Raw genomic sequence first — 57,671 nt, 5'->3', positions numbered from 1 at the left:
GATGTAATTGTCTACTTTTGGGTATCTGGGAATGGAGGATCCCATTAGAATACAAACCAACTCCTATTTGGATAGCATGGTTTGATAAATTTCCACGTACTATGACATATCCAGATTCGCCATTCCAATCTATGTGTAAAGAATCCCCCTGGACAAATTTTAAGATCTGATCAAAGGGCAACGATAAAACATTTTTGTGAGCATGATGGCCAAATTTTTGTGCAGCATTTGTTGTGGGTTTCCAACTTTTTTGGTTGGTAGTGGTAAATCGAATTCCTAGTGCTTCTATTTCAGTTTCTTGTGGTAAATTGCCCTTGAAAGCCCATATTTTTCCAGATCCTTTCTCCCAGAAAGTGTATTCTTTGAATATTTCGGAGGGAATTCCAAATCTATTGTTCCAAAATTCTAGAAGTTCCATCCTTGTGATTGTAGATTGGTTTTGTTCGTGGGATGTATCAAAAGGTAATAAATTAAAAGTGATATTTGTAGAATTCATTTTACCTCCAGTTTTGCTATGAAAAAGCCCCCAGTATTATTTTGATTTGGCCAGATTCGTTTGCAAAGGTGGAGTGAGGAGTCCAATTGAATCCCATCCCATTCGGTCACCCCGGGAGAGGAGACAAGGGGCAGATCAAAAGGTACAAGGGTGCAATTCCCTTCCGAGAGGATTTTATCAATGACTAGTTCATTTTCTTCAGGAGAAAAGGTGCATGTTGAGTAAACAATAGTTCCCCCACTCTTGACTACATTGACTGCCCTTCTTAAAATGGAAAGTTGTAGTTTTTGCAGAGAAAATAGTTTTTCAAGTGACCATTTTCGTAGGGCACTAGGATTTTTCCGTATAGTCCCCTCTCCAGAACAAGGGGCATCGACTAGGGCGGAATCAAAAACTGTGAAGTCAAATGGTTTTAAGGAAAAATGTCTCGCGTCTGAATGAGTAACTGCAGTGATGGTAACCCCCAATCTTTCAAGATTTGATCTTAATGCGGGCATTCGTCGTAGGTTGGAATCGTTTGCGACTATGAGACCCGTATCATCCATTAAAGCTGCTAATTGTGAGGTTTTAGATCCAGGAGATGCACAGGCGTCCCAGATTCTATCTCCAGGAGAAGGATTGAGGACAAGAGGTGGTAATGAAGACACTTCTTCTTGCCCATGAATCCACCCAAGTAAGTAAGGCAGAGTATTACCAGGAGAAGTGGTATCTATCTGAAAAAGAAGAGGGTTCCATTTACAAGGAATGACATCGATGGATAGGTCGGAAAAAATGTCAATCGATTTTTGGATCGTTGTTTTAATTGTATTTACCCTAACGACATAAGGGAGGGGTGTGTTGCACACGTCTAAGAATTGAGAATGGTTTTCAAGGAGAGGTTCATATCGGGAAAAAATTGAAGTGAAATCACTCATAAAGATGGATCGAGGGCGTGCCACGATAGAATGGGAGATCTGGCTGCAGTAGTTTGATCAATTCTTGCCGATGCCGTTGAATTTGGGGCAGATTTTAGCGTAGAGTGGTCTTCATTTAGAACTGCATTGAATGAAGCTGCAATTTGATCCAAAGTTGATTTGTTTTCAGATTCTGTGGGCTCTACCAACAATGCTTGAGGGACTATCAGGGGCCATTTAGTAGTAGGGGGGTGCACCCCATAATCTAACAACCGTTTTGCGACTTCCGCAGCATCTTGATCCCCAGAACTAGCCACAAATTCATGGTAGAAGGGCCGGAAAGGAATTTCATACTGGATCTTGCTCCCTAAATAATTTGCATTCAGAACTGCTTTTGCACTAGCGTCTGAAAGACCACTGTCTCCGAGTCGAAGGATGTATGCAAGTGCTTTTATCAAACAAAGCCAGTTTCCATAGAATCCATGTACTTTCCCAATGGTATTTTTGGGAGTGGATAGATCGAATCCGGATTTTGTTTTTATCACAATGGGTGCCGGTAAGAAACTTTCAAGTTTAGATACTACTCCAACGGGGCCTGCTCCGGGGCCGCCGCCGCCATGAGGGGTTGCAAAAGTTTTGTGTACATTATAGTGCATGATATCAAAGCCCATATCACGGGGGCGGGACCGCCCTAGAAGGGCGTTTAGATTTGCACCATCGTAGTAAAGTAAACCTCCCGCTTTATGCACCATTGATGCGATGAGTTGTATCTCCAGCTCAAATAGACCAAGAGTATTGGGGTTGGTTAGCATCAACGCTGCAGTGTTTTCAGAAAGGGCAGCTTGAAGTGCATCTATGTTAACCGTCCCGTGTTCATTGCTGGGAATTTCAATTGTTTTGTACCCTCCTAGTGCTGCGCTTGCAGGGTTGGTCCCATGTGCACTTTCAGGTATAATAATTTCATTCCGTGAAAAATCACCATTGGATTCGTGGAATGCTTTGATTATCAGAATGCCGGTGAATTCCCCAGCTGCACCTGCAGGTGGTTGTAGTGTTACGGCATCCATCCCACCAATAGTGGCTAGATGTTCTTGAAGAGTATATAATATTTCGAGAGTTCCCTGAATGGTATGTGGTTCCCTATCAGGATGTGCAGAACAGCCAGGTAGCACGGCCACATCTTCGGTGAATTTTGGATTGTACTTCATAGTGCAACTCCCCAAGAGGTATGGACCACTATCGACCCCATATGTCATTTGGGAAAGGCGAGTATAATGGCGTGCCAATTCGGGTTCGGATAAGCTAGGTAAAGTGAGAGAACTTCGTTTTAAATTCGAGGGCAGGGGGACGTCATCCAAAGAGACCTCAGTCATATTCTTTTCAGATAAAAGGGGCTCGTAAACGGATTGAGAAGTCCATTTCGCTTGATCATAGCGGGGAGGGGAATTGCTCATGAGTTTACCTCTTTGAAGGCGTCGACAAAAGCATCAATATGAGAGGCATTAGTATCAGTGACACAGATGAGCAATTCGTGATCGCCTATTGCAGAAACTGCATATCCTTTTGTTTCGAGTGATTGAACCACTTCCATGGCCATTTTATCGGTCCTGACTACAAACTCTCGAAAATAATGTCGAGAATGAAGAGGGGCGTATACACCTTCTATGGTGTCAAGTTTAGAAGAAAGTTCAAGAGGTAGTTCTATGCATTGTTTCGCTAAATTGATTAAACCATGAGGTCCCAGATATGCGGCATGTATTGCAGTTCGTAGGGCAACCCATGCTTGGTTGGTGCAGATATTCGAAGTTGCACGTTCACGCCGGATGTGTTGTTCTCTTGTTTGAAGTGTTAGTGTGTATGCCCTACGATTGGTTGCATCCTTAGTGATTCCAACTAATCTTCCGGGTACTTGTCGTAAATAGTCGCTTCGACAAGCGAATAGACCGACTCCCATTCCATACGCATTTGGGAGACCAAGTACAGATGCATCCCCAACTACTATATCAATACCAAGAGAAGACGGAGGCTCCAGTATAGATAGTGCGATGGGATCAGTTCCAAGACAGCAAAGAGATCCGGAAGCATGAGCCATATCAGATATGTGTTTAATGGATTCTTCAAGTGCGCCGTGTGAATTGGGGCTTTCGATATATATCATTGAAACATCATTGGAGAATAGATTTTCTAATTTTTCAATGTCGGTGTTGGAATCACGAGTAGGGTAAGATTCTATTTTGAATCCAGAATTTGAAGTGTAATTTTTCAAAACGCTGAGGCGTTCTGGTCTCAGAATGTCAGGTACTAGAATTGTTGTACGAGTGGGGGATATCCTTCCAGACAAGAGGGCAGCTTCGCCTATAGAAGTGGCGAAATCATACATGGAGCTGTTGGCTATTCCCAGGCCAGTTAGTTCAACTATTAAAGATTGGTATTCAAACAAAACCTGAAGAAACCCTTGAGAAATCTCGGGCTGATATTGAGTATAAGATGTCAAAAATTCAGATCTATCAGAGATGTGATCAACTAAAGAAGGGATATAGTGAGAATAATAGCCGTGGCCAAGAAATTCGACAAGGGGTAGATTTTTATCAAAAATTTCCTTCAGTTCGGTTTTAATTTCGTGTTCTGAACGAGGGGGGATTTTGAATGAATCAGAGAATTGAAGGGAGGGAGGGATATTGAATAAGTCCTCTATTGACTCAAACCCTAAGTGTAAAAGCATTGCTTCGACGTCTGCAGGGGTATGAGGAGTATAGGGACTTTGAGTAGAAGGGAAATTCGTCATGGTAACCTACCTATATATTCAATTTGTTTGACTCCCATATTCTTCGGCCGTAAGTAGTGTGTCAATTTCAGAGGGATCTTTTAATTCTATTTTGAGTAACCATCCTGTGTTGTAAGGATCGTCGTTTACTTGCTCAGGTTCTGTTTCAAGGGTGGAGTTAATTTCCAAAACGGTTCCAGAAAGTGGAGCATAGAGATCGGAAACGGCTTTGATACTTTCGACGAGACCAAATATTTGTTCTTTTATTAAAATATCTCCGGCAGTGGGCAGCTCTAGGAAAACTATATCTCCTAATTCGTCTTGCGCGAAATCGGTTATTCCAACTAGGGCAATATTAGAATCTACCAATGCCCACTCATGTGATTGGGAGTATATCCTATCGTCAGGTATAGAAAAGGTCATTGTGGATTAATGAACGGTGTTGAACATATGGTTGCTGGTTTGAATGAATTTCGTATGGCTACTTGGAAGGAACTCCCAATTGAAGAATAAGAAGGGGGGACATAACCTAATCCGATGGGAAGGTCTAGAGTGGGACTTAGAGTTCCGCTTGTCACCACCCCTATTTGTTCTCCCACGTCGTTGAGTATAGCAGACCCAGGTCTAGGGATTGATCTTTCGGAGAGAGAAAACCCTATAAAATTGAGACTAAGTTCTTTTGAATGAAGTTCCAGCAATGCGTCTCTACCAATGAAATCTTGTCCCAAATCGACTGTGAAATCGACTCCAGCTTCGAATGGAGTTCTTGGATTTGTTTGGTGATTAAAATCTTGACCAGAAAGTAAAAATCCCATTTCAGTTCGGAGAGTGTCCCGAGATCCAAGTCCGCACGGGGGGAAATCCAATGCATCCCACAGAGTTACAGCGTCGTTAGAAGAAAGCAATAGTTCGAATCCATCTTCGCCAGTATATCCCGTTCGGGAAACGGTGCAAGTAATTCCTGAAATGGTTGTGATAGTGGTTGTGAACCTCTTTAAATCTGAGAGTGAATCTGGAGAGAGTGCATCAATAGAATCGACTGCAAGTGGGCCCTGTATGGCGAACATTGCAATCTCATTGGTAGAATTTTTTATTGTGACATCGAGATCCCACTTATCGCGGAAATGTGCCCACCTAAGAAACATTTCTTCATCGTGTCCAGCATTTGGTATGAACATAAATGATTCTGAAGAATTTCGATAAACAAGGGTGTCATCCAGGATAATCCCGTTGTCGTCAGTTATCATGGCGTATTGTGCTTGGTTGTCGCGGAGTCGTGTGACATTATTTGAAACCAGTTTGTTTGTCAAATATTCTGCATCTTTTCCATCTAAATATATTTGGCCCATGTGGGAAACGTCAAACTTTCCCACCGCATTTCGAACACAATTATGCTCCTCTATTATAGATCCAAATCTAATGGGCATTTTCCACCCTCCAAAAGTTGTGAATTTGGCACCCAATTGTTCATGGGATGTAATTAGGGGTGATAATCGAGGGAGCATGACTAGCAATTATATGTGGGCAGTGTCCCTCTTGTATGTTTGGGTTGGGCAAGGTTCAATTAAAATAATTGAATTGAAAATGGGTCGTATCGCCAGACATATCCACTTTAAGTTATAATAGTAGGTATGAATTTCAAAAAATTGGTTAATGGAAAACCAAATAAAAAACAATCAATGGAATGGAAATCGGTTGGGTTGTTGATTGATGGGCCTAATTGTTTTCGCGAGGAATTTGATTGTGATTTGGATGAATTGAGAGAGGTTGCACTCCAGTATGGGAGATTAGTGGTTGCTAGATGTTATTTGGATTCATATGCACCCCCTGGGTTAATTCAAGCTGCAGAGTCCCGGGGTTTTGAAACGGTAATAACTAGCGGAGATGTGGATGTAAGATTAGCAGTTGATGCGGTGGAAATAGCAGTTAATGGGACGACTGAAATTCTTGCAATTGCATCTAGAGATATGGACTTTAAACCTGCAATTGAGCTTGCGTCGAGATATGGTCTTAAGACAGTTGTTATTGCTCCGAGTGAGCATGGAAAATCAGAAGGACTAGCCAAATCAGCTCATGAAACAATAGTTTTAAATTCGAAATGAATCCAATTCTTGACAACCATTGTCATTTGGATTCGGAGGAAGGAATGGGAATTGCTGCTGTGGAAGATTTTAGTAAAAGTGGGGGGACACATATGTTGGTTGTGAATCAGCATTCATGGAGGGGTGGAAAAAATCCAACAGACATATCTGATTTTGAAGAGAGATTCTATCAAACCATTGAAATAGTAGAACAAGCGACGGAAGTATTGCAAGGGCGCGCTTGGTCTGTTTTAGGAATTCATCCTGCGTTGATATCGAGATTGGTGGAAGATGGTCAAACTGTAAAAGAAGCTGGAAAATTCATGTGTGAGGGTCTAGATATGGCTGCAAAAATGATTGATAGAGGAGATGCAATTGCCCTTAAATCGGGGCGGCCGCATTACGAAGTTTCACAAGAGATATGGGAAATGTCAAATGAAGTACTTCGCCATGCAATTTCGTTGGCAGCAAAAATGGGGATTGCTGTGCAACTCCACACAGAGGAAACTGAGGATCTTTCTGAAGTGTCAGATTGGGCAATTGAAATGGGCCTGCCTTGGCAAAAGGTTGTTAAACATTTTGCAGGAGGGGTTTGTAAGGGCGTGACCCCAAGTGTGATCAGTAGGAAGGAAGAACTGGAGAGGGCTATTCAGAGTGGAAAGCCATTTATGATGGAGACGGACTACCTAGACGATTTAAGAAGACCAGGTGCTGTTTTGGGGATGAAAACAGTCCCCAAAAGAACTAAATTATTGAGAGAGAGGGGATATGAAGAATTAATGGAAGTGGCACACGTAGATACTCCAGAAATGGTTTATGGGATAAAAACCAGAGATTAATTCGTTGATTGTCGACAAATGCATCGGCAGTTCCTTATAGAGGGTCAAGTTATACAGCGTTATGAAAAGCGTAGGGATAGATGGGATTTCCATTTGGTCAGGGAAATTAAGTCTAGACTTGGAAAATGTATTTGCACCTTCTGTTGGAGAAGATCCAGAGAAATATACAAAGGGATTGGGATTGCATGCGTGTTCGTTCCCGGATGTTCGTGAAGACATAGTGACAATGGGGGCAAATGCGGCGTATAGACTGATGAAAAGTGAAGGGGTAGAGCCGAGAGATATTGGTAGAATAGATGTTGCAACTGAAAGTTCATTTGACTCCTCCAAACCTATTTCTACATATATTTCAGGGTGTTTGGAGCAAGTGTTTGGGGAAGAATTTCGTAATGTGAACAAAGGTGAAAGAAAGTTTGCGTGCATAGCAGGGACGCAATGCATAGACGACGCTCATAATTGGATTCTTTCGGGGAGAAATGAAGGAAAATCGGCGTTGGTGATTGCAACAGATACGGCATTATATGAGAGGGGAAATCCAGGAGAGGCTACACAGGGTGCTGGTGCTGTTGCTATGTTAATTGCAGAAGACCCCTCTATTGTGGAATTGAGTTTAAAGCAGGGGTATTCTAGTGTGGATGAGACGGATTTTCTGAAACCGAATCGGCAATTTCCTAGTGTGGATGGGAAAAGATCTGTTCAAGTATATCTTTCTTTAATGAGAGATGCCTTGACAAACTTCGAGGAACGGAGTAAAAAAATGGATATAGAAGAGTTTCAATTTGTTCCATTTCATGTTCCATTCCCAGGGATGGTTAGGAAAGCGGCTAGTTTGGGGTATAGGCATATGACCCGGGGGACGTCTATTGAAGAGGAGTTAGAAAAAGTTATAGGGCCAAAACCAGAAGTAGAAGAATTTTCAGAGTATGAGATGTATACGGAAAGTATTCGAGGATACATGAAACTCTTGGAGAAAACTGAAATATATCAGAAATGGTATAAGCGAGTCATAGAACCCACGATAGAAATATCAGGAAAAGCTGGCAATTGGTATACTGGGTCGGTCCATCTTGCACGGACGTCTGGATTGATATATGCTGCAAGGGAAAAGTTAGATTTAGTTGGGAAAAAGATACTAGTTGGGTCGTATGGGAGTGGTGCTCAGGCAGAAATTCATACGGAAACTATCAGAGATGGTTGGGACGAAAAGGTTAAAAAAATAGATATACACGATCAACTTGAATCTCGCCGTCAGTTGTCATTTGAAGAATATGAACAAATTCATGACGTCCACAATTATTCTAAAGAGACTTCGTTAAAAGAATTGACAGATTACAAAAATGAGTTTGCATTTAAAGGGTATGGGAAAATGGGAGAACATACCTACGAATTCATTTGAATCATACAGGGCTAATGAGTGGATTGGAGGTTAGAGAGTAAGGTATCCAAAGGTGTGTCAACGACTCCAAGTGAAAATCCACTTATCGAGGCGAGAGAGGGGGCATGTTCCCAAAGGGATTCGGACGAGATTCCATGGAGTATGACCGCACTAGGTGTGGGGGAAACGACACGCATTGCAACTAGAGGAGATTCTCCACGAGATACATTGGTAAAGATCAAAGCCCTACTAGTACTTTGTCCGTAGAGTTTAAACAAATCCCCAGGAGAAAGTGTCGTAATTGCTAATATACTATCAACAACTGTGTATCCAGTAATACCTTCAGGACCAGTCACTAGTTCAGATCCACCAATGTTGTCATAAAATGTGGATAATGGTACTGATGAAAAGTACTCGTGAATTGCTAGGATGGATGGATGAGATTCAGAGGATCCAGATAGAGAAGCATAGCGTTGAATATTAAATCCACCCGTTTCTTGATCCGCATCTAATATAGCAGTTACAATCTTTTGTATGAAATTTGCCCCGGGATTTGGTCGCCTACCTCCTTCGTAATCAGATAAAACGGAAGAAGAGATTCCAATCCTATTTGATACTTCAACTTGTTTTAGACTAAATTCTCGGCGCCATTTTCGGAGGGATTCTCCGGGTTTTTCGCTTAGCGCTATTTCTCCCGCAATGCGTATAGCGAGTGAATCCCTAGCGGGACGAGATGACTCCATAAGTCACTTTTTATGTAAGAAACTAAAAGCGTGTCGTAGAGGAAAGGGGATAATTTTTACAGAGAGTCGCAAATAGTTGAAAATGGATAAATGGCACACGTGGGTTTTATTAGGGATCGCAGATAAAATAATATATGGCGGTTGGTGAAGACCCACTAGATGTTCTTATAATCCCAACAGGAACTATTGCCGAGGAGCGAGATTTGGTTGCCCCGGGGGATGTGATAATAGGAGGACAAAGTAACATTAGTTTTGGGGTTCGGTCTCAAAATATACTAGTAGGGGAGAGAGTCCGTTTTGAAGGAGATATAGAGGTTGAAAGAGAGTGTAGAGTTGACATATGGTGTGAAATCGAAGGTAACGTGATAGTCGGTGAAGACGCTTATTTAGGAGAAAGAGTTAGTATCTCGGGAAGATTGGCGGTGGGCGGAGATCTGGATATAGGAGATGATGTTCAGATCGAAGAGGGATTTGAAGCAAATGGATGGATCAATATACGGAATCCATTACCAACAATCATATTCTTATTTATGTATTTGACACAATTGCTGCGTCTTGGTGAAGAGGAAGCTGCAGAAGAATTACTCTCTGAAATCCTTGAAGGGGAGAAGGAAAAGGGAAATGATGAAGATCCACTAGTCATTCCACGGGGGAGCTATATTTCGGATGAAATGTGGAGGGTTTCTACACCAGTGATAGTTAAAAATGAGTGTAGATTACATGGAAATTTCCGGGCAGTGGATATAAGCATCGGAGAGGATGTGAATTTGTTTGGAAGTATTCGAGCGCGCGAAGGTGTAGTTATAGGAAATGGCACCAGAATACATGGTGATGTGACTACTAGAGAGGGGAATATCACACTTAGAGAGGGATCCCACATATTGGGAGACATTTCCTGTAATAAATTGGAGCTTCACGAGGGTGCACGCGTGGAAGGAACTATAAGAGCAAAGGACGGTATGCAGATTCGATCGAAGGGGAGGAAACCCCAAGAATGAAATTGAAATTTAAGATTTGGTTCAGAGAGAGATAAGAAGATATGATCGTTTTAGCACTTGCTGGAAAACCAAATGCGGGTAAATCTACATTCTTTAAAGCTGCAACATTAGCAGACATAGAAATAGCAGATTATCCATTTACTACAATCGAGCCAAATCGGGGCGTGGCCTACGTTAGGTCCGAATGCCCTTGCCAGGATAGAGATACAAGGTGTGGAAATAGTCACTGTCAAGAGGGGAAAAGATACATCCCAATTGAATTAATCGATGTTGCGGGTTTGGTTCCAAACGCCCATATGGGGAGAGGTCTGGGAAATAAATTTTTAGACGATTTGATGAATTCGGATGCAATTATCAATATAATTGATTTTTCAGGAGGGACTAATGAAGAAGGAGAAAAAATAGAAAATCTCGAATATGACCCCCTAAACGAAGTAGTGTTTATTAGAGAAGAAATTGATTTGTGGTTAGCAGGAGTGATTAGGCGCAATTGGGGATCTGTTGAACGTTTTTCACGAGGTCCAAACTTCAATATGGAAAAATCAATTGCTAGTGTTTTGTCAGGATTGGGCATAAAATCTCGAGATATTTTGTCATGCCTCAGGAAGATCGAATATCCCCCGATGCCAAGTGAATGGGAAGATTCGGATTACGAACAATTGGCACGTTTGCTTAGAAAAATATCCAAACCTTCGATAGTAGTTGCCAATAAAATAGATGTAGCACCGGAAGAGAATATTGAACGTTTGGGAGACATGGGAGAAGAGATATCCGTGGTTGCTGCGCAATATGAATTAATACTTCGGAAGGGGAACGAGAGAGGGATCATACGATATGACCCAGGAGATAATACGTTCGATGTTATTAAAGAATTGACAGAAGAACAAGAAGTGGGTTTGAATAAAATTGAAAATGTGATGAAGGAATACGGAGGTACTGGTGTTCAAAATTCACTCAATCGAGCAGTATATGAGATGATGGGAATGATAACAGTATTCCCAGTTGAAAATGAGAGTCATTGGGTAGATGGGAAAGGGAATAAATTGCCAGACGCATATCTAATGCCAAGTGGGTCCACTCCTAGAGATTTGGCTTATGAAGTTCACACAGATATAGGAGAAGGATACCTATATGCCATTGATGCTCGTTCGAATAGAAGAATTTCAGAAGAGTATGGTTTAAAAGAAGGTGATGTCATAAAAATTGTAAGCACTGCAAAGTAAAAGATAAGTTAATAGAATAGAATTCAATTAAACATTAAACGGTCTAGTCCATCTATCAATGCCAAAACACTAGCTCGAGTTATATCAGCGTCACTGCTAGCCACACTAACGGTTCGGTCTCCCCTGGCAACTTCGACATAAACAGTAACTAATGCATCAGTACCACCGGTCAGAGCGTCTACGTGGTAGCTAACCAATCTAAAACGGGAATCATTTAATGCACCTCGAACTGCGTTAATCGCTGCGTCAACTGGACCACTACCAATACCAGAAGAAGAACGTTCTTCTCCATCTACTATTAGACGAATGCTTGCAGTGGGTGTGGCCCCACCACTGACGGCGATTAGATCCACTAGCGTGATTTTTTGATTTCGAGGAGTGCCACAGACATCGTCTGCTATTGCCAATAAATCGGCGTCTGTTACCCTTTTATTACGCTCAGCTAGTACTTTTACTCGGTTAACAATGGTAGAGATTTGGTCGTCGGAAGCAGTTATCCCATGTTCCTCGAGTGCCGCTCTAGCTCCTGCTCGACCTATATGTTTTCCAACCGCAAAGCGGCGCCCTCTGCCAACTAATTCAGGAGGGTAGGGTTCATACATTCGGTCGTCTTTGAGAATTCCATCGGTGTGAATGCCACTTTCATGGGTGAAGGCATTTTCTCCGATTACGGCTTTGTTAGGTGGGAGAGAAACACCAGTTGATTGAGAGACAAGTTGTGCAAGGTTGAATAACCCATCTAACTTGACCGTATCTATGCCATAGCAATGGTGTAAGGCGATTGCAACCTCTTCCAACGCGACGTTTCCAGATCGCTCTCCGATACCATTTACTGTTGCATGTACCATCAATGCACCTCCGGCTATACTTGCCAAAACATTAGAAACTGCGAGGCCTAAATCGTCGTGGGTATGAGTACTTGTAGGACCTATTTTGGATAGTTGAGAAACAGCGAAATGGGCCTGCTCGGGGCTAGCGTATCCAACAGTATCTGCCCAACAAATCCAATCTGCACCCGCATCGATTCCGGATTGCATTAAGGCTGTTAGGAAATCTAGGTCGGCCCTGCTTCCGTCTTCGCCTAGAAGTTCTAACCAAATTCCATGGTCTTTAGCATAATCAATTAGAGAGACGGAATTTGAGATAACATCTTCTCGGGTTGTTCTAACTTTGTCAGTTACATGACGGTCGCTAGATGGAACAACTAAAGTGATACCATCAACATCGCAATCGAGCGCGTCGTCGATATCAGATTGAATTCCACGGGCGAAGCTAGTTATTTTGGCACGTAGGTCTAGTCCTACGATCTGTTTGATCGCTTCGCGTTCGCTTTGTCCAGTGCATGCGCTGCCTGCTTCGATGACAGATACACCTATATTATCGAGTTCGGTGGCGATGGAGACTTTTTCTTCAGTGGTCAATGCTATTCCTGGCGCTTGCTCTCCGTCACGGAGCGTGGTGTCTAGGATTTCTATAGTTTGGGGGGAATTATCTTTGAGTTGGGATAAGTTCCCTAATAAATCGATCATGGGTCATGGTTTGCCCTAATTAATCAGGGGGATGAGAGGGTATTTAAATTGTCCCATTCAGTACCGTCTTGAAGGGTAGTTCTACAGGCACAGGATAGATATAGAGAAATAAAAACAGAGTCATAGGCAAAGTTATTTGTTTAAAAAATGGAGATGGATTTATGAAAAAGACACCTAAAGGAACTCCAGTTGGGGTTGACGATCCCTATCTGTATGTAGATAAGTGTGACCATCTAACAGGAGGAGGGCTTTGTCGTTTGATACTAGAACACAGAGATGTAGAAGGGTCGTTCCAAGTGGAGCTTGAAAGGGGAGAATATGTTTGTCCCGTGGTAGAACAAAAATGGAAATGGGAAAATTGCCCTTACTTTAGGTACAGGGCGAACGAAAAGAGATGTGCCCGCTGTGGATTGGAGGAGCGTCTGAATGCCCATGATGATAGCCGACCATTATTGGAGAAGCATCACCTTTCGTATGCGAGGGGAAGGGTAGGAAGGGGAGAACAGATGGACCACGAAATAATTGTGATTCTTTGTAGGTGGTGCCATGCAAAGGTACATAAATCAGGAGCTAGAATCAACGATGAAGTGGAACCAGATAGAAAAGCATTAGAGATGATGGAGGAGAGAAAAAGTGCAGAGATGGATGAGACTAAATTTGAATCTGCAAGAGAAAGGTATAATAGAAATTAATGTAATAACTATGATTCCAATGTCAAATATAATGGAGTAACGAATGACAACATCCCAAAGTAATCTTTCAGATTTATCTAGATTTGTATTTAAATCCCCAAATTGGCAGATTAGCGTTTTCTTTTCATTGGCTTTAGCTGCAGTAGTGGGGGCCAGTGCTTTTCAGTCGATGGAGGGGGGAACAACCATTTTTTCTTCAATCATAGACAATATGATTTTAGGGGTATTTTTCATAGGATTTCCAACATTACTGGCTAGTTTCTTCACACCTCCGATTGATCGAATACTAGGTGGGAAGATTACATACAATAGATCTTCTCTACTAGCATTAGTCTGTGAAATCATTGTTGTTGTGTGTTTATTATTTTCGAAGGTGGTAGATCTCCTATTTAATATTGAAGGTATTGTATATGTGGTATTGATAGCATCCCTTGCAATCATATTTGCATTTAGGTTAGCAATTGTAATGGCGATATCACATAAAAATCCGTTTATTGCAAGTATACCTGCGAGTATTCAGACTGTGACTGCTGCTGCTATTTATGCTGTTGCGCAGTCGCAAGTAGTGAAAAATGGCGTGGGTCCAAATCTATTGATAGGTCCGGGATCGGGTAAGTTATATTTTCAGTCGTATGCCATGGGTCCAAAGAATAGTATTACAGAAATAATATCGGTGGGGATACAGGGGGAATTACTATTACTCGTGGGGATGAGTATAATATACGCACTAGGAGTGTGGGGATTAATTGTAATTATAGACAGGCCTTGGCGCAAGACACTGGGCGTGTCTGGTTTCGATTTTATTAGAGGTTTCATAGACTACATTGCAGAGGATTCTAGAGGACTGGAAAATTTCTTTGAAAGCATAGGAGAATCAGCAGTAGTTCCTGTCACTGTGATGTCTTATGCAGATTTGAGAGGGAAACAAAAAGCTTGTTTTTCACTGCCGATGCTTCATCCAGGACCTATGGGGACAATTGGAGGGGGGAACCTTCCAGAAAGTCTTGCCAGAGATACAGAAGGGATGGCATTCACACCTCACGCGACTGCGGGGCATGATTTTAATCTAACCACCGCCCGGGAAGTGGATTCAATAATATCAGTGGTAAAACGGGCTATAGAAGATGTAGAGTTATATGAAACTGCGACTAGGAGTGTGCGGAGTAGAGTTGGTGAAGCCGAGATAGTTGGGCAGATGTTTGGAGATAGTGCTATGTTGATAGTAACATACTCACCAGGATGTGCAGATGACATAGACTATGCTGTCGGGTTATCCGCCATGGCAGAAGCCAGAGGACAGGGTTTAAGAAATGTCATGTTAATTGATGCACATAATTGTAATAATGGTACTAGGGGTGGCGAGATAGGACATATAACTCCAGGTAGTCAAAGGTCATTTGATTTATTTGAAGCTGCTAAGGAAGTGAGTAAAAAATTAGTTCAAGAAGGCCAAAATTCATTTGAACTAGGGGTAGCATGGGATGAGACGAAATGGGGATTGGAAGAGGGAATGGGGCCGTTGGGGATACGAGTGGCAGTGATAAAAGTAGGTGATCAAGAAACGGCATATGTTCAGGTCGATGGGAACAATATGGATCCAGGGTTAAGAGATAGAATTGTAGAAGAAAATGAATTGGTAGATGAGATTGAGATCATCACAACAGATACACATATTGTGAATACTATTGATGCCGTGAATCAAGTGGGGCAAAGGATACCGCATAATGAATTGATTGGTAAGATCCAAGAGTTAATAAAAGAGGCAAAAGAAGATTGCGAGTCAGTTGTGGCAGGGATGTCATCTAGAAAAACAACAGTAACCGTATTTGGAAATGATATGACAGAAACTCTAGCAAGTCACGCTAATGCGATGATTTCAATGGGCGGGGCACTCACGGCTGCAATGATAATTGCGACCATTTCGATGAGCATACTTTTATTCTTGTTTGCAGCGGCGTAGGAAGGGTACGAAGGCCGATCAAGAAATATTTAAAATTTCTTGGATTTCTTTTTGTAAAGTTTCAAATTGTTTTTGTATTCGTTCACTTTGTTTATTTAGAGTTTGTAGCCGGACTTCGAGGGCCTCGACACGTTGGTTAAGATCTTCTTCGGCGGATTTCGAATCTGTTTCGACCAATAAATTTCCTACATGACGATATAAAGTAGCATCTTTTTCGGCTTTTGATAAAACGGATAGGGCCGATTTATTTTCTGCCAATTGTGCTTCTGCATGGTGTTTTTGTACGGTGACTTGTTGGGCTTTAGATTGAAATGCCTGAAGATTTTCTAATTTCTCCCGTGCTTCAGGGGTAAGTTGTTCTGACATTTAAGTTCAGTAAACGGTCTGAACTCAAAAACCCGCGTTTTCTACAATCAGATTGTGGATTGGAAAAAAGAGATAGATAGGGAGGGAAACTCTGTTACCTTATATGAGTTTCTTTGACCAAAGGGCTACGCTCTTTGAGAAGTACCCGATGACCGCAATAAGGACATCGAACCCCGAATACCCCTTCTAACTCAACATCTCGTTTACAGCGAGAACATCTATATGCCACTATTCTTCCACCTCTGTTGGAGAATCGGATGGCACTGCTGTGAGAAGTAGTTCTTCGGGGGAAGCTTCGGTTTCAGAACGAGTGATTGAACGACTACCAATCAGACCACCAGGTGTAGCAGGTCGGTAAGTGCCTCCTGCGAATCGATAATCGCAATTTTTTCGCCTGCATTCCCAGATTCCAGTGCCCACGCGGTGGATGGACTTGGGTGCTCCACATTTGGGGCAGGCGTAATCAGCGCGCATGAGGGCTTCGACTTCAGACACGCGACGGCGGGCAACGCGACCGTATCTAGCCCCGAATCGGCCGGCTGAACCAGATTTTTTTGCCATGGATAGATTGTGTGTAGCGGCGACTTAGAGATAAACCCTTTTAAATGATATTTTGAGATGAGACTACATATTTATAAGAGGTTTTAAAGATAGGGGGATAAATCAATATAAATTGCATTAATAACATTTTTATTGTTTAACGGATTCGATGAGTATATGAGATTGATGGGAATTGCATGTTGTTGTTTACTAATAACATCTATTCTAACAATGGGAACGGTTGGGGTTGAAAATGGAGAAAAAAGCATAGAGGAATTATGTACATTTCCAATAAGCGAAATTGATGCTAGTGGAATATTGGTTGAGATTGAGAGAGAACCACAGAAAATAGTGACTCTTGCGCCTAGTTCGGCCCAGACTATGTGGGAGATTGGTGGGAAGAATAAAGTGGTTGGGATAACCCACTACGCAGAGTATTTAGAAGGAGCAGATGAAAGGGTGGTCATCTCTAGCTCAGAAGGAGAAATTGTCTTAGAGAGTGTTGTTTCTTTGAATCCGGATTTGGTTTTGGCCCCAAGCATAATACCTGAAAAAACAGTGGAGAAACTCAGAGAAACTGGAATGGTTGTATACTATTCTTCCGAGCTTAGAACAATTGAAGACATAATGGAAGAGACCAGATTAATTGGCAGGTTATCAGGGGAATGTGAAGGGGCAGAAGAAGTCACAACGCGGATGCAGTCTAGTTTGGATCTCATTTATGAAGAGGCAGAAGAAAAAGAAAAACCCGTGGTTCTTTACGTGTTTTATGGATGGACTGCAGGAGAGGAAACTTTGATAGATGAAGTGATTGAAAAATCGGGGGCGAAGAATAGTGCGAAATTGATGGGGATTTCGGGGTACAGGCAGCTCAATGCAGAATTAATAGTTCAGAATGAACCAGAATGGATCATAATTAACTCTGATGAAATTGAGGAGATAAAAAATAATGAGATAATACAGAAAACAGCTGCAGCTCGGAATAATAAAATAATTGTAGTTCAGGTGGAACATCTCAATCAGCCAGCTCCCAGAATAATTCTTGCAATTGAAAAGATAGCGTCTGGAATTTCTCAAGAGACCGAAGTGGGACAATCCAAATTAGAAACAGAATTAGAATTAGAAGTAGCAGAAGGGATGGAATCTTATAGATGGAATTTGTTCATGGCCAGCCGGATATTTGGATATGTTGGGTTGATTATTTTGACAGGAATAGTAATCGTATGGGCGAAAGAAAAATGGAGATAAAGTTACATTTGAGAAAGGGGAGATTTAAGATATTCTCGTAAAAATACAGTAGCATAACTGCCGCGGGGTAGATCAAATGAAAATGTCAAGGGGTTCTCTTGAAGTTCTAGTTGGGTTGTTGTTAGAATGGGTCGTAAAGAACCAAAAGAATTGAATAGGCCGGGTAGATCGAAGCTAGAGGGAGAAAGTCCTACTTCAGTTAGAGCCATTTGTTCTATTTCACCAGGATAACCTGGACTCAATGTGGTTTCAGATCCAATAAGTGGGGCGGTGACAAATGCTCTGTTTCTTGTTAAATGTCGATTGAGGGAATTCAAATTTTTTGAGGTGGCAGTTTGGGATTTAGTGATATCAGGGAGATTTAGTCCGTGGATAGGTTTTGAGAAACAAACAGTATCTCCAACAGTAGCTATATGAAATGGTATTTTTTTATCTAGTCGAAGACTTAAAATGCGATTGAAGATATAGGACTGTGCTGCGTGGGTGAGAAGTAATTGTAAATTTCGAGGTAGCGTTTCAAGGGCAATCCTGTAATCTTGTTCGGTTTTCCCTCCAGTATGGATTAAAGATTTTAGCATATTGCGTTCGTAATGTAACCACTTGGGGAATAGAGACAGAGAAAGTTCCCAGTCGCGGGTAGATTGGACCAAGGATCGGGCTTCTTGAGTTTCCTCAGGTTCGGAGGCATAGGAACTACCCAGATAAGACATGAGTGCCCCTTCCCAATCACCGCGAGCGATGTATAGTCCTACATGGTGAGTTATTGGCCGAATTGAACCAAAACGTTGATGGCCAAAGTAATTAGGAAAAGATACAGTCCCACCTCCAAAGTTTTTGAGATCGTCTGTGATGGCAGAGATATTACTAACTTCAGCAGGATTATGAACAATAATTTCGAAGTGGTTTCCAGCTAAATCTCCAAAATATAAATTTCTGCCCAATCGACCCACAGGTTGCATAGTTGTATCAGGGATGGGGGGAAGAGAAAGGGGATGAGTATTTTTTAGAGAGAATAGTTGGGTAGTGAATGCGCGTTTGTCTTTGGTCCCAGCCCAAGAAATATAATTCTGAGGGACATCCAAATGGGAAGATAATTCACGAGTGAAGGAGTTAGTATCCCAATTTAAGAGGGTCGCGCGGAAAATTAGGTATTGATAAGTTGAAGGATCAGAATTGAGTGGTTTATAATCTACATTTTCAATTTCATAAACTTGAAAATCTTCAGGATTATTTCTCAGAGATCCACCAACACCAGCATGATTGCTTATGAAATGGTCAATTCCTATTATCTGTTCTTCGGGTAGAGAAGAAAGCATTAGTAAAGGGATAAATCACAGACGATTTCATCTAGAAGAGAATCTTCTGCAGGGCCTATTCCAAGAGTTGTAATAGTCCCGGGCTCCAATTGAGTTCGGCCAGCGTCCTTTATAATTACAGCAGGTATTTTGTTCTCTTCTGCAATTTTTTTGAATTCGAAAAGGACGTTTTGGTTGGGAGCTTTTAAGACTATCTTGGTTTGACCATCACGTTTCCAAATTTTTTGTGTTTTACTATCTGATTTCAAATATGCAGAAAGGGAAGCATGGGCGACCTGTGCCGCTAGCTTTCCAGGAGTCATGCCTAGATCGGAACGTGCTAAAATGGCCTGCTTCATGAATAGTCGGAGGCGATAGTGAAATAAAAGTCTATTCTGCTGCATGCGGGAACTTTTATCTCGGTGGCGAAGACATACAGGGTGATGATACTCTCTGATGTAGATATTCGACAAAGGATGGAAAAGGGAGAAATTGTAATTGACCCACTTGATGATCCAGATCTGCAAATTCAGCCTGCAAGTGTGGATTTAAAATTAGGAGAAGAATTTTTAGAATTTCGTCGGACCAATATACCGTGCATCCATCCAAATTCGGAGGATGAAGTTACCAAATACGTTCGGAAAACAATTGTAAAAGAAGGGGAAGAATTCATACTGCACCCGAGTGATTTTGTTTTAGGTACTACCAAAGAACGGGTAGAGATACCACCAGATCTTATTGCGCATGTCCAGGGGAGATCTTCACTAGGTAGATTGGCAATAGTGATACATGCAACTGCAGGTGTTATCGATCCTGGGTACCGGGGACAGATAACACTAGAGCTCTCGAATTTAGGAACCGCGCCTGTTGCACTGACTCCGGGGATGCGAATCTCGCAAGTGATATTTACTGAATTAAAAACGCCTGCAAAGAATCCGTATGGAAAGGGTAGGGGATCGAAATACCAAGATCAAGAAGGTCCCCAGGCTTCAAAGATTCAATTGGATCCTGAATTTAAAAAATAAAGTTTAGTTATAATTTTATATTCATAAGTTACCGATCCCATTTCGGATTATTCTCTCTGATTCTTCGAGTGCAGCTTCGCGATCGAAATTTATCGTTATGTCCATCAGCTCTTTGGGAGAGAGGTGAGAAATATTTTCAAAGTGAGAGATAATATTGGGAATGGCACGGACTATATTGTCAACTATAGGGACAGTGGCAAGTTGGGAAGATCTAGATAGAGGATTGAGATCAATAACAAGTGTTGTTTTCCCCATTTTATTAAAAGCTTCCGCGCGGTCTCCATCTTCAAGGGGGACTAAGACAACATCTGCCGCATATAATCCATCCGGTGTAACTTTTGCACGGTCGTGAGAGATACCAGGTATTAGAGAAGAGGCAGAGATACCTTTCACGTTAGATGCACCATGCGAATTTAAGTGAGAAATGATTGATTCGATTCTTTTTTCCGTTCGATGGAATAGATTGACTTCTATCACTGCCCCGGTGAGTTCAGAAAGGGCTACTATTTCGGCGGGAACAAGGGCTGCAGAATTTCCATTCACACTTATAACAGGGTTTTTTGCCAATCTAATATACGCAGCTGCTGCTCTTGCGGCTTGGTTCGCAGTGGGTAGGGAGTGCTCAGATAGTAAATAATCAAATGATTCTCCGCGACCATGGGCTATCAAGCCATGTTGGCTAGTGATTCCATTCTGGATTCCAGCGATAAGTCGATCTCTCAAGAGGAGTGAAGCATACCTAGGGTGGTTCGGAGGAATGTTTCCCATGGTGTAGAGATGGCTGCCAAGCTTCAAAAATTAGTTTATGTCAAAAAGCGGCCTTTCCGGGGAAAACGTTTCACAAATATTTGGAACATACCCTGCATCGCTTAAGCCAGTTCCAAGTGAAATTACAGTCTCCCCTAACATTGCCATAGACGCCTTTCCTCCACAATCTATAACCGTATTTATTGTTTCTTCGATCTTAGGGGTCATGAGATTAGTCTCAAGAGTGAATTTGTAACCGAGATCAAATAGCGAATCCAAGGAAGGATTTTTTAAGAGGGAATGTAATGATTCAGACCCTATAGATTGAATTTTGGAGAGATCCCCAGAGAGGATAGTGTGGGTGTCCATGCTATTGAAAGAAAGATACTCAATTCGATTTGTTTCAGATATTTTTTCAAGAATTCCATGTCCGGGACCACCAGGTTTGACTCGAATTGGAATACCACCGTGTGATTGGGACATTACATCTCCGAGCCCAGTGCCTGCAGAAACATCAGCAGAATGTGCTATTCGCACTATATCCGAGGGGGAGAAGGGCAAGTCGAGGAGTGCTTGCGCGGATGCAATAATCCCGAGCGCGACTGCACCGGAAAGTCCAAATCCAGCTCCGAGAGGGAGTTTTGTCTGCGCCTCGACGTGTAGTGGTGAAGGGAGGGAATTAAAGATTATATTTGCTACTTCCATATGGACTTTGGATCCATTTATTGTCAGTGAAGACTCGTTTGAAGGAGAAGTTGTAAAAGTCAGACCATCAGAAAGTGTGATCCCAGCGCCAGTAGAACCAGATTTGAGTGGATTTGGAGATAAGAAGGGTGAAAAGAATAATGAAACGTGTGCAGGAATGAACGTAGAGATAGAATGAGAAGTCATTATTTGCTCTAGGGGGCGAGTCGATTGCGATCACGGGGGAAAAGAACAACTTCACGTACATTGTCTAATTGAAGCATGCTCATAACAAGTCGGTCTGCACCCATGCCCCACCCAGAATGGGGAGGCATACCATAGCGAAACATGTCAACATAAAATTCGAAATCTATAGGGTTGAGGCCCTGGTTTTGGAGAGCGTCAATCAGTGAATCGTATCGATGTTCTCGTTGCCCTCCAGAGACTAATTCCATTGAAGGGTGCATTAGATCAAATCCTTTTGATATTTCGGGAGATTCATCGTGGTTTTGGATATAGAAGGGTTTGATTTCACTAGGCCAATCTGTTATGAAATAGTGAGTAGCCATAGTACTCCCAATAATTCTTTCTGCCTGTGTGGATAGATCGTCCCCCCATTCTAGTGGTTCAGAGAGATCACTAGAGCCATTTGCTATTTCAATCGCAGAATCATAGGAAATTCTTGGAAAGGGCGTTTCAGGGATAGATAGCCCATCTAGACTGAGAGTATGGAGTTGTTGTGGGCAATTTTCAGAGACGGAATGATAAGCAATTGAAATTATATCTTCAGCCACCTCCATTGCCATCTCGTGGTCTATAAATGCTGCTTCAAAGTCGATTGAAGTTGCTTCGTTTAGGTGACGGGTTGTGTTGTGTTCCTCTGCTCTAAAGATAGGTCCTATTTCAAATACTCGCTCGATCCCACCTCCAGCTACAAGTTGTTTGAAAAGTTGAGGAGATTGGTTCATAAAGGCTTCTTTTCCGAAATATGCGATGGGAAAAAGATCAGTGCCACCTTCAGTTCCTGTTGCGACTATTTTTGGAGTATTTATTTCAATACAATCTATATCGTAGAATCTTTGGCGTATGGATCGTTGGATTTCGGATCGAATTTCGAATATCGCTCTGGTTTCGATTCGTCTAAGATCAATGCAACGTTTATCTAGCCGCGTGGATAGTTCGGATGTAACTTTTCCGGAAGGATCAAGGGGAAGATTTGGATCGGAAAGTGCTAGAATTTCAATTGTTTTGGGTACCAGTTCAATCCCAGTTGGGGCACGTTTTTCAGATACAACCATTCCAGTTAGTAGAACGACACTTTCTCGGTATAATTGATCGAGTATGGAAAGCGTTTCTGAAGAAAGTGTTTCTTTTTCGAACTTTACTTGTAAAATACCGCTTCTGTCTCGTAATAATAAGAATGTAAGTCCCCCTAAATCTCGCACCTCGTGGACCCACCCTACTACAGTTATTTCATCCCCGGGAGAAGATGCATTAATTAAAGTTCGGTCGTACATATAGAAATTAACTACTTTGTGAGGTTTAAAATACTATGTTTATAATCGGGACTATGCAGCATCCTTTGCTCCACTTACGGTTTCTATTACAGCATTGAGCCCATCGTTGTAGAGTGTATTCCCCACCACGATGGTATCACAACAGCTTCGCATTTGATACGCAGAATCATAATTTGAGATCCCACCTCCGTAAAATAAAGAAGATTCTGTTAGAGCGTCGTGGGCAGATTTGACTATTTTGGGGTCGCCCAACATTCCAGAATATTCTATATAGACTATGGGCTGTCTAAGGAATTTTTCTGCTACTTTGGCATAGGCTGCAACGTCTTGGGGGGACTGGTCGCAATCCGCATTGGTGTAACGTGCGACTGCAGAATCGGGATTTAAAACTATGTACGCTTCGGTCCAGGTCAATTCCCAAACTATATTCGGATCTATTTTGGTCCACTCTTTGTGTGCTCCGATAACCCATGCAGAACTATCTGCGTTTAGAACGAGGGGTACTAGATATCCATCTAAGCCTTCGTGGTGAACGACAGCGCCGACACTGGAAGGTTCTTGGTAGAGTGGGACGTTAAAATCACTGCATGCTTGTATTACTTCCTCCATTTTTGAGCTGGTAATCCCAGTGGTCCCACCTATTTCGATTGCGTCAGTTCCTGTCGAGCATACATCTTCATAAGAGATGCCAGGGGGCAGATCTTTATCAGGATCGAGTTTGAGGATATGATCCCATTTTTGCCAAGGAAACTTCACTATAAGCTATTTGAAATAGAGAGAGGCAAAAATTCTTTGGAAACATGATTTCAAAAAAAATTATTCTAAAACCGCGGTGCACCAGGGACAAAATGATAAGTCAGGGTCCATATTTCTGCGACAAGTGGGGCATACTAAAGAGGATTCTTGGGTATTTTTTTGCGCATTTGCGAGGATGTATACATCTACTATGTTTAGGAGATTAACAGCTGCAAGGGCCAGATATGCTTCCAATGGTAATTGGGCGGCATCTGTAAAAATAACAGATACGCCTCCAGATTCAATTGCATCCATAATAGGAGTGGGTACGACTAAAATTGTAGTGGCGATTGCGAGTAGAAACCAAGTTACTGCTCGTATCCAGGACTTGAGATATACATGTCCCAAACCTGGGTAGATTAGAGCAAATAAAATGGCGATTATCAGACGCCTATTTCGGGCTATCACAGGAATCTGATGCGGTTCAATTGAATTTAATGTTTCGGTGAGGGGAGAGTATGCAATAGGTTAAGATAAGGACTTTATCAGATTTCGTAAGGATTCTAGACTGTATTGTCCAGGTGCGGTGGTGGTGTTTAAATCGAGAGGTGCATATCCAATTTTAGAACCATAAAAAGGTGCAATTACACGAGAATGACTTCCAAGGGTCCCCATAGACATCGTTGCCACAAGGTTTCCTGATTGGGTTTGGTTCCAAGTGGCTACCAGAAGATTGGTTATGTCAGATGGGGATTCTGCTGTGACAGATAACTTTCCAACGTCGCCTATTTTAGTTGATTCTGTCAAAATAGATTCTAGCTCGAGTAGGGAGGGGGTAGAATTAAAATTATGTGTCGAAATGATAGTGGAAATGTCGTGTTTTCGTGCATGATCAATGGCCCGCTGCCCGTGCCCAGAAGTGATGGAGGAGAATTCGACGTCTATTGCCTTGACCGAAGGATTGGACATAGCGGCACAGAGCAGATCGATGCGAGAGTCATTTTCGGGATAGTTGCCTCCTTCATGTGCCACTCGATTGGTAGCAATAATAGGAATGTCGAGGGAATATTGAGATAATTCAGCCAAAGGATCGAGAGAGAGGTCCATTCTGAATTCGATAGCATCTGCTTGATTGACCGAGGTGGGAAGGTTATCTAAACTAGTCATACTAGCAGCAAGTACAAACGTGCTAAAGTCCATATGAAGATCCCGCTCGCATAGTATTTAGCTTATCCGGGGCGGGCATAAACAAGAGATGTGTTAAAGTTCAGAATAAATTTGAAAAGGTGTGCAATTTATTTTATTTGTAGAGTGGATTTTAAGGATAAATTCAAATCTAATGAAGAAATAGATCCTCCTAAAATTGTAATGAAATTTTTGATGGCGTGATCGATAATTGCGACGCTTAATGCGAGGGAGGGGGAGACACCTGCTAAACTTACAACTAAAAGGGTAAATGCACCCTCATAGAGACCAATTCCCCCAGGAGATAGAGGTAGAACTTTGGCTAAATTCCCAATACTGACAGCAAAGAAGCAGGTGAAAATTAGGGTTAGAAGAGATATGGATGGGTCGAAAGAATACAATATTATGATTGCTACAAATACATCTAAAGACCAGATTATAAGACTAAGCACTCCAACGCGAACAAAAATTGCAGGATTAATAGTAAGTTTTTGAATATTTTCTACGAAATGTTCTAGAGAGGATGAGAAACGCTGGGCGTACAAATCATTACTAAAAATTTTGAGTAACCGAGAGATCCTATTTCCTTTAGTTTTAGAAGATATGAGTATCAAAGTTAATAAAAATAGTACGAATATAGCAACTAAAATTGCGAGTCGAATTGCTATTTTACCACTCTGAGATATATTTCCAACTGTAATATCAAGAGATGAAAGGGATCCACTTCTTAAAAGGGAAGTTAGTATGAAAACTACTCCGGCAAGTGTGGTGATTGTTAAAAGATCAAATAGCCTTTCAAAAAATAATGAAGCGAATCCAGATACATAAGGAATTTTTTTCTTGGACTTTAGTATGTATGCCCTGGCTGCATCCCCAGCCCTCGCAGGGAAAACTAAGTTGCAGGTTTGGCTTAGGAATATAGATTCAGTTAAGAATTTAAGGGATTCCTGAAAGCCTAATTGGGAAAGGATTTTTTGATAACGAATTCCCCGAATTGGCCAAGATAATAGATAGATAAAAATGCTTAGTAATAGATAAATGGGATTGGACATAAAAGTGTAAAATAAATTGAGATCTAAATCAAGATAATATCCCATCAAGAATAAAGCCAAAAAGGAGATAAAAAAACCAAAAATGGATGAATTGAGAGGGGTTATGCGAGGGGAGATGTAAAATTCGACCCAGAGTCGGAGAATATTTATTGCCATGGCAAAAACGTCTCGAGCTATATCGACTTTGGTATCTTTTTGAGGGGTCCAAGAAACGGGAAATTCTAATACATTGAAATTGGAGTTTTGTGCTTTTACTAAAATTTCAGTGTCCCAAAACCAATGGGTATCTTTCAAAGAGGGGGAAAGTTTGAAAAAAATTTCTCGATTGAATGATTTGAATCCGCACTGGTGGTCGTATAGCTTAGACCTTAGGAGAAATCGAACTAGAGTATTGAACCCTTTGCTCAAAATAGATCTATGGAAAGGGCGTTTGGTTTGTGCCCCGGGGAACCATCGGGATCCTGTGGCAATATCCACGGATCCAGAATGAACTGCAGTTATGAGTTGCTCGAGGTGTACATTGTCAGTAGCTAGATCCGAATCTAGATAAACTAAGACATCACCTTTGGCAATCTCAAATGCTCTGTTTAATGCTTCTCCCCTACCCAATCTAGAGGGACTATGGTAATGTCTCACTTCGTCATACTTGATAGCAAGATCAGAGGCTATTTTGGGCGTGTCATCTGTGCACCCATCCTCAGCTATAATTAATTCATACGAACCAGGGGGGAGAAAACTTTTGAGATGATCCAAAGTATCCTCGACTGCGGAAGTGATTGTAGAAGATTCATTGTATGCAGGGAGGACTACGCTTACCGAGACCGGGGGGGCCATGCACCGAGACTGAACTTCCTGGAGTATTAATCTTTTGAGCGAGAACGCAGACTATAGTCAGATTAAGTATAGAAAATGAAGTTAATTGTCAGGGAGATCCATGTCTTCTTTGGTAACAGGTTCCAATTCTAGATCCTTGTCCAACTCAGTCAAGATGCTATCGAGTTTATCTAGTCCAAGTAATTTGAGAGTCTTGGTATTGAAATCGAGGCTTTCCAAAGTATCTTCAGTATCAGAGACATCACTGCCAGACAAATGTTTTCCATAGCGTCCTAAGAGAGAGGTGAGTTCTTGAGGTATGATTATCGTGGAGGATTCCCCTTCCCCAACAGAAACGATTGTGTTGAGAGCTTTGTTTATGATTGCTCGCTCCCCCATTGCTTCTGCTGCTTTTGCTCGGAGAACAGTTGAAATGGCACTCCCCTGTGCTTGTAAAATAAGACTTTGTTTTTCCCCTTGAGCACGAATAATGGCTGATTTTTTATTACCTTCTGCTATTTCAATTTCACTTCTCCTTTGTCCCTGTGCTTCGAGAATCATTGCGCGTCTGCGTCGTTCGGCGGATGTTTGTTGTTCCATTGCATTTTGGACTTCTTGGGAAGGACTAACTTCACGGACTTCAACGGACTCAACACGGATTCCCCATGCATCGGTTGGTTTATCTAATTCTTCTCGGATGCGTGTGTTTATGACACCCCTCTTGCTCAAAGTTTGGTCGAGTTCCATATCTCCAAGAACCGCCCTTAGAGTTGTTTGGGCTAGATTCATCACTGCGATTTTATAGTTTGTGACTTCTAGGAATGCTTTCTTCGCATCCATGACCCGTATGTATACAACCGCGTCTGCCCTAACAGGAGAATTGTCCCTAGTGATTGCTTCTTGGCGGGGGACATCTAAAGTTTGGGTCCTCATATCAAATGTATAAGTGCGAGAAACAAATGGCGGAACGAATCGGATTCCAGGATCCAATAAACCGCGGTATTCACCAAAAATTGTTAGTGCTTTTTTCTCGTATGCATTTACTATAACAACCATCTGTGTAACGATGATAATTGCTAGAATTAACAGTGGTATGGTGGGAAGTAACCCAATTTGTAATGGAAGTAAATCTAACATAAATCGGGTTAGAGTCCTATGTATTAAAGCCTATAGGTATGTCGATAAAATTAAGATTTTTTCGGGTTTAGAGGTTCGACCACCAACATGTTTCCACCACCAGGATTCACTACCTTTATTTCGGTTCCAGGGGGGATGGTTTCACCAGTACTTCTAGCTGAATATAGTGAGTCGAATCCACCATCATACAGGTTTACCTTTCCACCTTTTGAAGTGACCTGTTCGGCAACATATCCTGTTTTGTCACGCAGACTATCAGCATCCGATGTTCGGAAAAGGCCCTTTCCACCATAGATATCTAGTGTTCTAAAAAGGTACAGTGCTATTCCACCAAAAATTATCAATAGGACAGAAAGTGCAATAGGATTGTTTAAAGGAGAAAAGGCCATTCCCAAAAGGCCGGCTGAAATAAGTGCAACTCCCAAGACTATGAAATGAGCACCGGGGACTATCGCTTCCGCAGTGGTCAAGATGATACCTGCCAGGAGTAAGATTAAAGCTAATGAGACTTGAGGAGGGTTGGAAGAGATAGACACAAGATCGAATTATCCGTGACGGACTTAATTTTTGCGATGGGAAATCATAGATGGAGAAAGTTATAAAAATGAAAAATTACTTGGTCAGAGGATATTTCCATAATAAAGAAGGCCCCTACTCCCATCAAGAGTGACAATACTTTTGTTTGAAAGAGAATCAGGGATGGAAATTCCGCTTATCATAGGAAGGTTCAGTTCACGAGCTATAAGTGCAACATAACTAGTTAAGCCAGGGCTTTCGTATAAAATTCCTGAATATTTTTTAGCTAATGTGGGTATTTCTCCTGTGAAAGTATTGGGAATGAAAACAATGGCGCCTTCGGGGATGGAATCGAGGTTGGAAGAAGATAATCGGAACAGAGGACCAGAAACTCGTCCTGAAACTATACCTTCACCTCTATCAATGATTTCAGATGCGACGTGTACTTGCAATGTTTTTGTAGTATTCCAAGAGAGATGCGGTAGCATCCCAGAAATTACAACAACCGTGTCTCCGTCATGTACTATTTTAGAGGTCAATGCCAAAGAAACGGCATGATTAGTTATCTCGAATGTTTGTTCGTTTGGCAAAAGTCCTTGTTTAGCAGATACACCCCAGGAAAGTGAAAGCCTGCGGCATAAGTTGTCAGAAGGAAGAACTGCGAAAATAGGAACACTAGGTCTAAATTTTGACGTTTTAAGTGCAGTATATCCAGAATCGGAAACGACGATTATGGCGCTTGCTCCAATGTCTCTAGCCAAATAGCGTGCAGATCTAGAAAGGGCACCTGTATTGGAAGAAACAATTGAAGATACACGTTGTTCGAGTAGATTTGCATACTCATCGCTCGACTCTACTTCGGAGATAATGCCATTCATCGTTTTGACCACGCCGATGGGGTCAATGCCAATGGCAGTTTCTCCAGATAACATAACTGCGTCAGTTCCATCTAAGACGGCATTTGCTACATCCGATGCCTCAGCTCGGGTGGGGCGGGGAGAAGTCACCATTGATTCTAGCATTTCTGTTGCAGTTATTACCGGCACTCCGGAATCAATGCATTTATGAATGATTCTTTTTTGAATCAATGGGACTTCTTGGAGTGGACACTCGACACCGAGGTCTCCTCTTGCAATCATAATACCATAAGAAATTTCGATTATGGAATCTAGTTCTGCTAAAGAATCGGATCGCTCTATTTTTGCGATGATAGGAATATCGAGATTGAAATTCTCCATGGAAGATCGAACGGATAGTATATCGGTTGCACTTCGAATGAAACTGGCTGCTATGAAATCTACATTTTGGGACGAAATAAACTCTAGATCTTTATGGTCTTTTTCAGTGACAGAATCTAAATTTAGTCGGACCCCAGGTATACTAATACCTTTTTGACTAGTTAATTCACCCCCCGAGATCACTTTTGCAATTACAGAATTTTGTGCAAGTTCCACAATAGTCGTTTCTATTTTACCATCGTCGAGGAGTATATTGTCACCTACTGAAACCCCAGTCAGAGGGTGAGAAGTTCCGATAGTCAGAGGAGGGGATCCCTGGCCTTCAACAAATTGAACTAAATCACCAGGAACGAGTTGCAAAGGGGAATCCAAAGAAGTTGTTCGTATCTCAGGGCCTTGCAAATCGAAAAGTATAGAAACAGGATTGTCAAATTCTTTTTCTGCCTCTCGAATGAGATTTATATAGTGCTCCCATTCGGTGGGCGATCCATGACTTGCATTGATTCTTGCGACAGACATGCCTGCTTCGATTAATCCACGGATCGTAGGTGCATCGGAGGTTGCAGGTCCTATTGTACAGACGATCTTGGTTTTCCCCATATTATAATCATAGTGGGGCCGAAAAAATAAGAATGTCTAGATATTACTATCGTACTTCTTGTCCTGGTGAAGAGTCCCCATAAGTAGTGAGTAAGTCCGCGGAGTCTCCCGCTGCCAACACCATTCCATCCGATTCGGTTCCAAAAATAGTTGCTTTTTCTAAATTGGTGACAACTACCACGTGTTTTCCGATTAAATCGTCGGTGGCGTAGAATTTTTGTATGCCTGCGACTATTCTCCGGGTTTCAGATCCGATATCAACGGTGAGTAAAAGTAATTTTTCTGAGCCAGATATTTTTTCTGCTTCGAGTATTTCTCCGATTCGCAGATCGAGTTTTTGGAAATGCTCAAAGGAGATGCGGTCAGAAAAGGAAGTTTCGGAGGACGATTTTTCGTTGTCAGGTTTTGTTCTTTGGCCGAGCTTGGTATTGAGATTTTGGAGGTGTTTATCACTAATTGGCATAAATGGCTCACTGGGGGGTTGGAAAGATGCGGAAGGAGATTCTAGGGCTTCGGCTAAAGTTGCCTGATGAACAGAATCGGATTCGCCCATTTCGTTCCATATTTTTTGAGTTGTGTTTGGCATAGTTGGAGATAGCAAAATGCAAACTGCCTTGCATATTTGCAAACAGTCCCTAATAACTTGGGCAGCAGATTCGGGATTGCTTTTCTTAAGTTTCCAAGGCTCGTTTTGCTGGATATGAGCATTTCCATACTGGGCTAGTTTAGTGCCGGCCAAGGCAGAATTTCGTAGGGAATATTTGTTAATTGAATCGGAGAATTCCATCATTGCTTCTTGGATTCGTTTACTCACGTCTTCACTTACTGGTGTTTTGGGAGTTCCACCATATTCGCGATGGGCAAATAGTAGAGATCTGTAGATGAAATTGCCTACATTTCCAACCAATTCTCCATTAACCTTATCAGCGAAATTTGACCAAGAGAAATCTATATCATCTTGAAGACTTCCCACAGTAACTAAATAATACCTCAACAGATCTGGGTCGAATTTTTCAGAGAAATAATCATCTACCCAAATCGCACGGTTTCTACTGGTTGAAAATGCTCTTTTGTTTAGATTTACAAATCCAGTTGCCATGATTGCACGGGGTTCGGTGAAACCGGCTCCATATAACATTGCTGGCCAGAAAACTGCATGATGCTGGATTATATCACGCCCGATAACATGGATTATTTCTCCATTTTTTTTCCAAGTAGATTCCCAATCGAATAGGTCCGATCCAACACGGTCGGAGTACTGTTTAGTTGAAGAAATATATTCGACGACCGCATCGACCCATACGTAGAGGACTAAGTCTGTTTCTTCCTCGCCTGGATAAGAAATTCCCCAATCTATATTTCGTGTAATACACCAATCGTGTAGAGACCCTTCAATCCATTCCCTAGGTTGATTTTTCGCATTGGTAGTTCCTTCGAGTCTGTTAATGAATTCTTGCAGATAATCTTGGAAATCAGAAATGCGGAAAAATTTGTGGGATTTGTTTCGATATTCTGCTTCGTTTCCTGTGATTATGCTCTTGGGGTTTAAGATCTCTCCAGGCTCTAGATGTCTTTGGCAGCCATCATCGCACTCATCACCCCTAGCGTTTGCCCCACAGTGCGGACAAACTCCTTCGACATACCTATCAGGGAGGGGTTGATCTTCGAGAGGATCCCATGCAACGAGGATGTCTTTGTCATAAATATGGTTAGAAGCATCTAGTGTTCTAACGATTTCGCGGGTGAGTAGAGTGTTAACTTCGTCGTCTGTATGGCCATAATTATCGAATTCAATAGACATTCCAAGGAAAGTCTGTTTATATTTTTCATGCCAAGATAGAGCAAATTCTTTGGGAGGTTTTCCCTCCTTCCAAGCATTTACTGCGACAGGAGTTCCATGCATATCAGATCCACATACAAATGCCGTGGTTTGTCCTAATTTCCGTAGCGACCTACTCAAAGTATCCCCGCTAACATACGTGCGCATGTGCCCAATGTGTAAATTTCCATTTGCATAGGGCAGCCCACAAGTTACAACTGCGGGGTTGATAGAGGGGAAAGGATCGGTGCTCATGTGCTATTGTAAACGCCCATAGAACATAGATCACTCGTTAGTGGATCGTATTGAGTCGAGAATGAGTTGTTGTTCTACACGTTGTACTTCCTGTTGAACGTCTTGAACTGCGTCTATGTTAGCAGATATAGAAGAGATTCCGCAAGAGACTAAATATCGAACCATAGAAGGTCTTGATCCTGCTTGTCCACAGATAGATGTCGCTATAGATCGTTTGTTGCATGCACAGATAACAGGAGAAATGAGTTTTAAGATGGCAGGGTGTAACTCATCGAAACGGTCAGCCACTCTAGCATTATTGCGATCAACAGCTAGAGTGTATTGGGTTAAATCGTTCGTGCCAAAGCTTGCAAATTTAATCCCAGTATCGAGGAGTTCTTCAATCATCAAGGCACTTCCAGGAGTTTCTATCATAACCCCCCATGTGCATTTATCAGGATCGATACCAGCTTCCTCCATCAAACGTACTGCAGGATATACATCGCTTGCGTCGTTGATCAGGGGGAACATGATCTCAATATTATCATATCCCATATCGAAAAGTTTGGCGAATGCTTGTAATTCGTGTGAAAAGATATCGGGCGTGTTAAGAGATCGCCGGATCCCCCTATAGCCTAGCATTGGATTATGTTCTTGAGGTTCTTCTTCCCCTCCCTGAAGCTGGCGAAACTCATCCGTCGGGGCATCCAATGTTCTTACTCGAACTGGGAGGGGATAGAATGCATCTGCGACGGCGCTTATTCCACGAATGAGTTCTTCAATATATGCTTTTGATCCGTGATCTGCTATATACTTTTCAGGGGTTTTGTTTGTGGAAAGTATTAAATGCTCTATTCGGAGTAATCCAACGCCGTCGGCCCCCGTTGAAGCTGCGCGTTCGGCTGCTTCAGGGATAGAGATATTAACTAAAACTTTAGTTGCAGTCATAGGTTTAGAAAATGGGATATTGGAAGGGGGGTTGTTGGCAGTAGGAGGGGTAGTATAATGAGAAATGCCTTCCAGGACTATACCTAAATTTCCATCCATAGTAACAAAATTTCCATCCTCCAGTTGGGTCGTGGCGAACTTGGTCCCAACAATCGCAGGGACTCCTAATTCACGTGAAACGATAGAAGCATGACTAGTCATACCACCTTCATCGGTGATAATCCCCGCCGCTCGTTTCATTGCAGGGACCATGTCAGGGGTAGTCATTTTAGTCACAAGGATATCCCCAGAAATGACTTTATCTAGGTGATCTAAGTTTGTTATAATTCGAACGGGGCCCGAAGAGATACCGGGACTAGATCCGATCCCAGTTAGAATGGGAGTAGTAGATTGAGCCAAAAGGGGAGCAGAGGGTTGATCTTCAATATCGATTATACTAGGGGGGGCAGGATCGCCAGAGGTTAAGGAAGTGTCAAGAGTTGTTATGGGCCGTGATTGTAATAAGTAGATTTTATCATTGTAAATTGCCCATTCAATATCTTGGGGAGACCCGTAATGACCTTCTATCAATTCTCCTAATTCTGTCAAATCTAGCAAGACCGATTCAGATAGTACTTGGACTTCTCGTAAGTCAGAGGAGACATTACGTTTCAAAGTCTCGCCAGTGTATTGGTCACGTTCGTAGAGAATTTGTTTATCAGAAATGGTCAGGCTGAGAATTGTTTTACTTTCTCGGTCGATGATATAATTATCCGGTGAGACTTCCCCAGATACTACGGCCTCTCCAAGCCCCCATGCGGCTTCGATGACCATGTGGAGATCTCCAGTGGAGGGATGCCGGGTGAAAAGGACACCCGAAGATTCTGCGTCGATCATAGATTGAATGACAACGGAAATGTCGACATCTTCTGTTGAGAATCCTTTTTCAGATCGATAATAGATGGCACGTTGGGTAAATAAAGAGGCCCAGCAATCTTTGACTCGGTCTAGTAAATCGCTTCTTCTTACGTTTAGGTAAGTTTCTTGTTGTCCTGCAAACGATGCTTCGGGTAAATCTTCAGCGGTGGCAGAAGAGCGCACTGCAACAAACATGTCTTCTTCGCCGATCTGTTGAACCAGCTCATCGAATTTGAGGAGTATGTCTTCTTGAACGGAGAGGGGGATAGATGCACCTTGGATTAGTGCCACTGCTTTTGAATGAGCAGTTACTAAGGCATCGGAATCATCTACATTTACATCGACTGTGTCAAATAACTGTTCGGCTATTCCGGCTTCGTTAATGAAATTTCGATAAGTTGACGCAGTGATGACAAAGCCAGGAGGAACAGGAAATCCAGAACGTATCATTTCTCCGAGGGAAGCTCCTTTTCCCCCTGCTATTTTTATGTCGGATTTAGACACGTCAGTTAACCAAATTGTGGCCATTATTCTTGTTGTGGAAATCGGCTAGCCGGGAAAAGAAGCTTCCGGTAGCAGAGATGAGATAAGAATCTGACCAAATTATTTTTGGTGAAGGAGAGCGAGGTTAGAAAATGTATGAGAAATTCAAATGCGATTAAGCAGATGGGAATATACATAGGTTTGTGGTTTATCATAACTGCAATATCTACAGCCATAGTGATTGCGGGAGTGGGAATGGGGGGACTAATTCCAATTGGTTTGCAGAGATATACTCCAGCAATAATTAACTATCGGATATTCCCAGGGGCAGGGCTCTTCATAATAATCTTAGGCCTAATTGTCTGGTTCATAGGGACAAAATTTGCATTCATGTGGTCCATAGAAAAATATTCGGAGAGCAGTTGGGATATAGAAGTGTTGAAAAATGATGTGATGTATGTTATGGAGGATAAACTTTCAGAGATGCGCCAAGATCTAATTGAAGTGGGATCGAAAAAAGAATGAGAGGAATAAAGAAGGAGATTATAGAAATACGAGATTATCCAATACCAGGGGTTGGATTTAAAGATTTAACGCCGGTATGGAAAAATCAAGAAATATTCAATATTCTGATTGATGAAATGACCGAAATATGGGAAGATTCCGGAATTGATACAGTGGCTTCTATTGAATCGAGAGGGTTTATTGTGGGGGCTCCGATTGCCTACAAATTGAACGCGGGTTTTGTCCCGTTGAGAAAACCAGATAAATTGCCTAGAGAGGTGCACTCACAGCCTGTTAAGCTAGAATATGGAGAAACGGAGATTCAAGTGCACAAAGATGCATTCGAAACGTCGAAGAACGTGTTAATAATAGATGATTTGTTGGCAACAGGGGGCACAGCAATTGCAGCATTTAAATTGGTTCCAAAAGATCTAGTGGTGGGTTTTGGATTCATGGTAGAGTTGAGCCAACTTAATGGAAGAAAAAGACTCGAAAAAATTTCGGATGTTAAGATTGAATCGCTAGTGGTGTACGATTGAAAAGGGAAATGAAAGGGGAAATTTTTATGTAAAATAATACTATAAGAGAAGATTCTTCACTCGTAAATCTCCAAATAATTCGTCCTGTTCTAGATACACATTTCCCCTTTGAGCCATGAATAAAAGTGCCAAAAATAAAGAAACTCTAGATCTATCAGATCGGATTAGTTCTTCGAACGAAACTTCTGATTTCCCGTCTTCATACAAAGATTGGAGTAGAAGAGATAGTTGAGAAATTGATTCTTCAATTGGTTCAACATGGGCAGTTCCAATGACATCTTTTTCGGTGGGTTCATTCTCGAGTCTAAATTGATCGCCGTCATGATAATCAAGGCGCTGTACCCCCCTCCAGAAGCCATGAGGGGAATCCGAAGTGTCATACTGACGTGATAGTTTCCAATTTGAATTTAATTCAGCATCTCTTAATTCGCGGACGAGTTCTTCGAGAGTTCTAGGAGAACCTCTAACTCGTTTCCTAGCCAGTCTTCTATCTAGTTCTTTTTCAAAAACAGAAAGTGGATCTTCATTAGACATAGAGTCCATTCCATTTTCAAGGTTATCTTTCTCAGGGGGTAGTTCAGGGGGGAAAATTATATCGGACTTGATTCGGAGGAGGACACTAGCGTAGAGAAGTGCTCTGGCAGATGTTCGGAGATCGGATTTGTCAAGTCGTGCCAAGAATTTGTCAGTTACACTTACTATATCAATATCCCAGGGGTCGATTTCACCATCTTTTGCAAGTTGTACCAATATATTGATTGGTTCATTGAGGGGGTCGTAGGAGAAAGAAAAACTTTCTTGTTCATTGGAGAAACTCATGACAGAATATTCGCCTCGGTAGTGAGTGATATTCCAGTGACTGCCGAAATATTATTTTCTTGCATTACGACCCCTATTGCACGTTCGGATCGTTCGAGTAATGCAGATCTATGAGATACAACTATGAACTGTGTCCCAATGGCAAGCTCATCTAGAAGTTCTCCAACTAACTCTGCATTGGAGGCATCGAGGAACGCGTCGATTTCATCAAGAGCGTAGAAGGGTGCGGGACTATACCTCTGGATGGCAAATATGAATGACAACGCCGTAAGTGATTTCTCACCGCCAGACATGGCGTTTAATCGTTGGAGGGGTTTGTCTCGTGGTTTCGCCAACATGGTTAGACCACCAGAAAATGGATCATCCGTATTCTCAATGTGTAGTTCCCCGGTTCCAGCAGAAAGTTTTCCAAATATTTCTTGGAATTGATTATCGATCCCATGGAATGTCTCTAGGAATGCTTCTTTTTTGGCATCTTCATAACTTTCAATTCGTTCATGGATTGCTTTTGACTCGTCTGATAAAATACTTAGTTTTTCAGTTAGGCCAAATAATGAAGAATCAACAGATTCGTACTCGGCTACTGCGAGCATATTTACGGGTTCTAGTTGGATCATTTTTTGTTCAAGATCAGTTATTTTTAATAACAAAGTTGGGAGATCGAAAGAACTTTTTTCAGGGATTTCCCCCATACTTGACTCAAGCTCAACTATCTCATTGGAAAGTGAATCGGAAGTCGAAACAAGATTCGCTATGTGGGATTTTTGCAATGCTACTTTTTCAGATTGTGAATCTTTTAGGTCTCTATAAGTTCTAAGACGCTCTTGGACCAGATCTCGTTCGGCTTTAATTTCGGTTAATTCAGATTCCAATGTGTTAAATGAACTTTCTTTTTGTGAGAGAACTTTCTCTAGATCGCTTGTTTTTGATTGCAGAGATTCGATTCGTTCGGACATAGTAGCTGCTGTATTTTGAGAGGTTTCTATCCGGAGATGTAAACCAGAAATAGAATCTTCGATATATTTCTGCTCAAGATTTAATTCATTTAATGTTGAATCGATTCTTTCTATTTGTTTTTCAATTGTTGATATTGAATCGGAAAGTGAATCAAATTCTGTTGAAAGTTTTGGTAGATCAGATCCAGTTAGAGTGGATTCCACATGAAAAATTTGAGAGTCAATAGAGAGTATAGAAGTGTCAAATTCATCTAGTTTGTTCTCAACTATTTTCATTGTATCCTTCACCGAATTTCTTTCATTTTTGAGTTCGTTAAGACGGTTTTCAAGAGGGGAAGATCGAGTGGAAAAATCTTCATAGTCTTTGCGAACTTGTCCTATGTGATAGGTCACTCCACGAATGTTATCAAGTGATTCAATTCGTTTCTCTCGGGCCGATTCTATTTGAGATTCAATAGAGCTTATAGAATCAATTAGGGAAGATTGTTGAGATTCTAATTGGATGATTTCGGTTGCCATATTTTGGAGGTGGGTCTCATCGTCAGTTAGAAAAGTATATCTTGGGTGTTTGAGAGGCCCCCCAGTCATTGCCCCAGAAGGTTCGATAAGATCTCCAGGAAGAGTTACGATTCGGTTTCTACCAGAAATAGAACGTGCGTTTTCTAAATTATCAACAACAATTGTAGAACCAAAAACATGAGAGAAAATGCTAGTATAGATGGGATCAAAATTAACTAGATTGATCGCAAAGTCGATGACTCCAGGTTCATCTTTGAGTTGATTTTTAGTGGGTTTTTTTATCCGATTAAGAGGTAAAAATGTTGCCCGTCCAACATTGTTTTTATTAAGATAATTTATGCATGTTTGGGCGACCTGATCGTCTTCAACTACAATGTGAGAAAGTCGAATTCCAGCTGCTATTTCGCAGGCACGTGAGTATTTTCTATCCACAGTTCCGAGCTGTGAGACGGTTCCATGTACACCGTCAATATCACTACCAAGGATAGACATGACGGCCCTATTAAAAGATAGAACTCCTTTGTTTTTTGTTTTATTTTCGAGGATTGAGTAATCTTTTTTTGACTTGACTATAGTAAGGGAGAGTGAATCTAACTGGGTATTAAAAAGAGTTTTTTCCCGTTGCAATTTCAATATTTTTTCCTCGGTTTTTAGTTGAGAGTGTTGGGCAGATTCAAGTTCAGATTGTAGATTTTCAAGTAAGTTCTCAAATTCGGGGAATCGAGAGTTGACTTGTTCTAATTCTTTAGAAACACTTTCTATTTCGTTTGATCTTCTGCGGGCTTCGTCGAGTAATTCATCTTGTTCACGTTGCTGGAGATATCTATCCTCTTGGGCAGAATTTAGTTCGTTTTTGAGATTGGTTAACTGATTTTGAGAATCTTCAAATTCAGAACCCAGATCTTCAATTTTTGACTGGATGGTATGTAGCTGATCTTTTTTCGAATTTGATTCAACTAATAGTGTAGATTTGGTTAGTTTTTTATCCCTAATTTGAGTTTCAATTTCAGACAAAAATTCTTGTTTTTTATCGAGCTCTATAAATGCAGTTCTTCGAGTGACTTCGATCTCTTTAATTTGATTCAGGGTTGAGAGAGATTCCCCTTCAAATCTAGCTACATTACCTTTTATTCCCTCTATTTCTCTAAGTAAAGAAAACTGTTCTTTCCCGCCTTTTAGTTCTATTTGAAGATTCAGGTTTTCAAGATCTTTTTCTACAGAGTTTACGGAGTCAGATATAGCTTTGAATTTTTTCTCGAGTATGGATAAATTATTTTCTTCAGTAGATATGGATTGGAGTTGTTCCTTAAGTTCGTTTGATTTAGTAGATAATTCTGCAGCTTTCAAATGGCCAGATAGAACAGATTTCTCATCCCGGAATTTTTGATATTTGAGGGCGACTTCTCGTTCGGCAGAAAGTTTGGTAAGTTGCTGCTGTTTTTCAGTTATATGAATTTTTGCAGTAGACATATGTTCTTCTACGGTGGTAAGTTCGGCGAGTGACTTTTCTTTTTTATTGTCAAATTCTGCGACTCCTGCTATTTCGTCTATGATAAGTCTACGTTGGATGGGGGTCATTTGGATTAGGCTTGTTACATCTCCTTGCATGACAACGTTATAGCCCTCGGGAGTGATTCCGACTTGTGCTAGTAAATCCTGAATAGAGGATAGTTTGACAGGACGGTCGTTTACATAGTAATAAGAATAATAATTTTTAGCGGTCTTTTTTACACGCCGGGTTATACGTATATGAGATGTATCGCCTATTCGATCGGATTCGAGAATGGAAATTAATTGTTCTTGGGAAAGCGACCCATTAGTGTTATTTAAAATGACCTCAACGGTTGCTTCGACGGGAGGAGAGGAACCAGATTCAGTTCCAGGGTTATAGATTAAATCCGTTAATTTTTCTGCTCGTATTCGGGAACTTCGGGAGAGTCCTAGGCAGAATAGAATTGCATCGATTATATTTGATTTTCCGGATCCATTTGGACCGCTAATGGTAGTAAAATCTTCGTAGAAGGGTATTTCGGTTTTTCGACCGAAACTCTTGAAATTATCTAGGACGAGCTTTTCAATGTACATAGTTGCCCGTGAGTGATGTGTTAAATGGGGAATTTAATCGCACTCTATATCACTTATGAGGGATTCGATCGCTTATACTTCTTGGTTTTTTGGGAGATGGATGAAATAAACAGTATATTTTAACTCTTTCACGTCAAATTTGGAACAAATGGTTCAAATGAGAGGGGGAGATGTCGTTCCGGTGATTGGACTAGAGGTTCATGTTCAACTCGAGACTAATACTAAAATTTTCTGCAGATGTAGCACGAAAATGTCTATAGAGCCAAATACGAATGTATGCCCGGTATGTCTGGGTCTTCCGGGGGCCCTGCCTACATTGAATGAAGCAGCAGTGAGAGCCGCCGTGAAAATAGGTAAAGCAATTGGGGCAGATATTTCAGAAGAGACTTCATTCCATCGGAAGAATTATTTTTACCCAGATCTGCCTAAAGGTTTTCAGATTACACAATATGATGAGCCCATTTGTACAAATGGTCAAATGGAAATTAATGTAGAGGGAAATCGGAGAAAAATAAGAATTGAACGTGCCCATTTAGAAGAGGACCCCGGTAGTCTGCAGCATATATCAGAAGGAAAAAGAGGAGACGAATATGTCCTAGTGGATTATAATAGGGCAGGGATTCCTTTAGTTGAAATTGTGACAGAGCCGGATTTACGTGCTCCAAAAGAAGTGAGGTTATTTTTGGCAAAGTTAGAAGAAGATTTAGAATACCTAGGCGTATTTGACTCGACAAGGGATGGATCATTGAGAGCAGATGCGAATGTTTCATTGATAAGTGGGTCGAATGTGAATGAAGATGGTACTATTGACCGGAGAATTCTGCAAGCTGCAGAGAGAATTGAAATAAAAAATATATCTAGTCATAAAGGGGCAGAGAAAGCACTAGTATATGAGATCAGTAGGCAAAAAAATACCATTATGCATGGGGGAGAAATCAAACAGGAAACACGACATTGGGATGAAAATCGAGGGATAACCATATCGATGCGGTCTAAGGAAACAGAAGGAGATTATAGATATTTTACCGAGTTTGATCTGCCTAGTTTAACAGGAGAGTGGTGGGAAGATTATGTGAAGAATATAGAGATTCCAGAATTACCAGAAGCAAAAAGAAATAGATTCTATGAAGAATATGGGCTCACAGTGGAAGTGGCTTCGAAATTAACTTCAACGAGAGATGTTGCGGAGTTTTATGAAGAAGTGGTTAAAGAGTTTGATCCGGATCTTGCTGCTAGGTGGGTGGCGGACATAATACTGGGAGAACTCAACTACCGAGATATGAATATAGAAGATGCAATAGACAGACTATATGAATTTAAAAGGGTGATGGCATTAGTATCTGAGGGAAAAATCACAGAAAAAAATGCTAGATCGATTGTATTACGTCGCATGTTGGATGAAGAGATTAGTCCAGAAGAGATAATTGATCAAGAGAAATTAGAGATTAGCAGTGGTCAGGAAGTCGAGGAAATTGTCCTAGAGGTAGTCAAGGAAAACGAATCTGCGGTGGAAGATTATAATAGAGGAGAAGGGAATGCTATGAACTATTTAGTTGGAAAAGTGATGGTAAAGACAAGAGGAAATGCAGACCCTGCTGTCATTAATCAGATTCTAAAAGAGATTCTAGATTGATAAAAATGAAAGGAAAGGTTTACAATAGCTTGAGCTCGACGGCCACAGTGTTCGGAAAAAAATAGAGGCAAAAAAGATGGAATTGATTGTATCGGAAAAGGAGATAGCTGCCAAGCGGGTTGCTGAGATATTATCAGATAAATCTGCCAAGGTTAAAAAAATAAATAAAATCAATGTTTATGAATGGGATGGAGCAAAATGTATGGGACTCTCGGGGCATGTGGTTGGGGTGGATTTTCCAAAAAAATATTCAGATTGGAATAAAATAGATCCGAAAGAATTGATTGAAGCGGAGATCATAAAGAAACCGATTAGATCGGATATTGTAAAAGTGTTAGAACAAGTTAGTTCGAAAGTAGACAAAGTGATTGTGGCAACTGACTATGATAGAGAAGGTGAGTTAATTGGAAAAGAAGCATATGAAATTGTCAGGGGAGTAAACAAAGAAACTCCGATAGAACGAGTTCGGTTTTCATCGATTACTTCAAAGGAAATAAAAGATAGTTTTAGTAATCCAGAAGAAATTGACTTTAATTTGGCAGAAGCGGGAGAGGCTCGTCAGATCATAGATCTTGTGTGGGGAGCTGCTTTGACACGTTACCTATCTCTTGCGTCAAAACAGTATGGGAAAGACTTTATTTCAGTAGGAAGGGTTCAATCTCCGACACTTAAACTGATAGTCGACCGGGAGAGGGAAATAGATGAATTTATTCCGGAAGATTATTGGGAAATATTTGCAGAAGTGGGAGGAATTGGAGAGAATTCGAAAGGATTTCAAGTGAAATATTTCTTCACAGAAGAAGGGAAAGAAAGTGATAGAGTTCTATCGGCAGAAGAGTCTGATAGAATACTTAGGGTTATCAAAGGTGCGGGCGAAGTAAAAGTTGAAGAAGTAAAGCAAAAAACCAGAATTGACCAGCCCCCAACTCCATTTAATACAACTCAGTTTATTCGGGCGGCGGGAGGAATAGGAGTGGTTGCAAAACGCGCTATGAATATAGCAGAATCACTATACACTGCGGGTTATATCACATACCCAAGGACGGATAATACCGTGTATCCAAAAAGTTTGGATTGTAAAGAGTTGCTAGATATCCTCTCTAAAAATTCTATATTTAAAGAAGATGCCACATATCTCGTAGAGCTAGATAAAAAGCCAACACGGGGGAAGAAAGAAACAACAGATCACCCCCCTATCCACCCTACAATACAAATTCCAAAAAAGGAAAGTCTTGAACCGGCAGAGTGGAAAATTTATGAGTTAATAGTTAGACGGTTTATGGGAACTGTTGCAGAACCTGCTGAATGGGATCACCTTCGAGTGGTGGTAGAAGCAGAAAGTGAGTTATTCAAGGCGAGTGGGAGACGGCTAGTCAAGGAAGGATATCACAGAGTATATCCTTATCACAAAAATGAAGAAAATTATATCCCGAAGGTGGAAGAAGGATCCAAGCTATCTATGAAACAAGCATGGGTGGAACAGAAGGAAACCCAACCCCCAAGAAGGTATGGACAGGCTAGGCTGATCGAGACCATGGAAAAGATGGGAATCGGGACGAAATCTACAAGGCATAATACAATAGAAAAACTTTATCAGAGAGGATATTTAGAAGAGAATCCGCCCCAACCTACAAATTTGGCCAGAGGAGTTGTGGAAGCAGCGGAAAAATATGCAGAATTGGTAGTATCGGAAAAAATGACTGCGGAGCTTGAATCGAACATGGCGGAAATAGCCAAAGGAGATTCTACATTAGAAGAAGTTACCAAGCGATCTAGAGAAATTTTAGCTGAGGTTTTTGAGGAATTGAAGGGTTCGGAGGAAGAAATAGGAGGGCATATAAGGAATGCGTTGAAGGCTGATAAAACAATAGGTCCGTGTCCAGATTGCGGCAAAGATTTGGTTGTTAGGAAGAGCAGAAGAAGGGGATCATTCTTTGTGGGATGTGATAATTGGCCAGAATGTAAATTCACATTGCCATTGCCCAATAAAGGAGAGCCGACAGTGGTAAAAAATATTTGTGAAAAGCATGATTTGAAAAATATTAAAATGATTGCAGGGAGGGGTACTTTCGTGTATGGGTGTCCCATTTGTGAAGCGGATGTTGCAGAAGCGGAGGAAGATTTGGTCATAGGTTCGTGTCCAGAGTGCAATTCCCAAGAAGGAGGAGAGCTTGCGATTAAGAGGATGAGGAGTGGGTCGCGGTTGGTAGGGTGTACTAGGTATCCTGAATGTGGATATACACTTCCATTCCCACGAGAGGGTGAGATAGAAATATCAGACAGGGTTTGTGAAGACCATAGACTTCCCGAACTGGTGATTCATAAGGGGAAAGATCCATGGGAGATCGGATGCCCAATTTGTAATTTTGAAGCATATAAAGCGGCGAGAGAAGCTAGGAAAAAGAAAAAGAGCAAACAAAAATGAGCTATATCTAATTCAGGTTCTCATTTCCAGAACAGTTAACCTTATGTACATATAAGTTCATAAACGTACAATAATGAACAAAAAAGAGAGGCTGGCACCTGAGATTCAGGCGATACTAGAATCGGCTCGGCGAAGGGAGCCTCCTGGCGAGAGAGTTGAGGTTTCTGCACGGTCATTTCCAGAGGCATTGGAAAAATCTATAAAAAAGGGGAACATTCCAATTATAGCGGAAATAAAACCCACAAGCCCAACTACGGAAGGGATACGTCATGATGATCCGGTGGAGATGGCTATTTCTATGGTGAAAAATGGGGCGACTGCCCTGTCTGTTTTGACTGAACCAGATTATTTTCATGGATCGATTGAATCTCTTGAGCGTGTGAGAAAAGCGGTTGAAGTCCCTATTTTGAGAAAAGATTTCATATTGAATGAAATGCAACTAGATGCCGTCGAATCGGATATTGTGTTGATAATAGCTAGTTTTGTAGAGGAGGTAGATAAACTAGTTTTGGCTGCGAAACAAAGAGGATTCCAGGTATTGGTGGAAGTACATTCGGAGGAAGAAATAGAGATGGCAGTGGGGGCTGGAGCGGAGATTATTGGGATAAACAATAGGAATATAAAAAACCTAGAGGTAGATCTAAATACCTTCAAACTACTTGCACCCAAAGTCCCTTCTGATGTTATTTTAATTGCAGAGAGTGGAATCAAAAGTGTGGCAGATGCTATAACGATGTATGAGGAGGGGGCAGATGGGTTGCTTATCGGAACGGCCATCATGCAAGGAGACATAGGGGAGAACACAAAGCGGTTTGCTCAGATCGAAATATGAATAGTACTAAATTTGGGAAATATGGAGGACAATACGTGCCAGAGGTGCTGATGCCAGCTATATCAGAATTGACTTCGGCGTATGAGAATTATGTGAGAAATAATAAAGATGGATTTATGGATGATTTTTTTGATCGGTTGAAAGATTTCGGAGGACGTCCAACTCCATTGTATAAGGCAGAAAGGTTGTCGGAAAAATATGGGAGGGAAATATATCTTAAACGGGAAGATCTTTTGCACGGAGGTGCGCATAAATTGAACAACGCTCTTGGGCAGTGCTTGCTAGCGAAATACATGGGAAAGGATAGGATTATTGCGGAAACTGGGGCTGGCCAGCATGGAACTGCAACTGCTATGGCTGCGTCATATCTAGGATTGGATTGTGAAATATATATGGGGAAAAAGGACATCAATAGACAGCGGCCAAATGTATTTCGTATGGAGATTAATGGTGCGAAGGTAAATTCGGTTGAAAGAGGAAGTGGAACATTAAAAGAAGCAATAAATGAGACACTAAGGGATTGGTCAAAGAGTGTAGATACAACACACTATGTAATTGGGTCAGTGGTAGGGCCACACCCATTCCCTAAAATGGTAAGAGATTTTCAAGCGATAATATCACAGGAGGCGCGGGAACAAATTCAAGCGGAAATTGGGAGACTTCCAGATAGTGTTGTTGCTTGTGCAGGAGGGGGTTCAAACGCAATGGGTGCATTTTACAATTTTCTGCAGGATGAACAGGTTAATTTAATTGCGGTTGAAGCGGGTGGAAAGGGTATAGAAGCTGAATCAGAAGGTAAGATAGCACATCATTCGGCGTCTTTGACCATAGGGAAAGAAGGTGTGTTGCACGGTGCGAGAACAAAAATACTTCAAGATGTAGATGGACAAATAGTAGAATCCCATAGCATTTCTGCAGGATTGGATTATGCAGGGGTGGGACCAGAATTAGCCTATTTGGTTGATGAGGGCCGAGTAATACCAAGAATTGTCCGTGATGAGAATGCAATAGAGGCCTTTTTCTTACTATCAGAAATGGAAGGAATAATTCCGGCACTCGAGACGTCTCATGCAATTGGATACCTAGAGAATCATGTTGAAGGAGATATAGGAGAAGTAGTAATTGTAAACCTGTCGGGGAGAGGGGACAAAGATGTAGAAACTGTGATCGAAGAATCGCACAGATTGGGATTAAAAAATCAGACAATGGATCGGATTAAAAAAGGGATATGAGTTTAATTAAGAATGCATTTTCAGATGGGCCAATACTGATCCCATACATAGCGGCAGGGGATCCAGATCAAGAGGCTACAGTAGAATATGTAGCCGCGCTTGTTCGAGGGGGGGCGAAAATAATAGAATTAGGATTGCCATTTTCAGAACCAATAGCAGATGGGCCAATAATTCAAGAGGCAATAAATAGAGCTCTAGAAGCAGGTATGACTCCGGGGAAATTTTTTGAGTTAGTTTCTAGGATGGATTGTGAGGTTCCAATAGTGGTAATGACATATTACAATATAGTTCATCAATATGGAGAGATCCCCATAGAATCGTTTGTTTCTGATTCCGTTAAATGTGGTATAAGTGGGATGATAATTCCAGATCTGCCGGTTGAAGAAGCAGAGCTATTGCTGAAAGTTTGCAATAAAAGGGGGGTTGATTTAATATTCATTATTGCACCTACTACACGTGAGCAACGAATAAAAAAGATAATGGAAAAAATTTCAGGTTTTGTGTATGTTCAAGCTAGACTAGGAACAACTGGCATCCATAGAGATGTGAGTCAGACTACGTATGAAAGTTTGGATAGATTAAGAAAATATAACATTCCAAAAGCAGTAGGGTTTGGTGTGAGTAACGCGGATCAGGCAGCTGAGATAATCGGATCGGGGGCGGATGGAGTGATAGCAGGGAGTGTATTTGTAGATATGATTGATAAAGGTCGAATAGAAGGAGTTGATAGAGAAGACACGATTAGATTACTAGAGGAGAAAGCTCGGGAATTGGTACGCGGTATTAGAGGAGGAACAGAGAATAATAAACCGTAACGCACATAACCGGTGAGTGCGACACGATAACACACTAATGAATACAGGAACGGCTGCAAGATTATGCAGAATTGGAAAAGGTAACAAATACGTCATTGTACCAATAGACCACGGCTTGACTCAAGGGGCGGTGGATGGATTGAGAGATGTAGAATCAACTGTTGACGCAGTTACAAGGGGTGGTGTTGATGCCATTCTTTCCCAGAAGGGGATTGCACAGAGGGTTCATCAGAGTAAAAATGGGGCAGGATATATTATGCACTTAAATGGGTCAACAGATATTGGACCGGCTCCAGGAGATAAGCGTTTGACTGGGACTGTTGAAGAGGCTGTTAAAATTGGTGCGGATGCGGTTTCATACCATATAAATGTTACAAGTGAGTATGAAGGGAACCAGATAGAGTCTCTTGCAAAGGTAACGAAAGATGCCAATGAATTTGGTATGCCGATACTAGTGATGTGCTATGTTAGAGGACACGAAGAAAATGCGAAGGATCCAGAAAAAATTTCGCATGCTGTTCGCCTCGGGGAAGAGCTTGGGGCGGACATCATAAAAACCGCATACACAGGTGATCCAAAAAGTTTTGAATCAGTGGTCGCTGCAACCTCCAAACCCGTGGTGATTGCAGGGGGGAAGAAAGGGACGGATAAAGAGACTATTGAAATGGTGAAAGGTGCGATGGAGGCAGGTGCATCGGGAGTTTCAATGGGTCGGTGTATATTCCAACATAAAGATCCAGAGTCAATATCCCGTGCAGTGGTAGAGATAGTTCACAATGGAGTATCTGTTGAGAAAGCGATGGAAAAATCAGGTTTGTTAGAAAAATGAAACGGAGTGTTTGGCTTAAAGCAGATGCAGGGGATTGGGAGTCCAAAAAGAGGCGCATAACAGCAGGTTTAGAAGCTGGAGTAGATTGGGTGTTGGTGAATGATGTTGATGTAAATGCCGTTAGAGAGTTAGGGAATATAAAAATTGCTGCGTTTACTACCAATGACGTTCAGGTAATGGAGGCAGAAGGGACGGGTAGTGGTCAGGATGCAGCTGATGCAGTAATCATAGGAAAAAAAGGTGAAGGTGATGGGACTGTAGAATTACCTAAAAAACTCTCGGATTCTACAGATGTAAAAGCCGTCAGAAGGGGAGGTGCAGATGGAGGATATATTCGAATATTATCGAAGGGGCATGAATCATTGGCAGAGGAAATAGCTAAGGTGGGAGAGTATACGATAGTTAGTGGAGAGGATTGGAAAATCATCCCTCTAGAAAATTTAATTGCAAGAATTGGGGACCAAACAGAATTGGTTGCGGGAGTAAATAGTTCTGAAGAAGCTAGAACCGCTTTCGAGACTTTGGAGATAGGAGCCAATGGGGTGTTAATAGATTCCGACGATCTGAGTGAGATTAGATCAACGGTGGATTTAAGAGATTCAGCGGATAGAGAAGCTTTAGAATTGGAATGGGCAACAGTAGTATCTGTAAAAAGTACAGGTATGGCAGATAGAGTATGTGTAGATACGGGTTCTCTCATGCATTCAGAAGAGGGTATGCTTATTGGTTCAATGGCAAGGGGATTATTTTTTGTACATGCAGAAACTGCAGAATCGCCATATGTTGCTTCCCGGCCGTTTCGGGTGAATGCAGGGGCAGTTCATGCATACGTTAGATCTTTAGGAGGAAAAACCAGATACCTGGCAGAACTGCAAAGTGGAGATGAGATTCAAATTGTAAATACCGAGGGAGAAACTAGAGAAGCGGTTGTGGGAAGGTGTAAGATAGAAAAACGTCCTATGCTTCGGATTGAGGCTATAATTGGAACAAAAAAAGGAGAAGATAGGATCGAGACATTGTTGCAGAATGCAGAAACTGTCAAAGTAGCAACCCAAAAAGGTCCTAAAGCCGTTACAGCTTTAGAGGTTGGGGATGAGGTATTGGTTTGCTACGAACATGCTGCTCGCCATTTTGGTGAAGCAATTGATGAGAGTATAATTGAGAAATGAAATTAGAGATTAGGTAAAAGATTTTTTGAGCTTACGAATAAGCTTAGTCTTTTTGGCAGAGTTAACTAAAGCGAAATCGAGAACGTCGCAGATGTTAGTTGCTGAAACCATTTCGACTGCGCCGGTATATTCACTTGAAAGCATCACGTCTTGTTCATTTGCTTTAGGAATAATAACGCTGGAAATACCAGCTTTTGCCGCAGCTTCAATTTTATGAGTTACACCCCCAACGGGGAGAACATCTCCACGAACAGAAAGGGATCCAGTCATAGCCACATCTTGTTTAACAGGGACGTTTTCGAGAGCGGATAAGACAGCTGTTGCCACCGTTACACTCGCAGAATCCCCCTCTATTCCTTCATAAGATTGGACAAATTGAACATGGATATCACGGTCAGTTAGACCTTTTGCAGAGAATTTTTTAATAATGGCAGAAACATTTTTTATTGATTCCTCAGCTATTTTTTGTAGTTGCCCGGTTGCAATTATTTTTCCACGTCCTTGGGAGGGTGTGACTTCGGCCATAACAGGGAGAACTATTCCGGAATCTTCACCCATAACAGCTAGACCATTAACGCGGGCGACGGAAGTGCCATCATTACTAGAAAGGGCATAGTCTTTCCGTCTTTGGGCATACTCATCTGCCAATTGTTGCTCTATAGAACGTGACCGTGATTTTGCTTGCAAAACATGTTCTTGAGTTGCATACTTTTCCTCGGCAGATCTTGCTAAGTCCCCGGCTGCTCGAATGAGACCGCCCAATGATCGGAAGCCCAAAGTCAAATGCCCTTTTCGGGAGGCCCTTCTTCGGGCTTCGACGAGGATCTCTTCAACTGCTTCTTTAGTGAAATGAGGAATCCTACCGTCATTTGTTATTTCTTGTGCTACAAATTGGACATATTTTCTACGGATTTCCGGGGTGTCTTTAATTGTGTTGTCCATATACAATTCATACCCATACCCTTTGATTCTATTTCTCAATGCTGGGTGCATATTTTGCATTGCATCTAGGTTTCCTGCAGCGATCATGATGAAGTCGGTGGGGACCGGTTCGGTTTGGACCATTGCACCAGAAGACCGTTCAGATTGACCAGTTATAGAAAATTTTCTTTCTTGTACTGCAGTCATTAGCATTTGTTGAGAACGAAGTTCAAGGGTGTTGATCTCATCAATGAAGAGAACGCCTTTATGTGCTTTGTGTATGGCACCAGCCTCTACTCGTTCATGTGCGGGAGTCTCCATGCCACCTGATTGGAATGGGTCATGCCGAACATCTCCCAAAAGAGCTCCTGCATGAGATCCAGTTGCGTCGTGAAAGGGTGCAGTATTTTGTTCAGCATTGTTGATTAATAAGTTGGGAATCAGAGCGTCTGCGTTTCGGGAGCCATACCTAAATGCTATATAAATAACTGCAGCTGCCAGGATTCCAAGTAAAGGATCTTGTGCTATTAAGAGTGCATATCCAACTACAGCGATGATGATCATCCACATTAAAAATGATCTCATTTGATTTTGTTTTTTGGCTTCTTCCTTATGTGCATCAATGATTTGTTGCCCTTTTCCAGTAGGTACTGTTCGGATTTTAGGAACGTTCTTATCATCGGAGTTCTCATAAACTAAAACGTCTTGTAACTCTTCCTTGGGCAGTAGCTCTGCCATGGCTTTGGCTAGCATGGATTTTCCAGTTCCGGGAGATCCGATCATCATGACGTGTCTGTGTTGAAGTGCGGCTTTGGTGATAGCTTCTGTTGCCCTGTCTTGACCAATCACCTGGTCAATTAATTTTTCAGGTATGGGTACTTCGTCAGTTGTGGAAAAGATCAATCCACCAAGTATATCTTCTTCAGCTATTTCCTCATTTATTTTCAAATCCTTAGGGGGATTTTTCTTAATGGAGGAGGCATCAGAATTTGATGGTTTTGTCGTTTTCTGGTCTGAAAGCTTCTGGCTCTTTTTAGTCATAAACGTGGTATTAATATAGGGGTTAAGAGGGCTGATATACTTTTTGTAGACAGATGATAAATGTAGCAAATAAATTTCGAACCATACGCGGCATGGTTATTACAGATGAAAACGATCGATAAGGTATGGTTAGGGGGATATATATTGGGCGATTTCAACCTTATCATAATGGCCACCATAAAGTGGTAGAAAAAATTTCAGGAGAAGTGGACGAGATAGTATTAGGGATAGGAAGTGCCGGAGATTCCCACACAGGGAAAAATCCATTCACTGCAGGAGAGCGGATGTTAATGGTTACAAGGGCAATTGAAGAATTTGATGTTCCCTCGTATGTGGTACAAATAGAGGATTTAAAACGAAACTCCATTTGGGTGAGTCATGTTGAGAGCATAAGCCCAAGTTTTGATGTGGCTTATTCTAATAATCCACTTGTGATTCAATTGTTTAGAGAAGCAGGGAAAGAGATCCGACAAGTTCCAATGTTTGATCGAGAAGTGTTGGAAGGGGCAGAAGTGAGAAGGAGGATGGAAAATGAAGAGGATTGGCGGTCTCTGGTTCCAGTTCCAGTGAGAGATATAATAGAAGAAATAGGGGGAATTCGAAGAATTCAAAAAATTAACGAAAGTGACTCAGAGAGATGAAACTTAACTCGCTGCGATAATATCGTCTATTCGAATGATCATAGTTGCTGCTTCAGTGGCACTATCAATTGCTTCTCTTTTTACTGCAGCAGGATCCAAAATTCCGTGTTTTACCGGATCGGCTAGTTCTCCAGATTCCCCTTTGGCAATTATTCCTGCGCGGCCAGAATCATTTGCAGCCCGGAGGTCGACAAGTGTATCAATCTGATCTAGTCCCGCATTTTCTGCTAAAGTTCTAGGGATTACCTCTACGGCATCTGCGAATGCTTCGACGGCCAATTGCTTCCTTCCTTCAATAGAAGCTGCTACACTTCGGACACGACTTGCGATTCCAATCTCGACTACACCAGCCCCAGGAACGACCTCGCCAGATTCCACAGCAGCGGTAACCACGTCCAATCCATCACTGACAGCACGTTCTAGTTCATCTACAATATGTTCAGTTCCACCACGTAAGAAAACAGTGACTGCTTCTGCTTTTGATCCTGCTTCTACAAAGGTCAATTCATCGTCGTTGAATTTTTGAATCTCGAGGGAATCCACAGTACCCAAATCTTCATTAGAGAGATTATGTAGAGTCGCAACCCTCATTGCACCGGTAGCGCGAGAGAGGGCTTTTGCATCGTCGCTGCTAACATCCTCGAATGCGAGAATGTCTTTGTCAGATAAAAATCCTGCAACTCGATTATCTATGTCTTCAGTGCAAAATACAACATTCACTCCAGCTTTGGAAATTGTATCTGCATAGTCACGAAGCTCGGCTTCCTCGGCCTCAAAAGCAGCGGTTAGTTGATCAACACTGGTTATTGTGAATTCTGCATCAACTTCGGGGTCGCGTATTTCTAGGTCCATATCTAGAATTAGAACTTTTCCTTTAGAAACGGATTTGGGCATGTTTTCGTGTGCCCTTTCAGATTCCAATATGAATCCTTTTACTAGTTCTGTTGCACTAGAAGAAGCACCTACACGCGTCTGAAGATGGATGTCATCTCGATTTACGTTTCCAGATTTGGCGACATGTTTGACAGCATCGACAATGATTTTAGATAGTTCAGATGGGGAAACATCTCCAGTTCCTTTGCCAGTCATACTAGTGGTGGCGACTTTTTGCAGAGTTTTGTCGTCCAGAGATTCACTTAGAATATGAGAGGTGATAGCTTCTTGTGCAATTTGATTTGCCTCAGAATAGCCCTCCACAATAGTTGTTGGGTGAACGTCGTCTTCTAGGAGTTTCTCGGCTTTGGCTAGTAATTGGCCGGCTATGACAGCTGCGGTCGTAGTGCCATCCCCGACCTCTTCTTCTTGAGATTCAGATACTTCTACGATCATTTGAGCAGCAGGATGTTCAATATCCATTTGTTTCAAAATAGTAGCGCCATCATTTGTTATGATTACATCTCCAGAAGAGGTTACCAGCATTTTATCCATTCCCCGAGGGCCCAATGTAGTTCTAACTGATTCTGCGACTGCTTTTCCAGCAGCGATATTCATAGATTGTGCATCCCGTCCTTGTGTGCGTTGAGTACTGTCGCCTAGTATGATGAAAGGCTGATTGTGTGCCATAGTGATTACTAATTGGAGGTTAGCGAGTCTATATTAATTTAACGGACTTGAATCGGTAGACTTCAAAGAGATACAGACCAATAAGATACGGTTGAAACCCGTTGGCCTATCGAAGTTGAAACGGCTGAAGAATCGATAGATCGTATAGGTTTTGCTATGGAAAGCGGGAGATTCCTATAGATTCCGTACGGAAAAATAAAATCCTGGTGAGAATCTTCAATTGTCATGTCTACAGACGATAACAATCGAGATATATAGGACCTATCGTGGAGCGTGGATCCCATGGGCAATAACCAGTTATAGAAAGATCGTGCACTATATTTGTTGAAAGTATCGAAAATAATTTTTTCACGGGCGACGCGGAGAAATTCTAAAAAGAAATACATGGGAATTGGAGTTAAGTGGAAAAATCTCATGGCCAGAATTATATCAAAAGAGGAATCTTCAAATGGCAAATTCCCTGCATCTGCATGCAAAAAGGTTAGATCTCCAGCATGGGATGATTGACCCAATTTATTTTTTCCAATTTCTATCATGGGCTCAGAGATATCGAGCGCAACGACATCGGCTCCAAGATCTGCTAACATTAGACTGAATCTTGCAGTCCCACAGGCTATATCTAAAATCTTTTTTCCATCGATGGTGTCTATAAAATTAGTTACTATTTGTTTCTCATGAGAATCGATTAGACTCCCTCCTTTTGAGAAACGCTTGGTATCATACCGAGTGGCATTTGGGATTTCTTGATACCAGCTTTTACCTTTCATTTGCAATTAGAACATAGGACATAATTGGATAAAACATAGATGGTAGGGTAGTCTTTCTTCGATGGATTTTAACAAATGGGTTGTGAATATTAGGTGTGAAATTGGAAGAAGAGTTAGTAGCTGCACAAATGTTAGATGTGAAAGAATTAGCAGAGACTATTGTGGGAATTGGTTTTGAGTGTACTGATTGTGGGGCTTGTTGCAAAGGGGGAGACGAAGAGCACACGGCGACAATATTTCCAAGTGAGATAAAGAAAATACAAAATGTTGGTAAAATGGAATGGAGAGACATTGCTCGTCCGATGCCTTTTGGGGTTCGGGAAAATGAGAAAGGGGAATTAGTTGGAGAAACGTTCGAATGGGCTTTGCAGATAGGAGGGTGTGGAGATTGTTCATTTTATAGAGAAACGGAGGGGAAGGGGATGTGTAGCATATATGGGTTCAAACCTTTGATTTGTGAGACATATCCATTCAGTGTTGATTTGGGGGGAAGTAACAATCCTAAGGGTGAGATTGTAGAAAAAGTAGGAGATATATTAGTACATGAATGTGAAGGGATTGGTAGAGAGATAGAGTACAAAGAAGCGATGAAAATGGCAGAGGTTCTAAAAGAAAGAACCATACGTGAAATAGAAGAATCAATACAATTGGTAAAGGGATATAAAAGTTTAAAGACGGGAAAGGAGAAATTGATTGTTCATGATTCAGAAGGTGCAAAGAATATAGATGGGAAAAGTATATAGAAATACCGACAGGGCTATTAAGTTGGGGTGCAACTCAGGTCATTTGAGGATATCGGTATGATAAATTTAGATCAAGTTTTATGTTTGTTTAATGCAGGGATTGAAAAGATAGACGGAGACCATATTATTAGGATTCCAAACGAAGAGATTGAGAATCAAAGTTTGGAGAAAGGAGAGGTGTATCGAATTGCGCTAGTAAAGCAAGGAGAAGACTTTGAACTAGGGGTTCAAACAGAATCTACTACTGCACCTAATTACCCACAACCGCCGGTTGAAGTGGGAGAGATACGGTATGTAGAAATAGAAAGTTTGGGGAAACAAGGAGATGGCATAGCACGTGCTGAGAGGGGGTATGTCATAATTGTTCCAGGGTCAAGCGTGGGTGAACAAGTAAAGATAGAAATAATCGACGTCAAACCAAATTTTTCTATGGCAAGTGTTGTTGAAGACGTGCTAGAATAAAATAGGAGGGACTCATTCTCTATAGAAGGGTAGTAGCAAACCGAGATATATCTACTTCAATCGAATTGGATGCGGCTTCGATTGACATATAGGGGCGATTTGAAATCAAAGTTTGTGCTCTTTTTTTACCTACACCAGGGATTGCTAATAGTTCAGAGAATGTCGCGGTATTGAGGTTCAATTTTAGCGGGAGTGCCGTGACAGATCTTTGGCCATGATTGACCACAATGGCGTCGAGAACAGTTCCAAGAGGAAGTTTTCCAGGAAACCCTACAAGAATTGGGTAAGTGCCAAGTTGTCTTCCGAAGGTGAACCTACCATTCTGGAACTCTAGATGTACGTGGGGTAATATAGTACCAATCGGAGCGACTTTTTGAATCATTAAATTATCGAAAGTGTGACGGACTTCTTCCTTGTATTTTCGGAAGTGTTTCTTGTGGTCCATTGCGATGGATGCGCCAGTACTGGACATGGGAGTTCCAGGGAATGCCATAACTTGGCGTATGTTGACCCTGCGGACTAAAAATCCAGAATCTAAAACTCTTTTAAGGAATTTTTTATTGAGCTCAAAGGTTTCTTTAGTTTCCCCTTTGAGCCCGTGTACAAGGTTAATTCCGGGGAGTAATTTTGGTAGTGAGTCTTTGGTTGGCCTCCAGCCAGATTCTTTGTTAACAGATTCTATCGCTACAAAACACTCTTCTGCAGTTACATTGAGGTTGTTTTCATCATACACTACTGGGTCAGCAGATTCGAGACCAAATGCGGCAGTGTCTCCAGGTGTATTAAATTTAGAAATAATGCGCAAACATTCTGCAGATTCCGAAGGCCAATTTACAATAGTAATTGGGTTCATATTGTCTAGATGAAGAGTCTCAAGTGACGGGGCCACCCTATGAATACCAGAATAAAGATCGTATAGCTCAGAGGGATTGGGGCACTTTCCATCTCCACCATAGGCTAGTATGTCCGCTTGACGCCCGATGCGAAAATGGCGAATTCCAGAGTTATAGAGTTCGGATATTTCTTGCAATATAGAGTCAACAGACCTAAAAGATGGTTTGGAACCATAGAGTGGTTCGGTGCAAAATGAACATCGATAAGCACAACCACGGGAAGTTTCAATTTCGCAAATGAGATAATGGGGATGATTGGGATGTTGTTTAACTATAAAAGAACCTTTTGATGCCCATTTTTGAATCTCGTCATTATCGCGCATTCTATCAGAAAATCCTTCAAGATTTTGATGGATTAAATCATAAGCAGCGGCTTCTACATCTCCTTTTGCCACGAACGTGTAGTCTAGATCATCTCTATGCATATCACTAGCCCCCTCGTTTTTAATTCCGACACCGAATTTGATGGGACCTCCAAGAAGAGATACTCCTTTTGCCGTCCAGGATATTTTTTTGACTTCATCTGGTTCGGCAGGTGTCCCACCCACATATTTTCCTGGAACGGTCATGCCCCCGATGTAAATTAATAGATCTGAATTCTCTATGCAGTCCCAACGGTTGTGTTCTTGTCGAAGTGCATCGATTGTGTGGTAGATTATATTGCGAGGAGACACCCCAGCGTCGACCAATGCTCCGGCTGTGTATCGAGGATAAGTGGAGATATAGGGAGGGACTCCAAAATGGGCAGGTTCGTCCACATAACCATCAACTATTGCTACAGTGAGATCAGATGGAGTTATCATGAAAAAATAGATTGGGTTCGAGAACTATAAGGAATTGGTTCTATAGAACAGTTAAGCGAACACTGATTTTATTTCCATTTTGTAAGAGGGAGATGATATTTCTATTCAAATTCTTTGCTGCAGTATCTGAATTGATCATGATAGTTCGATCATCGACATAGGAGCTTGTTCGGATGACGGCAGAATTGGTACTTTTAAATGTTAGATCGGGGTGACCACAGCCGAAAATATATTGTTCGTGACTGCCAACGGATAATTTGGCAGTTATTTTTGCAGTGTTGGTTTGACAGGCGGCAATGAAATCGTTGGAAAAAATAGAAGGGGATCGGTTAGAAGAGATACCAACTATGCAATCTCCAGAAGGGGTTAAATAAGAATCAGTGGTGATTTCGAGGGTGGAAGAATGATTTGCGGTGACATTTGGATTACCATAAGCTACTAAATTTTCAATATATTGCACAATAAAAGATAATAATAGTTTAGCATATAAAGGGTACGTCAAGGGAATTTTTCTCTCGAAACTATTAAACCCATAGGACAAGTAGCCCAACTCGTTAGAGTACTTCATTACGAATAGAAAAGCAAACTGACCATTATCAGAGGAGAGGCTATTTAGTTAGCTAATTTTATGCAGAGTTTAGGAGTAATGTAAGTGTATAGAAGGTGAAACTAAAAATGGAACCGGCGACAGAAATAATAGAAAGTATAGAAAATAAAGAAATAATCGATTCTGAAGAAGGAAATGCACCTGAAGAAGAGAAAGAAGTGATTGAGCTTGAAGAAGGAAATGCACCTGAAGAAGAGAAAG

53 protein-coding genes (1 of these 53 running past the window's edge) are annotated in these 57,671 nt (G+C 41.5%); 21 read left to right on the top strand and 32 right to left on the bottom strand.

What is annotated here, in order from left to right; translation table 11 throughout:
* The 6 genes in view from ACM9H2_RS02280 to gcvT are tightly spaced (at most 18 nt apart) and all read right to left on the bottom strand, a layout consistent with a single transcriptional unit that may run on beyond the window.
* On the bottom strand, nt 1-496 hold the 5' portion of the coding sequence (locus ACM9H2_RS02280; RefSeq protein WP_415487768.1) for a hypothetical protein. Its footprint begins 8 nt before the window's first position; only the first 496 of its 504 coding nucleotides appear in the window; it begins with the start codon at nt 494-496; its stop codon lies beyond the left edge, outside the window.
* Nucleotides 493-1,410 carry an RsmB/NOP family class I SAM-dependent RNA methyltransferase gene (locus tag ACM9H2_RS02275; RefSeq protein ID WP_415487766.1) on the bottom strand — a complete coding sequence of 306 codons (918 nt, stop codon included), beginning with the start codon at nt 1,408-1,410 and terminating at the stop codon, nt 493-495. Before ACM9H2_RS02275 ends, ACM9H2_RS02280 begins: the two co-directional genes overlap by 4 nt.
* Entirely contained in the window at nt 1,407-2,843 is a 1,437-nt protein-coding gene (gcvPB, locus tag ACM9H2_RS02270) for an aminomethyl-transferring glycine dehydrogenase subunit GcvPB (RefSeq protein WP_415487764.1), read from the bottom strand. Before gcvPB ends, ACM9H2_RS02275 begins: the two co-directional genes overlap by 4 nt.
* Complete coding sequence (gcvPA, locus tag ACM9H2_RS02265) at nt 2,840-4,174, bottom strand: aminomethyl-transferring glycine dehydrogenase subunit GcvPA (protein ID WP_415487762.1); 1,335 nt, start codon at nt 4,172-4,174, stop codon at nt 2,840-2,842. Before gcvPA ends, gcvPB begins: the two co-directional genes overlap by 4 nt.
* Before the next feature lie 18 nt (nt 4,175-4,192).
* Nucleotides 4,193-4,576 carry a glycine cleavage system protein GcvH gene (gene gcvH, locus ACM9H2_RS02260; RefSeq protein ID WP_415487760.1) on the bottom strand — a complete coding sequence of 128 codons (384 nt, stop codon included), beginning with the start codon at nt 4,574-4,576 and terminating at the stop codon, nt 4,193-4,195.
* On the bottom strand, nt 4,573-5,658 hold the full coding sequence (gene gcvT, locus ACM9H2_RS02255; RefSeq protein ID WP_415487758.1) for a glycine cleavage system aminomethyltransferase GcvT: 1,086 nt from the start codon (nt 5,656-5,658) through the stop codon (nt 4,573-4,575). The genes gcvH and gcvT overlap by 4 nt, the downstream gene beginning before the upstream one ends.
* Nucleotides 5,659-5,832: 174 nt before the next feature.
* Between gcvT and ACM9H2_RS02250 the strand changes: the two genes are divergently transcribed.
* The 3 genes from ACM9H2_RS02250 (at nt 5,833) to ACM9H2_RS02240 (ending at nt 8,469) form a co-directional block, all read left to right on the top strand.
* Nucleotides 5,833-6,255, top strand: coding sequence for an NYN domain-containing protein (locus tag ACM9H2_RS02250; RefSeq protein ID WP_415487892.1), 423 nt, complete (start codon nt 5,833-5,835; stop codon nt 6,253-6,255).
* The gene (locus tag ACM9H2_RS02245; RefSeq protein ID WP_415487756.1) at nt 6,252-7,073 is read left to right on the top strand and encodes a TatD family hydrolase; all 822 of its coding nucleotides are present in this window, start codon (nt 6,252-6,254) and stop codon (nt 7,071-7,073) included. The genes ACM9H2_RS02250 and ACM9H2_RS02245 overlap by 4 nt, the downstream gene beginning before the upstream one ends.
* A gap of 61 nt (nt 7,074-7,134) precedes the next feature.
* The gene (locus ACM9H2_RS02240; protein WP_415487754.1) at nt 7,135-8,469 is read left to right on the top strand and encodes a hydroxymethylglutaryl-CoA synthase; all 1,335 of its coding nucleotides are present in this window, start codon (nt 7,135-7,137) and stop codon (nt 8,467-8,469) included.
* A gap of 11 nt (nt 8,470-8,480) precedes the next feature.
* Here ACM9H2_RS02240 and ACM9H2_RS02235 read toward each other — a convergent pair whose 3' ends face one another.
* Entirely contained in the window at nt 8,481-9,191 is a 711-nt protein-coding gene (locus ACM9H2_RS02235; RefSeq protein ID WP_415487752.1) for a helix-turn-helix domain-containing protein, read from the bottom strand.
* A gap of 134 nt (nt 9,192-9,325) precedes the next feature.
* On the opposite strand from ACM9H2_RS02235, the gene ACM9H2_RS02230 reads away from it, so the two are divergent.
* Both ACM9H2_RS02230 and ACM9H2_RS02225 read left to right on the top strand, forming a co-directional pair.
* Complete coding sequence (locus ACM9H2_RS02230; RefSeq protein ID WP_415487750.1) at nt 9,326-10,189, top strand: polymer-forming cytoskeletal protein; 864 nt, start codon at nt 9,326-9,328, stop codon at nt 10,187-10,189.
* 41 nt (nt 10,190-10,230) lie between these two features.
* The gene (locus ACM9H2_RS02225; RefSeq protein ID WP_415487748.1) at nt 10,231-11,412 is read left to right on the top strand and encodes a redox-regulated ATPase YchF; all 1,182 of its coding nucleotides are present in this window, start codon (nt 10,231-10,233) and stop codon (nt 11,410-11,412) included.
* Between the two features lie 23 nt (nt 11,413-11,435).
* Here the strand turns inward: ACM9H2_RS02225 and ACM9H2_RS02220 are convergent, their stop codons facing one another.
* Nucleotides 11,436-12,941, bottom strand: a complete 1,506-nt coding sequence (locus ACM9H2_RS02220) for a 2-isopropylmalate synthase (RefSeq protein WP_415487746.1) — start codon at nt 12,939-12,941, stop codon at nt 11,436-11,438.
* Nucleotides 12,942-13,102: 161 nt separating this feature from the next.
* Between ACM9H2_RS02220 and ACM9H2_RS02215 the strand changes: the two genes are divergently transcribed.
* Nucleotides 13,103-13,633 (top strand): hypothetical protein, encoded by a 531-nt coding sequence (locus tag ACM9H2_RS02215; RefSeq protein WP_415487744.1) that lies wholly within the window; start codon nt 13,103-13,105, stop codon nt 13,631-13,633.
* Between the two features lie 43 nt (nt 13,634-13,676).
* Nucleotides 13,677-15,593 carry a DUF2070 family protein gene (locus tag ACM9H2_RS02210; RefSeq protein WP_415487742.1) on the top strand — a complete coding sequence of 639 codons (1,917 nt, stop codon included), beginning with the start codon at nt 13,677-13,679 and terminating at the stop codon, nt 15,591-15,593.
* A gap of 18 nt (nt 15,594-15,611) precedes the next feature.
* On the opposite strand, the gene ACM9H2_RS02205 is transcribed toward ACM9H2_RS02210, so the two are convergent.
* The 3 genes from ACM9H2_RS02205 to ACM9H2_RS02195 all read right to left on the bottom strand — a co-directional run bounded on the left by ACM9H2_RS02205 (nt 15,612) and on the right by ACM9H2_RS02195 (nt 16,520).
* Nucleotides 15,612-15,959 (bottom strand): prefoldin subunit beta, encoded by a 348-nt coding sequence (locus ACM9H2_RS02205; RefSeq protein WP_415487740.1) that lies wholly within the window; start codon nt 15,957-15,959, stop codon nt 15,612-15,614.
* A gap of 94 nt (nt 15,960-16,053) precedes the next feature.
* Complete coding sequence (locus ACM9H2_RS02200) at nt 16,054-16,188, bottom strand: DNA-directed RNA polymerase subunit P (protein ID WP_415487738.1); 135 nt, start codon at nt 16,186-16,188, stop codon at nt 16,054-16,056.
* The gene (locus tag ACM9H2_RS02195) at nt 16,188-16,520 is read right to left on the bottom strand and encodes a 50S ribosomal protein L37ae (protein ID WP_415487736.1); all 333 of its coding nucleotides are present in this window, start codon (nt 16,518-16,520) and stop codon (nt 16,188-16,190) included. Before ACM9H2_RS02195 ends, ACM9H2_RS02200 begins: the two co-directional genes overlap by 1 nt.
* Nucleotides 16,521-16,676: 156 nt before the next feature.
* Between ACM9H2_RS02195 and ACM9H2_RS02190 the strand changes: the two genes are divergently transcribed.
* Nucleotides 16,677-17,747 carry an ABC transporter substrate-binding protein gene (locus ACM9H2_RS02190; RefSeq protein ID WP_415487734.1) on the top strand — a complete coding sequence of 357 codons (1,071 nt, stop codon included), beginning with the start codon at nt 16,677-16,679 and terminating at the stop codon, nt 17,745-17,747.
* 2 nt (nt 17,748-17,749) lie between these two features.
* Here ACM9H2_RS02190 and truD read toward each other — a convergent pair whose 3' ends face one another.
* Nucleotides 17,750-19,063, bottom strand: coding sequence for a tRNA pseudouridine(13) synthase TruD (truD, locus tag ACM9H2_RS02185; protein WP_415487732.1), 1,314 nt, complete (start codon nt 19,061-19,063; stop codon nt 17,750-17,752).
* Complete coding sequence (gene pth2 / locus ACM9H2_RS02180; RefSeq protein ID WP_415487730.1) at nt 19,063-19,401, bottom strand: peptidyl-tRNA hydrolase Pth2; 339 nt, start codon at nt 19,399-19,401, stop codon at nt 19,063-19,065. The genes truD and pth2 overlap by 1 nt, the downstream gene beginning before the upstream one ends.
* A gap of 84 nt (nt 19,402-19,485) precedes the next feature.
* Between pth2 and dcd the strand changes: the two genes are divergently transcribed.
* Nucleotides 19,486-20,067: a dCTP deaminase gene (gene dcd / locus ACM9H2_RS02175; RefSeq protein WP_415487728.1), complete on the top strand. Its 582-nt coding sequence runs from the start codon at nt 19,486-19,488 to the stop codon at nt 20,065-20,067.
* Nucleotides 20,068-20,088: 21 nt separating this feature from the next.
* On the opposite strand, the gene ACM9H2_RS02170 is transcribed toward dcd, so the two are convergent.
* The 12 genes from ACM9H2_RS02170 to ppsA all read right to left on the bottom strand — a co-directional run bounded on the left by ACM9H2_RS02170 (nt 20,089) and on the right by ppsA (nt 34,717).
* On the bottom strand, nt 20,089-20,835 hold the full coding sequence (locus tag ACM9H2_RS02170) for a 4-phosphopantoate--beta-alanine ligase (RefSeq protein ID WP_415487726.1): 747 nt from the start codon (nt 20,833-20,835) through the stop codon (nt 20,089-20,091).
* Between the two features lie 30 nt (nt 20,836-20,865).
* Complete coding sequence (locus ACM9H2_RS02165; RefSeq protein ID WP_415487724.1) at nt 20,866-21,705, bottom strand: pantoate kinase; 840 nt, start codon at nt 21,703-21,705, stop codon at nt 20,866-20,868.
* An 8-nt stretch (nt 21,706-21,713) separates the two neighbouring features.
* Nucleotides 21,714-23,015, bottom strand: a complete 1,302-nt coding sequence (aspS, locus tag ACM9H2_RS02160) for an aspartate--tRNA(Asn) ligase (RefSeq protein ID WP_415487722.1) — start codon at nt 23,013-23,015, stop codon at nt 21,714-21,716.
* Nucleotides 23,016-23,066: 51 nt separating this feature from the next.
* A complete protein-coding gene (locus tag ACM9H2_RS02155; RefSeq protein ID WP_415487720.1) occupies nt 23,067-23,771 on the bottom strand; it encodes a phosphoglycerol geranylgeranyltransferase in 705 nt (234 codons plus the stop codon).
* Nucleotides 23,772-23,831: 60 nt separating this feature from the next.
* Nucleotides 23,832-24,218 (bottom strand): zinc ribbon domain-containing protein, encoded by a 387-nt coding sequence (locus ACM9H2_RS02150; protein ID WP_415487718.1) that lies wholly within the window; start codon nt 24,216-24,218, stop codon nt 23,832-23,834.
* Between the two features lie 60 nt (nt 24,219-24,278).
* Complete coding sequence (locus tag ACM9H2_RS02145; RefSeq protein ID WP_415487716.1) at nt 24,279-24,917, bottom strand: type I 3-dehydroquinate dehydratase; 639 nt, start codon at nt 24,915-24,917, stop codon at nt 24,279-24,281.
* Nucleotides 24,918-25,045: 128 nt separating this feature from the next.
* Nucleotides 25,046-26,821, bottom strand: a complete 1,776-nt coding sequence (locus ACM9H2_RS02140) for a flippase-like domain-containing protein (protein WP_415487714.1) — start codon at nt 26,819-26,821, stop codon at nt 25,046-25,048.
* Nucleotides 26,822-26,902: 81 nt separating this feature from the next.
* Nucleotides 26,903-27,937: an SPFH domain-containing protein gene (locus ACM9H2_RS02135; protein ID WP_415487712.1), complete on the bottom strand. Its 1,035-nt coding sequence runs from the start codon at nt 27,935-27,937 to the stop codon at nt 26,903-26,905.
* A gap of 50 nt (nt 27,938-27,987) precedes the next feature.
* The gene (locus ACM9H2_RS02130; protein ID WP_415487709.1) at nt 27,988-28,473 is read right to left on the bottom strand and encodes an NfeD family protein; all 486 of its coding nucleotides are present in this window, start codon (nt 28,471-28,473) and stop codon (nt 27,988-27,990) included.
* A gap of 84 nt (nt 28,474-28,557) precedes the next feature.
* On the bottom strand, nt 28,558-30,291 hold the full coding sequence (gene pyk / locus ACM9H2_RS02125; RefSeq protein WP_415487707.1) for a pyruvate kinase: 1,734 nt from the start codon (nt 30,289-30,291) through the stop codon (nt 28,558-28,560).
* A gap of 46 nt (nt 30,292-30,337) precedes the next feature.
* Nucleotides 30,338-32,365 carry a methionine--tRNA ligase gene (metG, locus tag ACM9H2_RS02120; RefSeq protein WP_415487705.1) on the bottom strand — a complete coding sequence of 676 codons (2,028 nt, stop codon included), beginning with the start codon at nt 32,363-32,365 and terminating at the stop codon, nt 30,338-30,340.
* Between the two features lie 30 nt (nt 32,366-32,395).
* Entirely contained in the window at nt 32,396-34,717 is a 2,322-nt protein-coding gene (ppsA, locus tag ACM9H2_RS02115; RefSeq protein WP_415487703.1) for a phosphoenolpyruvate synthase, read from the bottom strand.
* A 111-nt stretch (nt 34,718-34,828) separates the two neighbouring features.
* Between ppsA and ACM9H2_RS02110 the strand changes: the two genes are divergently transcribed.
* A complete protein-coding gene (locus tag ACM9H2_RS02110) occupies nt 34,829-35,197 on the top strand; it encodes a hypothetical protein (protein WP_415487701.1) in 369 nt (122 codons plus the stop codon).
* The gene (locus tag ACM9H2_RS02105; protein ID WP_415487699.1) at nt 35,194-35,715 is read left to right on the top strand and encodes an adenine phosphoribosyltransferase; all 522 of its coding nucleotides are present in this window, start codon (nt 35,194-35,196) and stop codon (nt 35,713-35,715) included. Before ACM9H2_RS02110 ends, ACM9H2_RS02105 begins: the two co-directional genes overlap by 4 nt.
* A gap of 39 nt (nt 35,716-35,754) precedes the next feature.
* Here the strand turns inward: ACM9H2_RS02105 and ACM9H2_RS02100 are convergent, their stop codons facing one another.
* On the bottom strand, nt 35,755-36,534 hold the full coding sequence (locus tag ACM9H2_RS02100; protein ID WP_415487697.1) for a segregation/condensation protein A: 780 nt from the start codon (nt 36,532-36,534) through the stop codon (nt 35,755-35,757).
* Nucleotides 36,531-40,094 (bottom strand): chromosome segregation protein SMC, encoded by a 3,564-nt coding sequence (gene smc / locus ACM9H2_RS02095; RefSeq protein ID WP_415487695.1) that lies wholly within the window; start codon nt 40,092-40,094, stop codon nt 36,531-36,533. The genes ACM9H2_RS02100 and smc overlap by 4 nt, the downstream gene beginning before the upstream one ends.
* Nucleotides 40,095-40,242: 148 nt before the next feature.
* Between smc and gatB the strand changes: the two genes are divergently transcribed.
* From gatB to ACM9H2_RS02060, 7 genes are all read left to right on the top strand, one after another.
* The gene (gatB, locus tag ACM9H2_RS02090) at nt 40,243-41,727 is read left to right on the top strand and encodes an Asp-tRNA(Asn)/Glu-tRNA(Gln) amidotransferase subunit GatB (protein WP_415487693.1); all 1,485 of its coding nucleotides are present in this window, start codon (nt 40,243-40,245) and stop codon (nt 41,725-41,727) included.
* A gap of 76 nt (nt 41,728-41,803) precedes the next feature.
* Complete coding sequence (locus tag ACM9H2_RS02085; protein WP_415487691.1) at nt 41,804-44,152, top strand: DNA topoisomerase I; 2,349 nt, start codon at nt 41,804-41,806, stop codon at nt 44,150-44,152.
* Nucleotides 44,153-44,225: 73 nt separating this feature from the next.
* Nucleotides 44,226-44,984 (top strand): indole-3-glycerol-phosphate synthase, encoded by a 759-nt coding sequence (locus ACM9H2_RS02080; RefSeq protein ID WP_415487689.1) that lies wholly within the window; start codon nt 44,226-44,228, stop codon nt 44,982-44,984.
* Nucleotides 44,981-46,216 carry a tryptophan synthase subunit beta gene (trpB, locus tag ACM9H2_RS02075; RefSeq protein ID WP_415487687.1) on the top strand — a complete coding sequence of 412 codons (1,236 nt, stop codon included), beginning with the start codon at nt 44,981-44,983 and terminating at the stop codon, nt 46,214-46,216. Before ACM9H2_RS02080 ends, trpB begins: the two co-directional genes overlap by 4 nt.
* Nucleotides 46,213-47,031, top strand: coding sequence for a tryptophan synthase subunit alpha (gene trpA / locus ACM9H2_RS02070; RefSeq protein ID WP_415487685.1), 819 nt, complete (start codon nt 46,213-46,215; stop codon nt 47,029-47,031). The genes trpB and trpA overlap by 4 nt, the downstream gene beginning before the upstream one ends.
* A 37-nt stretch (nt 47,032-47,068) precedes the next feature.
* On the top strand, nt 47,069-47,860 hold the full coding sequence (locus ACM9H2_RS02065; RefSeq protein WP_415487683.1) for a 2-amino-3,7-dideoxy-D-threo-hept-6-ulosonate synthase: 792 nt from the start codon (nt 47,069-47,071) through the stop codon (nt 47,858-47,860).
* A complete protein-coding gene (locus tag ACM9H2_RS02060; protein WP_415487681.1) occupies nt 47,857-49,029 on the top strand; it encodes a 3-dehydroquinate synthase II in 1,173 nt (390 codons plus the stop codon). Before ACM9H2_RS02065 ends, ACM9H2_RS02060 begins: the two co-directional genes overlap by 4 nt.
* A gap of 9 nt (nt 49,030-49,038) precedes the next feature.
* Here the strand turns inward: ACM9H2_RS02060 and lonB are convergent, their stop codons facing one another.
* Nucleotides 49,039-50,991 carry an ATP-dependent protease LonB gene (gene lonB, locus ACM9H2_RS02055; RefSeq protein ID WP_415487679.1) on the bottom strand — a complete coding sequence of 651 codons (1,953 nt, stop codon included), beginning with the start codon at nt 50,989-50,991 and terminating at the stop codon, nt 49,039-49,041.
* 125 nt (nt 50,992-51,116) lie between these two features.
* Here lonB and ACM9H2_RS02050 point away from each other — a divergent pair, with 125 nt between their 5' ends.
* Nucleotides 51,117-51,632: a nicotinamide-nucleotide adenylyltransferase gene (locus ACM9H2_RS02050; protein ID WP_415487677.1), complete on the top strand. Its 516-nt coding sequence runs from the start codon at nt 51,117-51,119 to the stop codon at nt 51,630-51,632.
* A 3-nt stretch (nt 51,633-51,635) separates the two neighbouring features.
* Here the strand turns inward: ACM9H2_RS02050 and thsA are convergent, their stop codons facing one another.
* Complete coding sequence (thsA, locus tag ACM9H2_RS02045) at nt 51,636-53,195, bottom strand: thermosome subunit alpha (RefSeq protein WP_415487675.1); 1,560 nt, start codon at nt 53,193-53,195, stop codon at nt 51,636-51,638.
* A 62-nt stretch (nt 53,196-53,257) separates the two neighbouring features.
* Nucleotides 53,258-53,962: a class I SAM-dependent methyltransferase gene (locus ACM9H2_RS02040; RefSeq protein WP_415487673.1), complete on the bottom strand. Its 705-nt coding sequence runs from the start codon at nt 53,960-53,962 to the stop codon at nt 53,258-53,260.
* 95 nt (nt 53,963-54,057) lie between these two features.
* Between ACM9H2_RS02040 and ACM9H2_RS02035 the strand changes: the two genes are divergently transcribed.
* Both ACM9H2_RS02035 and ACM9H2_RS02030 read left to right on the top strand, forming a co-directional pair.
* The gene (locus tag ACM9H2_RS02035; RefSeq protein ID WP_415487671.1) at nt 54,058-54,705 is read left to right on the top strand and encodes a YkgJ family cysteine cluster protein; all 648 of its coding nucleotides are present in this window, start codon (nt 54,058-54,060) and stop codon (nt 54,703-54,705) included.
* A 57-nt stretch (nt 54,706-54,762) separates the two neighbouring features.
* Nucleotides 54,763-55,167, top strand: a complete 405-nt coding sequence (locus ACM9H2_RS02030) for a TRAM domain-containing protein (RefSeq protein ID WP_415487669.1) — start codon at nt 54,763-54,765, stop codon at nt 55,165-55,167.
* 19 nt (nt 55,168-55,186) lie between these two features.
* On the opposite strand, the gene ACM9H2_RS02025 is transcribed toward ACM9H2_RS02030, so the two are convergent.
* Both ACM9H2_RS02025 and ACM9H2_RS02020 read right to left on the bottom strand, forming a co-directional pair.
* Complete coding sequence (locus ACM9H2_RS02025; protein WP_415487667.1) at nt 55,187-56,863, bottom strand: radical SAM protein; 1,677 nt, start codon at nt 56,861-56,863, stop codon at nt 55,187-55,189.
* Between the two features lie 40 nt (nt 56,864-56,903).
* Nucleotides 56,904-57,323, bottom strand: a complete 420-nt coding sequence (locus ACM9H2_RS02020) for a DUF371 domain-containing protein (RefSeq protein ID WP_415487665.1) — start codon at nt 57,321-57,323, stop codon at nt 56,904-56,906.
* Nucleotides 57,324-57,671: the final 348 nt, after the last annotated feature.

The organism is Candidatus Hikarchaeum yamanae (genome assembly GCF_009889665.1).
Taxonomy (GTDB): domain Archaea; phylum Halobacteriota; class Halobacteria; order Halobacteriales; family Hikarchaeaceae; genus Hikarchaeum; species Hikarchaeum yamanae.
Note: the sequence above shows the minus strand (reverse complement) of the source record. Positions and strands in the feature narration are given on the sequence as shown.

What these genes read in the sequence shown, in the direction of transcription:
- ACM9H2_RS02275 (WP_415487766.1), bottom strand. Translation starts at nt 1,410, where the DNA reads ATGAGTGATTTCACTTCAATTTTTTCCCGATATGAACCTCTCCTTGAA.
- gcvPB (WP_415487764.1), bottom strand. Translation starts at nt 2,843, where the DNA reads ATGAGCAATTCCCCTCCCCGCTATGATCAAGCGAAATGGACTTCTCAA.
- gcvPA (WP_415487762.1), bottom strand. Translation starts at nt 4,174, where the DNA reads ATGACGAATTTCCCTTCTACTCAAAGTCCCTATACTCCTCATACCCCT.
- gcvH (WP_415487760.1), bottom strand. Translation starts at nt 4,576, where the DNA reads ATGACCTTTTCTATACCTGACGATAGGATATACTCCCAATCACATGAG.
- gcvT (WP_415487758.1), bottom strand. Translation starts at nt 5,658, where the DNA reads ATGCTCCCTCGATTATCACCCCTAATTACATCCCATGAACAATTGGGT.
- ACM9H2_RS02250 (WP_415487892.1), top strand. Translation starts at nt 5,833, where the DNA reads ATGGAATGGAAATCGGTTGGGTTGTTGATTGATGGGCCTAATTGTTTT.
- ACM9H2_RS02245 (WP_415487756.1), top strand. Translation starts at nt 6,252, where the DNA reads ATGAATCCAATTCTTGACAACCATTGTCATTTGGATTCGGAGGAAGGA.
- ACM9H2_RS02240 (WP_415487754.1), top strand. Translation starts at nt 7,135, where the DNA reads ATGAAAAGCGTAGGGATAGATGGGATTTCCATTTGGTCAGGGAAATTA.
- ACM9H2_RS02235 (WP_415487752.1), bottom strand. Translation starts at nt 9,191, where the DNA reads ATGGAGTCATCTCGTCCCGCTAGGGATTCACTCGCTATACGCATTGCG.
- ACM9H2_RS02230 (WP_415487750.1), top strand. Translation starts at nt 9,326, where the DNA reads ATGGCGGTTGGTGAAGACCCACTAGATGTTCTTATAATCCCAACAGGA.
- ACM9H2_RS02225 (WP_415487748.1), top strand. Translation starts at nt 10,231, where the DNA reads ATGATCGTTTTAGCACTTGCTGGAAAACCAAATGCGGGTAAATCTACA.
- ACM9H2_RS02220 (WP_415487746.1), bottom strand. Translation starts at nt 12,941, where the DNA reads ATGATCGATTTATTAGGGAACTTATCCCAACTCAAAGATAATTCCCCC.
- ACM9H2_RS02215 (WP_415487744.1), top strand. Translation starts at nt 13,103, where the DNA reads ATGAAAAAGACACCTAAAGGAACTCCAGTTGGGGTTGACGATCCCTAT.
- ACM9H2_RS02210 (WP_415487742.1), top strand. Translation starts at nt 13,677, where the DNA reads ATGACAACATCCCAAAGTAATCTTTCAGATTTATCTAGATTTGTATTT.
- ACM9H2_RS02205 (WP_415487740.1), bottom strand. Translation starts at nt 15,959, where the DNA reads ATGTCAGAACAACTTACCCCTGAAGCACGGGAGAAATTAGAAAATCTT.
- ACM9H2_RS02195 (WP_415487736.1), bottom strand. Translation starts at nt 16,520, where the DNA reads ATGGCAAAAAAATCTGGTTCAGCCGGCCGATTCGGGGCTAGATACGGT.
- ACM9H2_RS02190 (WP_415487734.1), top strand. Translation starts at nt 16,677, where the DNA reads ATGAGATTGATGGGAATTGCATGTTGTTGTTTACTAATAACATCTATT.
- truD (WP_415487732.1), bottom strand. Translation starts at nt 19,063, where the DNA reads ATGCTTTCTTCTCTACCCGAAGAACAGATAATAGGAATTGACCATTTC.
- pth2 (WP_415487730.1), bottom strand. Translation starts at nt 19,401, where the DNA reads ATGAAGCAGGCCATTTTAGCACGTTCCGATCTAGGCATGACTCCTGGA.
- dcd (WP_415487728.1), top strand. Translation starts at nt 19,486, where the DNA reads ATGATACTCTCTGATGTAGATATTCGACAAAGGATGGAAAAGGGAGAA.
- ACM9H2_RS02170 (WP_415487726.1), bottom strand. Translation starts at nt 20,835, where the DNA reads ATGGGAAACATTCCTCCGAACCACCCTAGGTATGCTTCACTCCTCTTG.
- ACM9H2_RS02165 (WP_415487724.1), bottom strand. Translation starts at nt 21,705, where the DNA reads ATGACTTCTCATTCTATCTCTACGTTCATTCCTGCACACGTTTCATTA.
- aspS (WP_415487722.1), bottom strand. Translation starts at nt 23,015, where the DNA reads ATGTACGACCGAACTTTAATTAATGCATCTTCTCCCGGGGATGAAATA.
- ACM9H2_RS02145 (WP_415487716.1), bottom strand. Translation starts at nt 24,917, where the DNA reads ATGACTAGTTTAGATAACCTTCCCACCTCGGTCAATCAAGCAGATGCT.
- ACM9H2_RS02140 (WP_415487714.1), bottom strand. Translation starts at nt 26,821, where the DNA reads ATGGCCCCCCCGGTCTCGGTAAGCGTAGTCCTCCCTGCATACAATGAA.
- ACM9H2_RS02135 (WP_415487712.1), bottom strand. Translation starts at nt 27,937, where the DNA reads ATGTTAGATTTACTTCCATTACAAATTGGGTTACTTCCCACCATACCA.
- pyk (WP_415487707.1), bottom strand. Translation starts at nt 30,291, where the DNA reads ATGGGGAAAACCAAGATCGTCTGTACAATAGGACCTGCAACCTCCGAT.
- metG (WP_415487705.1), bottom strand. Translation starts at nt 32,365, where the DNA reads ATGAGCACCGATCCTTTCCCCTCTATCAACCCCGCAGTTGTAACTTGT.
- ppsA (WP_415487703.1), bottom strand. Translation starts at nt 34,717, where the DNA reads ATGGCCACAATTTGGTTAACTGACGTGTCTAAATCCGACATAAAAATA.
- ACM9H2_RS02110 (WP_415487701.1), top strand. Translation starts at nt 34,829, where the DNA reads ATGAGAAATTCAAATGCGATTAAGCAGATGGGAATATACATAGGTTTG.
- ACM9H2_RS02105 (WP_415487699.1), top strand. Translation starts at nt 35,194, where the DNA reads ATGAGAGGAATAAAGAAGGAGATTATAGAAATACGAGATTATCCAATA.
- ACM9H2_RS02100 (WP_415487697.1), bottom strand. Translation starts at nt 36,534, where the DNA reads ATGAGTTTCTCCAATGAACAAGAAAGTTTTTCTTTCTCCTACGACCCC.
- smc (WP_415487695.1), bottom strand. Translation starts at nt 40,094, where the DNA reads ATGTACATTGAAAAGCTCGTCCTAGATAATTTCAAGAGTTTCGGTCGA.
- gatB (WP_415487693.1), top strand. Translation starts at nt 40,243, where the DNA reads ATGGTTCAAATGAGAGGGGGAGATGTCGTTCCGGTGATTGGACTAGAG.
- ACM9H2_RS02085 (WP_415487691.1), top strand. Translation starts at nt 41,804, where the DNA reads ATGGAATTGATTGTATCGGAAAAGGAGATAGCTGCCAAGCGGGTTGCT.
- ACM9H2_RS02080 (WP_415487689.1), top strand. Translation starts at nt 44,226, where the DNA reads ATGAACAAAAAAGAGAGGCTGGCACCTGAGATTCAGGCGATACTAGAA.
- trpB (WP_415487687.1), top strand. Translation starts at nt 44,981, where the DNA reads ATGAATAGTACTAAATTTGGGAAATATGGAGGACAATACGTGCCAGAG.
- trpA (WP_415487685.1), top strand. Translation starts at nt 46,213, where the DNA reads ATGAGTTTAATTAAGAATGCATTTTCAGATGGGCCAATACTGATCCCA.
- ACM9H2_RS02065 (WP_415487683.1), top strand. Translation starts at nt 47,069, where the DNA reads ATGAATACAGGAACGGCTGCAAGATTATGCAGAATTGGAAAAGGTAAC.
- ACM9H2_RS02060 (WP_415487681.1), top strand. Translation starts at nt 47,857, where the DNA reads ATGAAACGGAGTGTTTGGCTTAAAGCAGATGCAGGGGATTGGGAGTCC.
- lonB (WP_415487679.1), bottom strand. Translation starts at nt 50,991, where the DNA reads ATGACTAAAAAGAGCCAGAAGCTTTCAGACCAGAAAACGACAAAACCA.
- ACM9H2_RS02050 (WP_415487677.1), top strand. Translation starts at nt 51,117, where the DNA reads ATGGTTAGGGGGATATATATTGGGCGATTTCAACCTTATCATAATGGC.
- thsA (WP_415487675.1), bottom strand. Translation starts at nt 53,195, where the DNA reads ATGGCACACAATCAGCCTTTCATCATACTAGGCGACAGTACTCAACGC.
- ACM9H2_RS02040 (WP_415487673.1), bottom strand. Translation starts at nt 53,962, where the DNA reads ATGAAAGGTAAAAGCTGGTATCAAGAAATCCCAAATGCCACTCGGTAT.
- ACM9H2_RS02030 (WP_415487669.1), top strand. Translation starts at nt 54,763, where the DNA reads ATGATAAATTTAGATCAAGTTTTATGTTTGTTTAATGCAGGGATTGAA.
- ACM9H2_RS02025 (WP_415487667.1), bottom strand. Translation starts at nt 56,863, where the DNA reads ATGATAACTCCATCTGATCTCACTGTAGCAATAGTTGATGGTTATGTG.